General features: G+C 70.1%; 47 protein-coding genes and 8 pseudogenes (1 of these 55 only partly in view). 23 read left to right on the plus strand and 32 right to left on the minus strand.

Annotated elements, in window-relative coordinates; translation table 11 throughout:
- Nucleotides 1–430: 430 nt before the first annotated feature.
- A complete protein-coding gene (locus ACF1GV_RS17385; protein ID WP_391681256.1) occupies nucleotides 431–1,546 on the minus strand; it encodes a S1 family peptidase in 1,116 nt (371 codons plus the stop codon).
- A gap of 442 nt (nucleotides 1,547–1,988) precedes the next feature.
- Between ACF1GV_RS17385 and ACF1GV_RS17390 the strand changes: the two are divergent.
- Nucleotides 1,989–2,279 (plus strand): annotated as a pseudogene (locus ACF1GV_RS17390) (amino acid permease); the annotation flags it as partial.
- Nucleotides 2,280–2,386: 107 nt separating this feature from the next.
- On the opposite strand, the gene ACF1GV_RS17395 reads toward ACF1GV_RS17390, so the two are convergent.
- The 4 genes from ACF1GV_RS17395 to ACF1GV_RS17410 form a co-directional block, all read right to left on the minus strand.
- Nucleotides 2,387–3,286 (minus strand): hypothetical protein, encoded by a 900-nt coding sequence (locus tag ACF1GV_RS17395; RefSeq protein WP_391681259.1) that lies wholly within the window; start codon nucleotides 3,284–3,286, stop codon nucleotides 2,387–2,389.
- Nucleotides 3,283–4,296, minus strand: a complete 1,014-nt coding sequence (locus tag ACF1GV_RS17400) for an SPFH domain-containing protein (RefSeq protein ID WP_391681261.1) — start codon at nucleotides 4,294–4,296, stop codon at nucleotides 3,283–3,285. The genes ACF1GV_RS17395 and ACF1GV_RS17400 overlap by 4 nt, the downstream gene beginning before the upstream one ends.
- Nucleotides 4,297–4,509: 213 nt before the next feature.
- Nucleotides 4,510–4,941 carry a hypothetical protein gene (locus ACF1GV_RS17405; protein WP_391681264.1) on the minus strand — a complete coding sequence of 144 codons (432 nt, stop codon included), beginning with the start codon at nucleotides 4,939–4,941 and terminating at the stop codon, nucleotides 4,510–4,512.
- A 19-nt stretch (nucleotides 4,942–4,960) separates the two neighbouring features.
- On the minus strand, nucleotides 4,961–5,305 hold the full coding sequence (locus ACF1GV_RS17410) for a hypothetical protein (protein ID WP_391681267.1): 345 nt from the start codon (nucleotides 5,303–5,305) through the stop codon (nucleotides 4,961–4,963).
- Between the two features lie 339 nt (nucleotides 5,306–5,644).
- On the opposite strand from ACF1GV_RS17410, the gene ACF1GV_RS17415 reads away from it, so the two are divergent.
- From ACF1GV_RS17415 to ACF1GV_RS17425, 3 genes are all read left to right on the plus strand, one after another.
- Complete coding sequence (locus ACF1GV_RS17415) at nucleotides 5,645–6,577, plus strand: peptidoglycan-binding protein (RefSeq protein ID WP_391681269.1); 933 nt, start codon at nucleotides 5,645–5,647, stop codon at nucleotides 6,575–6,577.
- Nucleotides 6,574–7,425, plus strand: coding sequence for a helix-turn-helix domain-containing protein (locus tag ACF1GV_RS17420; protein ID WP_391681272.1), 852 nt, complete (start codon nucleotides 6,574–6,576; stop codon nucleotides 7,423–7,425). The genes ACF1GV_RS17415 and ACF1GV_RS17420 overlap by 4 nt, the downstream gene beginning before the upstream one ends.
- 223 nt (nucleotides 7,426–7,648) lie before the next feature.
- Nucleotides 7,649–8,155 (plus strand): DUF6624 domain-containing protein, encoded by a 507-nt coding sequence (locus ACF1GV_RS17425; RefSeq protein WP_391681274.1) that lies wholly within the window; start codon nucleotides 7,649–7,651, stop codon nucleotides 8,153–8,155.
- 189 nt (nucleotides 8,156–8,344) lie between these two features.
- Here the strand turns inward: ACF1GV_RS17425 and ACF1GV_RS17430 are convergent, their stop codons facing one another.
- From ACF1GV_RS17430 to ACF1GV_RS17445, 4 genes are all read right to left on the minus strand, one after another.
- On the minus strand, nucleotides 8,345–8,692 hold the full coding sequence (locus tag ACF1GV_RS17430) for a hypothetical protein (protein ID WP_391681276.1): 348 nt from the start codon (nucleotides 8,690–8,692) through the stop codon (nucleotides 8,345–8,347).
- A gap of 240 nt (nucleotides 8,693–8,932) precedes the next feature.
- Nucleotides 8,933–9,457 carry a DUF6529 family protein gene (locus tag ACF1GV_RS17435; RefSeq protein ID WP_391681648.1) on the minus strand — a complete coding sequence of 175 codons (525 nt, stop codon included), beginning with the start codon at nucleotides 9,455–9,457 and terminating at the stop codon, nucleotides 8,933–8,935.
- Between the two features lie 91 nt (nucleotides 9,458–9,548).
- Nucleotides 9,549–9,938: a hypothetical protein gene (locus ACF1GV_RS17440; RefSeq protein ID WP_391681278.1), complete on the minus strand. Its 390-nt coding sequence runs from the start codon at nucleotides 9,936–9,938 to the stop codon at nucleotides 9,549–9,551.
- Nucleotides 9,939–10,519: 581 nt separating this feature from the next.
- The gene (locus ACF1GV_RS17445; protein ID WP_391681650.1) at nucleotides 10,520–10,654 is read right to left on the minus strand and encodes a hypothetical protein; all 135 of its coding nucleotides are present in this window, start codon (nucleotides 10,652–10,654) and stop codon (nucleotides 10,520–10,522) included.
- A gap of 72 nt (nucleotides 10,655–10,726) precedes the next feature.
- Between ACF1GV_RS17445 and ACF1GV_RS17450 the strand changes: the two genes are divergently transcribed.
- On the plus strand, nucleotides 10,727–11,581 hold the full coding sequence (locus tag ACF1GV_RS17450) for a class I SAM-dependent methyltransferase (RefSeq protein WP_391681281.1): 855 nt from the start codon (nucleotides 10,727–10,729) through the stop codon (nucleotides 11,579–11,581).
- A 705-nt stretch (nucleotides 11,582–12,286) separates the two neighbouring features.
- On the opposite strand, the gene ACF1GV_RS17455 is transcribed toward ACF1GV_RS17450, so the two are convergent.
- Nucleotides 12,287–13,120, minus strand: coding sequence for a PIG-L family deacetylase (locus ACF1GV_RS17455; protein WP_391681283.1), 834 nt, complete (start codon nucleotides 13,118–13,120; stop codon nucleotides 12,287–12,289).
- Nucleotides 13,121–13,846: 726 nt separating this feature from the next.
- Here ACF1GV_RS17455 and ACF1GV_RS17460 point away from each other — a divergent pair.
- Nucleotides 13,847–14,706, plus strand: a pseudogene (locus ACF1GV_RS17460) (SDR family NAD(P)-dependent oxidoreductase).
- A gap of 118 nt (nucleotides 14,707–14,824) precedes the next feature.
- Here the strand turns inward: ACF1GV_RS17460 and ACF1GV_RS17465 are convergent.
- A pseudogene (locus tag ACF1GV_RS17465) lies at nucleotides 14,825–14,956 on the minus strand (IS5/IS1182 family transposase); the annotation flags it as partial.
- Between the two features lie 105 nt (nucleotides 14,957–15,061).
- A complete protein-coding gene (locus tag ACF1GV_RS17470) occupies nucleotides 15,062–15,628 on the minus strand; it encodes a rhodanese-like domain-containing protein (RefSeq protein ID WP_391681286.1) in 567 nt (188 codons plus the stop codon).
- A 76-nt stretch (nucleotides 15,629–15,704) separates the two neighbouring features.
- On the opposite strand from ACF1GV_RS17470, the gene ACF1GV_RS17475 reads away from it, so the two are divergent.
- On the plus strand, nucleotides 15,705–15,986 hold the full coding sequence (locus ACF1GV_RS17475; RefSeq protein WP_391681289.1) for a metal-sensitive transcriptional regulator: 282 nt from the start codon (nucleotides 15,705–15,707) through the stop codon (nucleotides 15,984–15,986).
- A gap of 38 nt (nucleotides 15,987–16,024) precedes the next feature.
- Here the strand turns inward: ACF1GV_RS17475 and ACF1GV_RS17480 are convergent, their stop codons facing one another.
- Genes ACF1GV_RS17480 through ACF1GV_RS17490 form a run of 3 tightly spaced genes read right to left on the minus strand, consistent with a single transcriptional unit; the run spans nucleotide 16,025 to nucleotide 18,557 of the window.
- Nucleotides 16,025–16,777, minus strand: a complete 753-nt coding sequence (locus tag ACF1GV_RS17480; protein WP_391681291.1) for a sulfite exporter TauE/SafE family protein — start codon at nucleotides 16,775–16,777, stop codon at nucleotides 16,025–16,027.
- The gene (locus ACF1GV_RS17485; RefSeq protein WP_391681294.1) at nucleotides 16,774–17,139 is read right to left on the minus strand and encodes a rhodanese-like domain-containing protein; all 366 of its coding nucleotides are present in this window, start codon (nucleotides 17,137–17,139) and stop codon (nucleotides 16,774–16,776) included. Before ACF1GV_RS17485 ends, ACF1GV_RS17480 begins: the two co-directional genes overlap by 4 nt.
- Before the next feature lie 41 nt (nucleotides 17,140–17,180).
- A complete protein-coding gene (locus ACF1GV_RS17490) occupies nucleotides 17,181–18,557 on the minus strand; it encodes a rhodanese-like domain-containing protein (protein WP_391681297.1) in 1,377 nt (458 codons plus the stop codon).
- 381 nt (nucleotides 18,558–18,938) lie between these two features.
- Between ACF1GV_RS17490 and ACF1GV_RS17495 the strand changes: the two genes are divergently transcribed.
- Nucleotides 18,939–19,436: a hypothetical protein gene (locus ACF1GV_RS17495; protein ID WP_391681300.1), complete on the plus strand. Its 498-nt coding sequence runs from the start codon at nucleotides 18,939–18,941 to the stop codon at nucleotides 19,434–19,436.
- Nucleotides 19,437–19,459: 23 nt separating this feature from the next.
- Here ACF1GV_RS17495 and ACF1GV_RS17500 read toward each other — a convergent pair whose 3' ends face one another.
- The 4 genes from ACF1GV_RS17500 to ACF1GV_RS17515 all read right to left on the minus strand — a co-directional run bounded on the left by ACF1GV_RS17500 (nucleotide 19,460) and on the right by ACF1GV_RS17515 (nucleotide 23,657).
- The gene (locus tag ACF1GV_RS17500; protein ID WP_391681302.1) at nucleotides 19,460–20,305 is read right to left on the minus strand and encodes a lysozyme; all 846 of its coding nucleotides are present in this window, start codon (nucleotides 20,303–20,305) and stop codon (nucleotides 19,460–19,462) included.
- Nucleotides 20,306–20,451: 146 nt separating this feature from the next.
- A complete protein-coding gene (locus ACF1GV_RS17505) occupies nucleotides 20,452–22,317 on the minus strand; it encodes a M1 family aminopeptidase (RefSeq protein WP_391681304.1) in 1,866 nt (621 codons plus the stop codon).
- 305 nt (nucleotides 22,318–22,622) lie between these two features.
- Nucleotides 22,623–23,111, minus strand: a complete 489-nt coding sequence (locus tag ACF1GV_RS17510; protein WP_391681307.1) for a hypothetical protein — start codon at nucleotides 23,109–23,111, stop codon at nucleotides 22,623–22,625.
- Nucleotides 23,112–23,270: 159 nt separating this feature from the next.
- Entirely contained in the window at nucleotides 23,271–23,657 is a 387-nt protein-coding gene (locus ACF1GV_RS17515) for a DUF4440 domain-containing protein (protein ID WP_391681309.1), read from the minus strand.
- A gap of 188 nt (nucleotides 23,658–23,845) precedes the next feature.
- Here ACF1GV_RS17515 and ACF1GV_RS17520 point away from each other — a divergent pair, with 188 nt between their 5' ends.
- Nucleotides 23,846–24,856, plus strand: a complete 1,011-nt coding sequence (locus ACF1GV_RS17520) for a hypothetical protein (protein ID WP_391681311.1) — start codon at nucleotides 23,846–23,848, stop codon at nucleotides 24,854–24,856.
- A gap of 416 nt (nucleotides 24,857–25,272) precedes the next feature.
- Here the strand turns inward: ACF1GV_RS17520 and ACF1GV_RS17525 are convergent.
- Together ACF1GV_RS17525 and ACF1GV_RS17530 are read right to left on the minus strand one after the other, a co-directional pair.
- A pseudogene (locus tag ACF1GV_RS17525) lies at nucleotides 25,273–25,407 on the minus strand (VOC family protein); the annotation flags it as partial.
- A 202-nt stretch (nucleotides 25,408–25,609) separates the two neighbouring features.
- Nucleotides 25,610–25,978 (minus strand): annotated as a pseudogene (locus ACF1GV_RS17530) (TetR/AcrR family transcriptional regulator); the annotation flags it as partial.
- A 5-nt stretch (nucleotides 25,979–25,983) separates the two neighbouring features.
- Here ACF1GV_RS17530 and ACF1GV_RS17535 point away from each other — a divergent pair.
- Nucleotides 25,984–26,553, plus strand: a pseudogene (locus tag ACF1GV_RS17535) (zinc-binding dehydrogenase); the annotation flags it as partial.
- A gap of 222 nt (nucleotides 26,554–26,775) precedes the next feature.
- Here ACF1GV_RS17535 and ACF1GV_RS17540 read toward each other — a convergent pair.
- From ACF1GV_RS17540 to ACF1GV_RS17550, 3 genes are all read right to left on the minus strand, one after another.
- Nucleotides 26,776–27,591 carry a leucyl/phenylalanyl-tRNA--protein transferase gene (locus ACF1GV_RS17540; protein WP_391681313.1) on the minus strand — a complete coding sequence of 272 codons (816 nt, stop codon included), beginning with the start codon at nucleotides 27,589–27,591 and terminating at the stop codon, nucleotides 26,776–26,778.
- Entirely contained in the window at nucleotides 27,585–30,863 is a 3,279-nt protein-coding gene (locus ACF1GV_RS17545) for an amino acid adenylation domain-containing protein (RefSeq protein WP_391681316.1), read from the minus strand. The genes ACF1GV_RS17540 and ACF1GV_RS17545 overlap by 7 nt, the downstream gene beginning before the upstream one ends.
- Before the next feature lie 89 nt (nucleotides 30,864–30,952).
- Nucleotides 30,953–34,126 (minus strand): putative bifunctional diguanylate cyclase/phosphodiesterase, encoded by a 3,174-nt coding sequence (locus ACF1GV_RS17550; RefSeq protein WP_391681319.1) that lies wholly within the window; start codon nucleotides 34,124–34,126, stop codon nucleotides 30,953–30,955.
- A 414-nt stretch (nucleotides 34,127–34,540) separates the two neighbouring features.
- Between ACF1GV_RS17550 and ACF1GV_RS17555 the strand changes: the two genes are divergently transcribed.
- The 6 genes from ACF1GV_RS17555 to ACF1GV_RS17580 all read left to right on the plus strand — a co-directional run bounded on the left by ACF1GV_RS17555 (nucleotide 34,541) and on the right by ACF1GV_RS17580 (nucleotide 41,534).
- On the plus strand, nucleotides 34,541–35,731 hold the full coding sequence (locus ACF1GV_RS17555) for an MFS transporter (RefSeq protein ID WP_391681322.1): 1,191 nt from the start codon (nucleotides 34,541–34,543) through the stop codon (nucleotides 35,729–35,731).
- Between the two features lie 377 nt (nucleotides 35,732–36,108).
- Complete coding sequence (locus ACF1GV_RS17560) at nucleotides 36,109–36,480, plus strand: response regulator transcription factor (RefSeq protein WP_391681324.1); 372 nt, start codon at nucleotides 36,109–36,111, stop codon at nucleotides 36,478–36,480.
- Between the two features lie 5 nt (nucleotides 36,481–36,485).
- A complete protein-coding gene (locus ACF1GV_RS17565; RefSeq protein ID WP_363263072.1) occupies nucleotides 36,486–36,860 on the plus strand; it encodes a response regulator in 375 nt (124 codons plus the stop codon).
- Complete coding sequence (locus tag ACF1GV_RS17570) at nucleotides 36,857–37,957, plus strand: HEAT repeat domain-containing protein (RefSeq protein ID WP_391681326.1); 1,101 nt, start codon at nucleotides 36,857–36,859, stop codon at nucleotides 37,955–37,957. The genes ACF1GV_RS17565 and ACF1GV_RS17570 overlap by 4 nt, the downstream gene beginning before the upstream one ends.
- Nucleotides 37,954–39,441, plus strand: coding sequence for a glycosyltransferase (locus ACF1GV_RS17575; protein WP_391681328.1), 1,488 nt, complete (start codon nucleotides 37,954–37,956; stop codon nucleotides 39,439–39,441). The genes ACF1GV_RS17570 and ACF1GV_RS17575 overlap by 4 nt, the downstream gene beginning before the upstream one ends.
- Nucleotides 39,438–41,534: an ATP-binding protein gene (locus ACF1GV_RS17580; protein ID WP_391681330.1), complete on the plus strand. Its 2,097-nt coding sequence runs from the start codon at nucleotides 39,438–39,440 to the stop codon at nucleotides 41,532–41,534. The genes ACF1GV_RS17575 and ACF1GV_RS17580 overlap by 4 nt, the downstream gene beginning before the upstream one ends.
- A 23-nt stretch (nucleotides 41,535–41,557) precedes the next feature.
- Here ACF1GV_RS17580 and ACF1GV_RS17585 read toward each other — a convergent pair whose 3' ends face one another.
- Nucleotides 41,558–42,442, minus strand: a complete 885-nt coding sequence (locus ACF1GV_RS17585) for a glycoside hydrolase family 16 protein (protein WP_391681333.1) — start codon at nucleotides 42,440–42,442, stop codon at nucleotides 41,558–41,560.
- Between the two features lie 1,150 nt (nucleotides 42,443–43,592).
- On the opposite strand from ACF1GV_RS17585, the gene ACF1GV_RS17590 reads away from it, so the two are divergent.
- From ACF1GV_RS17590 to ACF1GV_RS17600, 3 genes are all read left to right on the plus strand, one after another.
- Entirely contained in the window at nucleotides 43,593–44,150 is a 558-nt protein-coding gene (locus ACF1GV_RS17590; RefSeq protein ID WP_391681335.1) for a PadR family transcriptional regulator, read from the plus strand.
- A gap of 78 nt (nucleotides 44,151–44,228) precedes the next feature.
- Nucleotides 44,229–45,953 (plus strand): acyl-CoA dehydrogenase family protein, encoded by a 1,725-nt coding sequence (locus ACF1GV_RS17595; RefSeq protein WP_391681338.1) that lies wholly within the window; start codon nucleotides 44,229–44,231, stop codon nucleotides 45,951–45,953.
- Between the two features lie 213 nt (nucleotides 45,954–46,166).
- Complete coding sequence (locus ACF1GV_RS17600; RefSeq protein ID WP_391681653.1) at nucleotides 46,167–46,547, plus strand: DUF6417 family protein; 381 nt, start codon at nucleotides 46,167–46,169, stop codon at nucleotides 46,545–46,547.
- Nucleotides 46,548–46,924: 377 nt separating this feature from the next.
- On the opposite strand, the gene ACF1GV_RS17605 is transcribed toward ACF1GV_RS17600, so the two are convergent.
- Nucleotides 46,925–47,302, minus strand: a complete 378-nt coding sequence (locus ACF1GV_RS17605) for a hypothetical protein (RefSeq protein ID WP_391681341.1) — start codon at nucleotides 47,300–47,302, stop codon at nucleotides 46,925–46,927.
- A 137-nt stretch (nucleotides 47,303–47,439) separates the two neighbouring features.
- Here ACF1GV_RS17605 and ACF1GV_RS17610 point away from each other — a divergent pair, with 137 nt between their 5' ends.
- Together ACF1GV_RS17610 and ACF1GV_RS17615 are read left to right on the plus strand one after the other, a co-directional pair.
- A complete protein-coding gene (locus ACF1GV_RS17610; RefSeq protein ID WP_391681342.1) occupies nucleotides 47,440–48,024 on the plus strand; it encodes a hypothetical protein in 585 nt (194 codons plus the stop codon).
- A gap of 150 nt (nucleotides 48,025–48,174) precedes the next feature.
- Nucleotides 48,175–48,710, plus strand: a pseudogene (locus ACF1GV_RS17615) (radical SAM protein); the annotation flags it as partial.
- A 129-nt stretch (nucleotides 48,711–48,839) separates the two neighbouring features.
- Here the strand turns inward: ACF1GV_RS17615 and ACF1GV_RS17620 are convergent.
- The 4 genes from ACF1GV_RS17620 to ACF1GV_RS17635 all read right to left on the minus strand — a co-directional run bounded on the left by ACF1GV_RS17620 (nucleotide 48,840) and on the right by ACF1GV_RS17635 (nucleotide 52,996).
- Nucleotides 48,840–50,522 carry a serine/threonine-protein kinase gene (locus ACF1GV_RS17620; protein ID WP_391681345.1) on the minus strand — a complete coding sequence of 561 codons (1,683 nt, stop codon included), beginning with the start codon at nucleotides 50,520–50,522 and terminating at the stop codon, nucleotides 48,840–48,842.
- 793 nt (nucleotides 50,523–51,315) lie between these two features.
- Complete coding sequence (locus ACF1GV_RS17625) at nucleotides 51,316–52,173, minus strand: aldo/keto reductase (RefSeq protein WP_391681348.1); 858 nt, start codon at nucleotides 52,171–52,173, stop codon at nucleotides 51,316–51,318.
- Nucleotides 52,170–52,604, minus strand: coding sequence for a cupin domain-containing protein (locus ACF1GV_RS17630; protein WP_391681350.1), 435 nt, complete (start codon nucleotides 52,602–52,604; stop codon nucleotides 52,170–52,172). Before ACF1GV_RS17630 ends, ACF1GV_RS17625 begins: the two co-directional genes overlap by 4 nt.
- 71 nt (nucleotides 52,605–52,675) lie before the next feature.
- Nucleotides 52,676–52,996, minus strand: a complete 321-nt coding sequence (locus ACF1GV_RS17635) for a carboxymuconolactone decarboxylase family protein (RefSeq protein ID WP_391681352.1) — start codon at nucleotides 52,994–52,996, stop codon at nucleotides 52,676–52,678.
- Between the two features lie 227 nt (nucleotides 52,997–53,223).
- Between ACF1GV_RS17635 and ACF1GV_RS17640 the strand changes: the two genes are divergently transcribed.
- Nucleotides 53,224–54,111 (plus strand): helix-turn-helix transcriptional regulator, encoded by an 888-nt coding sequence (locus ACF1GV_RS17640; protein WP_391681355.1) that lies wholly within the window; start codon nucleotides 53,224–53,226, stop codon nucleotides 54,109–54,111.
- Between the two features lie 169 nt (nucleotides 54,112–54,280).
- On the opposite strand, the gene ACF1GV_RS17645 is transcribed toward ACF1GV_RS17640, so the two are convergent.
- Together ACF1GV_RS17645 and ACF1GV_RS17650 are read right to left on the minus strand one after the other, a co-directional pair.
- Nucleotides 54,281–54,598, minus strand: coding sequence for a hypothetical protein (locus tag ACF1GV_RS17645; protein ID WP_391681357.1), 318 nt, complete (start codon nucleotides 54,596–54,598; stop codon nucleotides 54,281–54,283).
- Between the two features lie 779 nt (nucleotides 54,599–55,377).
- Nucleotides 55,378–55,482, minus strand: a pseudogene (locus tag ACF1GV_RS17650) (lamin tail domain-containing protein); the annotation flags it as partial.
- Between the two features lie 498 nt (nucleotides 55,483–55,980).
- Between ACF1GV_RS17650 and ACF1GV_RS17655 the strand changes: the two are divergent.
- Nucleotides 55,981–56,168 carry the start of a hypothetical protein gene (locus tag ACF1GV_RS17655; RefSeq protein ID WP_391681361.1) on the plus strand. 412 nt of this gene lie beyond the right edge of the window, so only the first 188 of its 600 coding nucleotides appear in the window; it begins with the start codon at nucleotides 55,981–55,983; its stop codon lies beyond the right edge, outside the window.

The following is a 56,168-nucleotide window of genomic DNA, read 5'->3' on the forward strand; positions in this document are numbered from 1 at the left end:
GCCTGGCCTGTGCCGGTGTGTCGACCTTGCTTGGCGGGCGTGGGCACGTCAACATTGGATCAATCGCTCCGTCGACCACGGGCGACAAGTAAACGGGGGCTTCCTTACAGCCTCACACCTTCGGTGACATGCTCGCTCCGTAGCCCACGGAGCGAGCATGCCGTCCCTTCGGCGCGGCTCTCGGCGTGCCGGGCCAGGCCCACCGACGACGTCACCGCGATGGGTGGCCGGGGCCGCGCGCCGTTCCTGCTGGTCACTGCCGTCTCCCCATCGAGCCCGGACTCTGGCCGACCCGGTGGCGTGCTGGTGAGCAGGGGCGCGTGGCGATCAGCCGTCGCTGCGGGCGCGCCGGTCGAGCACTCCGCGTGCGCCGTGCCGGCCGCCGTCCGGAGGCGGGGCCGACACAGCAGGGGGCCGGGCGCCTACGGACTCATGCAGTGTGCAAGGTGAGGCCGTAACGGGCGAGGATTTCGTTGATCGGTTGATACCAGGTCTCGCCCCCGCTGCTGCAGTTGCCCCAGCCGCCGGAGGTGACGCCCTGGGCCTGGTCCCCGCTGATGAACGAGCCGCCGGAATCGCCGGGTTCGGCGCACACGTTCGTCTTCGTCATCTGGTGGACGGCGCCCTGGCTGTAGTTGACGGTCTCGTTCTTGGCGAGGACGGTGCCGCAGTGCCAGTGCGAAGTCGAGCCCGAGCGGCAGATGGAGGCGCCGATCGGCGCCTCCGCGGAGCCGCGCACGAGCTGGTCGGACACCGTGCCCCAGCCGAGCACGACGGGTACGGTCCACCAGCCGCTGCCCACGTTGACCCAGGCGTAGTCGTTGTCGGGGAAGGAGGAACCCTGGAAGTTGCCGATGTAGGTGTGGTCCCAGCCGCTCACAGCCGCGCCAGGCTGGGCGCAGTGTCCGGCGGTGACGAAGCCGCCGTACACGGAGAAGCCTATGGAGCAGCGCACGTTGCCCGTGTAGTAGGGGTCGCCTCCGACGGTGCCCGCGGCGAGAGTGCGAGGTGCCTGGTCGGTCCGGGCCACGGTGACCGGGCCCGCCTTCAGGGCACGCGTCACGAAGGATCTGACATCGTTGTCATCCTGGTGCTGAGCGAGCACGTCGACGGTGACGGAGTTCGACTTCGGGTCGACGTGCCAGCCGGCCACGCCGGCGGGAGCGTGCAGGGCGTTGACGCGCTGCATCGCCGCATTCAGTTCTCGCTCGCTGTGCTTGACGAGCCTGACTTGGGCGCCGGTCGATTCAACGGCCTTCCGGAGGCGGGCGTCAGTGAGAGCCACGACGAGTTTTCCGCTCGTCGCGTCGAACCATGAACCGCCATACGAGTCGCCCGCGGCGCGTTGGGCGCTGCGTTCGACCTGGCGAGCCGTCGTCTCGGCGGCGAGGCGGTCGACCGCCTCGCCGCGCGTGAGGCCGAAGTCGTGCTGCATGGCCGTCAGCAGGCTGTCGGATGCGGGGGCCTGAGGGGTGGTTGCGACAGCGGGAGATGTGCGGGCGCCGTCGGCGGCCGCGTCGGTGAGCCCGGCGGACACGGCGGTCATGAGCAGCACTGCGGACAGAACTGCGCGGAGAACGTTTTTTCGCCTCAAGGTAGTTGCCTCTCGTCGATCCGAAGGTCGGGGGAGTGCAAGGTGCGGGGATTGAGAGCGCTCTCAGGTTCTGGCCGGTCCAAGGTAGCGGCTTCTGGATAGCAGGTCCATGCCAAGCGAGTGGTCGGCCGCCGTCACGAGATCGCCTGGGACGTCCGCCTTCGCCGACACGAAGCCGACGAAGCGGCCGGCGGCGCGATCGTCTCCTGCGCTTCACCTCACACGGCCGTCCTGCTTGAGGTGCCGGCAGAGAGGAGAAGGTGGTGCCGAGCCTCTGGATTCAGCGGGATGGGCGGCTGGGCCAGGATCTCCTTGGCTCTGGACGCTGTGCTCCCGCAGAGTGACCCTTACCGGGCCGTGCGTGGACTCCCGCTGGTGGGGGGACACGCACAGCATGTCCTCGGTCCGGAATGCGCGGTCGGACACCGCCTCCGGCACCGATCTCAAGCGTGCGCTCACCACCCGCTGCTGTACTTCTTCATCCTGGCAGACGTGCTGGGCGCCGGGGTCCACGTCCTTGTGGGGCAGGTCGCCGCGGAGGCCGGAGGAGGGGTGGGTTCCCCTACTCGCCGCCCTCCTGACCGCCGCGTCCTGCGCGGAGTTGGCGACGAAGTACCCGAAGGCGGTCGGCGCCTCCCACTACGCGACCAAGGCGTTCGGCCCGTTCGCCGGCGTCATCGCCGGTCGTCGCTTTTTGCATGGCAACCCGAGCTCGGCGCCCCGGCGCCCCCTGCACTGCTGTGCGACTCCATGACCGGCGGCCCAGGCCGACTGTCCGGCGGGGTGTGGCGTTCACGTCACCATGCGTAGAGATGATGTCGCGATCCCCACGCGTACGCTTTGACCCCAGGTCAGTTCCAGGGTGTCGGCCTCCATCCCGTCGCCGAAGACCACCATCCGGTCCGATTCCACGGTCAGCCGAAGCACCTGCCCCCGGCCCAGCTCACCCGCGACCCTCGACGTTCCGGTCGCGGGCGACGGCCAGGCCTCGCGCACGAACCACAGGAGCCGAGGATCGCGCGGCGCGGGCATCGGCACGGTGCTGCCGCGCTCCAGCCACAGGGAGCGGAGCCATCCGGTGGCGCCGGTACCGGTGCCGACAAGTACTCCTGAGGAGGCCTGGGCCTCGCCAGGGTCCGGGCCGCTGCCGGTGTCGAGGCGGTAGCGGGCCGTCTGGTGGCCGGGCGGGCCCAGGTATATCTCGTTGAGGGCGAGAAGGCGCTGGGTGTCGTCGGCGACGGCCTCGACCATGGTCAGTTCTTCCACCCGGCCCCCGGTGCCGGTTGCGGCGCGCAGCAGGCCGGCCGCGTCGGCGCAGCGGTGACGGACCAGGACCCCCGGGTTGCGCCCCGGATCGGTGTCGATGCCCACCACCGATTGCCCGGAGAGGTACTTCGCGGTGTTGGCGACCAGGCCGTCCTGCCCGACCACGACCACCACGTCCTCCGGGGCGAACAGGAAGCGATCCAGGTCCGTCCGCTCCACCCTCGAGCTGCGCCAGGTGAGCGGCACCGCTGACGCCACGTCCCGCAGCGCCTGCCGGGTGTCCGCGTGGCGGCGGGCCACCTCGTCGATCGAACGGCCGCGGCTGGAGAGGAAGAACGCGGCCTGTCCGTGCGTCCCGTGCCGGGCGAGGAGTTCCTCGTACTCGGTCCTGCGGTGCACGAGCACCACCCGTGGTGCCAGGCTCACCCGTCCGCCCGCCCTTCCGGGCGCCCGATCTTGGCGAGAAGCCCGGTGAGCACGTCGGGGGAGAGCGTGATGCTCTCGATCCGCGGAAGGTTCTCCGCCAACAGGGTCGCAGCCAGGGCGTGCAGCGTGGCCGGGTCGACCTCGCCGTGCACCCGCAGCCAGGCGGCCTGGGCCTCGGCGCGCGCCGCGCCCGTCGCCCGCGCGGCCTCGGCGTCCGCGCGGGCGAGACGGACCTTGCGAGCCGCCTCGGCCTCGGTCCGCACACCGTCGGCCGCCGCCTTCTCCTCGGCCTCACGCCGCGTGTTGGTCCCGCGCTGGTCGACCAGTTGCTCCTCGCGCCGGGCCAGTTCGATCTGGCTGGCCAGCTCGTTCTCGGCGATGGCACGCTCGCGTTCGACGGCGACGGCCCGCCGCTCGTAGGTGGCCCGGTCCGCCTCCTGCTGGATCTGCTCGCGGGCCGGGGTGCGCAGGGCGCGCTCCACCTCGGCCTCGGGCCGGATCGCCACGACGCGCACGGCCACCACGTCGATGCCGGTGGCCGGCAGGCGGGGTTCGGCGGCGAGACCGGCGGCGACCCGTTCCCGAACGGAGGCGACGCCGTCCACCAGGGCGACGGCCAGTGGGGTACGGGCCAGTACGTCCAGCGTGTGCTGTTGTGCGGTCTCGGTGAGGAGGGTGGCGATCTGATCCAGGGGCGTGCCGCGCCAGTTCCCGCTGTCCGGGTCCACGGAGAAGTCGAGCCGGTTCGCCGCCTCCGCCGGGTCGCTGATCCGGTAGGTCACGGTGGCCTGCACGGTGACGTCCTGGAAGTCGGCCGTACGGGCGTGGAACGCCATGGCCAGTTCCCGGTCGTCGACCGGCACTTCGGAGAGCGCCGCCGACAGCGACCGGTACCAGAAGCTGAGTCCCCGGCCGTCGTGGACGAGCCGGCCGCGCTTGTGGTGGCGGATGTGAGCGGTGGGCGCGGAGCGCAGATGGCGCCATCCGAAGCGCCGGGTGATGTCGGCCATGGCGAACCCCCTCTATTTCGTCAGTGCGACGATAATAAGTTGGTGCTTTATCGTCAAGTGGACGAAAACGAGATGCGGTACCGGTGTCACGACTTTGGCACCTTTCAAACGGCCCGACCGGCGTGCGCCAGGGATCGGTGTGACCGACCGCAGGGGAGCGCCCCGGGTCCCACCCCCGTCGGGGCCCGGGGCGCTCCGCCGCTCGGGCGGGGCTCAGCCGGTCGTCGTCCAGGTGTGCCACGTGCCCTTGTAGAAGCAGTTCTGCCAGTAGTGGTAGCCCTTGTTGACGTAGACGATGACGCAACGGCGCGGGTCGCCGGTGCCGTTGGGGCCCATCATGTCGTCGGCGCGGCCGTTGCCGGGCATCTCCTTCCAGCCGCCGGCGTTCTTCCAGGTGTGCCAGATCGTGCGGTTCGCGGCGACCACGAAGACCTCGTCGGTGTGGCCGTCACGGTTCCAGTCGACGTAGCCCGCCTTCAGGTCCGTGCCGCACTTGTAGTAGCCCGTGTGGCCCCAGGCGGTGACGGCGCACTGGCTCGCCGCCCGGACGGGCGTGTGGGCGGCGGCCGTGGCCGGCAGAGCGGGGCCTGCCAGTGCCGCCAGGGCCGCGACCGCGCCGAGTCCTGCCTTGGTGATGACGTTCATGGAGCTTCCCCTTCTCTCGTCAGCACACCACGGTGCGCTCGTAGCGGCCGCCGACCGTCTGGAAGAGCCAGCCGGTCCCGTTGGGCATGGACTTGCACCCGCTGTCCGACCAGTACTTGACGATCACCTTGACGTGCATGGTCTTGCCGCAGAAGTTGCGCAGGTAGACCCGCACACCGCCCTCAGGCTTGTTCTCGACGCTGGTGCGCTCGATGCACGCGGGCGCGGTGCCGGCCGCGGCGATCCGGGCGGCCTGGGTGCGTCCGGCGTCGTGCTGACCGGCCGCCGTGGCTCCGCCGGCGAGGCCGAGGGTGAGCGCGGCGGCCGCGGCGGTCGTGGCGACGAACGATGTGGTCCTGGTCATGTCTTCCCCAATTCGTTCGGGACGGATGGCAGCCGGAGGCGACGGCGAGTGCGGTGTGGAGCGGTCCGCGCCGTCCGGCCTGCTCCACCGAGGTTGCTGGTCAATGCGGGACGGAGCCAGTGCGGCGGCGGCAGGTGGGACACCGTGGGACGGGACAGCCACTGACCTGCTGGGACGCATCGTGGGACGCGATGCCGCCGGGCAGCCGCGACCCCTGGGCGCCTGGCCGAAACGGCATGCCGCCGCCGGTCGGCGGGAACCACGGCCTCGCATCAGCGTGTTATAGGTCACGGCGTGAAGGCGACGGCCTCGGGGGCCCTGACACGTACGGAGTGAGGCATGCCGCGGTGGACGGAGCTGTCGGACTCGCTGGACCAGAGGGTTAGACAACTCGTCGTACAGATGAGGAGATTGAAGGACCGCAGCGGGCTCAGTCTCGCCTCGCTCGCGGCCAAGACCGACTACAGCCGCTCGTCCTGGGAGCGTTACCTCAACGGGAAGGCGCTGGCCCCCCGCCAGGCGGTGGAGCAGCTGGCCCGGATCACGGGCGCAGAACCGACCCGGCTGCTGGTCCTGCACGAGTTGGCGGAACAGGCGTGGCAGCAGAGGATCGCGCCGACGCCGTCGTCTTCTGCGTCGGCCGAGGCGGGGGAGGGGGAACATGGCGGCACCAGGGACGCCACGGACCCGGCCCCACCAGGGAAGGCGACGGCTGCCCCGGCAGCGGACGTGGAGACCATCGCGCCTACCTTGCCCCCGCATCCTCTCGGTGACCGGCGCGAGCCGCGGCGGGGTTTCTCCGGCCTCGTCTTGCTCGCCGCTGTCGTGGCCGCAGCGCTCGTCGGGCTGGGCGCGGGCCTGCTGATCGGCGGGCACCGGGGCGAGAGCGACGGCATGACAGCGCGTGCGGCGGTGAACACGCCCCCGCCCCGGCCGACTTCCGCCCTCTCAGCCGAGCCTGCCGCCGCGTCGCAGGGGCCGTACGTCTTCAGACCAGGCACCTCTTACCCCTGCAAAGTGCACCGGGTCGGCGGACCCGGCGGCGAACTGTCCGCCGGATACAGCACGACGCGCACCGCCGTCCTCGCCGGACCCGGCTGGGACGTGGTGGAAGCGCAGTGCCTGCTCGCCTACCGCAAGCTGGAGCCCGGTGCAGTCGACGGTGTCTACGGGCAGCAGACGATCGCCGCGGTGATGCGGCTGCAGAAACAGGCCGGACTGCCGGCCGACGGCGTCGTTGGCCCGCACACCTGGCGGGCGTTGCGCCGATGACCGCCCCCGCACCTGAGTGCGCCGCCCTGGCCGAGGGGCTGCGCGCGGTCCGGGCACGCACGGGCCTCAGTCTGACGGCGCTGGCCGAGCGCACCGCGTACAGCAGGTCCTCGTGGCAGCGTTATCTCAACGGAGGGCTCCCCGTGCCCCGGCAGGCTGTCGAGGCGCTCTGCGCGATAGCGGGCGAGCCGCCCGGGCGGCTGCTCGCGCTGTGGGAGCTCGCCGACGCCGAGTGGGGCGGCCGCGCCCACTCATCGCAGGCCACCACCCCGCACACCGCAGCCCCGCACCCCGCCCCGCCAACGCCCGCCATCCGCGAGCCGACACAGCCGTCCGCGACCCGCCCCCGGCGACCGCGCCGTCGCCACCTGCTCCTCGCTGCCGCGAGTGCGGCAGTCGTGGCCGCGGCGCTGACGGCGGCCCTTTCGGCGCGGACCCCCGACTCCGGGCGTACGGCGCTTCAGTCCCCGGCGCTGGATCCGGCCCCCGGCTGCCACGGGAAGGCGTGCGAGGGGAGGGACCCCTTGCGCATGGCATGCGGACTGCCGGGCCGCGCCGACGCGTTGGGGCCGCCGCGCCGCACCGCCACCGGCGCGAGCGTGGAGATCCGTTACAGCCCGGTCTGCGCCGCCGCCTGGGGCCGCATCTGGCACTCCCGCGTCGGAGATGCCCTGGAGATCTCCGCCCCCGGCACACCGCCTCGCCGCGTCTTCATCACCGACGAAGCGGACACGAACGCCTACCGGTTCACCCCGATGCTCGGCGGCCCGGAACGGGACGACGTACTCCTGTGCTTCATCCCGACCGGCGGCATGGCGCGGGAGGCGCGGGAGTGCTTCCGCCCCTGAGTCTTACGGCACGCCCGACGGCAGGTTCTCGGCGCGACGCGCTCGCCCGCGACCGCGGGTGCAGTTCGTCTCCGCAGGAACGTTCTGCCGACTGAGGTAAGTCCATTGTCCCCGTACGGGGAGGCGTCTGTCACCGTACTCCAGAATGATCTTTACACCCTCTTTGCGCCTTTAGGCTTGCGGGCAACGGAAACAACACACCGATCCCACCCGGGAGTTGAGAGTGACGCGCGACGTTGCCGCACTGGCGGCGGAACTCATGGACATGGCCGCGGCCGATCACCAGTCATCGGTTTACGCCAACAGTGATGACCCCGCCGAGCAGTTGGCCTGGCGGCGGCTGACCGCCCGGCATGGGGACCGGCTCAACGAGATCATGGACGAGTACGGCTGGCCGACGACCCAAATGGTCGGCGAGGAAGCGGCACGCGCGGCATGGCTGATCGCCCAGCACGCCGACCGGCAGCTCGACGTTCAGCGGCGCGCCTTCCAGCTGATGCAGCAGGCGGCGTCGGCAGGCTCGGTCAGCCCACGTGAGCTGGCCTTCCTGCACGACCGCACGCTCGTCAACGAGGGCCGTAAGCAGATCTACGGCACACAGATCGCCGGCGTGAAGGACGGGGCACCGATTCCGTGGCCCTGCGCAGAGCCCGAGCGCATGGATGAACTCCGTGCAGAAGTCGGCATCGAGCCCTTCGACGAGTACGTCGCGAAATTCTCCATGACCTGACGACCCATTCCCGGCCCGGAAGCCCCTCGCCCACACGGCGCGGGAAGCCCGGACCACCGCGTCGACCTCGTCCACACGGCTGCCCGTCCAGTCCCGCCGGCCCGTGCTCCCGCTCGATCGATCCGTAGTGCCACGCGTTGACTCCGGGCGCCGGGGACCTCGGCTCGTATCCCCTACAAGGGGCGTGGTTCAGCGCACGCTCCACGCCCGGACCGCGGACAGCGGCACCCGGAAGTACTCGCCGAGCGCGGCGGGAAGGCTGCTGGCGCCGGAGATCAGCTGGCAGCCGTGCAGGTGGAGGAAGCCCGGCGGATAGCTCAAGGGCTCCGCCGCCTCCCGGACGAAGGCCTCGGCGAAGCGGGCGTCCGGCCCGCCGTCGTCGCCGAGCCTGCCGGCGATGTCCAGTGCCCAGTGCCTGTGGGGCGCGAGGCGGCCGGTGATCACCGCGCCCTCCGTCACGATCGTGACGCGTGGACCAGCGCCTTCCATCTCCGTTTGGTTGATCAGGTCGATCAGAAGATCGTCGTTGGTGAGCATGGCGAGACTGTACTGATCATCAGAGCGGCTGATGCCCGCGGGTCTTTCGGCAGGCTCCGGCGGTGGGCTCACAGTCCGCGTTCGAGCAGGGCGTCGGACAGGTCGGCGGCCGCGTCATTGAGGCGCAGGCCGATGACGTCCAGGCGGCGCATCAGTTCCCGGCGGCTCGATGTGGTGGCGCGTGGTGGCGCACGGGTCTTGCCGGAACAGCGCGGCGACGGCGGTGGGGTCCGGTGGTGGCTACAGGCCGGGAGCGGCGAATCCGTTGAGGGCCCACAGCGCGGCCGAGTACCACGCCAGCCCGATGACGCCGAACAGCAGGCTTCCGGCGGCCGGGAGCAGCCAGCCGGGCAGGCGCCGGCTGCGCACCACGAGGATCTTGGCGACGAAGGCCCCGTACAGCGCGCAGCCGGCGACCGAGTGCAGGAAGACCCGGGTGGTCGTGGTTTCCACGCCGTAGGTCCGAACGCAGTGGTAGGCAATGGGCACGGACAGCAGGAAGGCGACCAATCCCACGATGCGGTGCGTGGTGCGGACGCGGCGGGGCGCCGCTGCGAGGCCGGGCAGCCGTCCGTACATCCACAGGGCCAGCAGAAGCTGGACGAGCGCGAGGCCGAAGAGGACGCTGCCGAGGCGCGCCTTGAGGGTGACCGCGGCGGCGTCGTGCGCGCCGAACAGGCCCGTCGTGTACTGCGGGGTGTGGTGTCGGCCGGTCACCCAGACAGCCACCGCCACACACACTGGCACGGCAGCGCCCAGCGCGATGGCGGCAGCCCGGGCGGGAGAATGCCGCCGGGGGGCTCGGTGATCGGTCCTGGCTGTCACGTCGGCTGACCCATCGTGGGGTCTTCGCCGGTCAGCTCAGGTCCACCTTGTTGCCAGTGACGCCCAGTACGTACCACTCGGCACCGAACTGGTTGAGCGCCTGGCCGTTCGTGTCGCCCGGCTTGGAGTCGCCCGCGTAGCTGTACAGCGGGTGCCCGTGGTAAGTGACCTGCGTCTTGCCGTCGGATCGCTTCGACGTGCCCAGCAGGCTGGACTTCGCCGAGCCGCCGACCGAGGGCGCCCCGGAGGTCAGCAGCGGGGGCCACGCCGCTGCGCAAGGCCCATTGCAGGTCGAGGTCTTCGACTTGTCCGCCTCGAACAGGTACAGAGTACGGCCCTTCCCGTCGACCAGAATCGTGCCGAGCTTGCCGGCCGAGGCGGTCTTCACCATGGCCTTGGCGCCGGCCGACGCACTGCTCACCGCTCCGTACGGGCCTGCGCTCTGGTTCGGCGCGCTGCTCGTGGCCGTACTCGACGGCGTGGCCGACGACGAGGAGGACGACGAACCACTGTCACTACTGGAACAGCCACTCGCAGCAGCGATCGTCACAAGCGCGGCCGTCCACACGGCGGCCAGGCGGATACGCCTCATCACAACTCCACCACTGGTCAGTAAGGGCCCGACGTACGAGGGGCCAACGAACGCATACTCCCCAGGAAGCTCGGCGCTCCGTGCCCCAGAGCACCGAGTTTCACTGAGATGGACCGGTGTCCGGCAGCGGAGCGCATATCAGCGTCCGTCAGGGCCGCAGACCTGCGGACCGACCCGCACCTCGAACCCCGCGACTCGAGCAGGGCGGCACGGCACGGCACAGGAGCAGCTCACGTCCTGGACCAAGGTGCCCGGTGTTGAGGGCCTCGTCATCCGGGGCACGGAGAGCGGTGACTGCGCTGAGCCCGCGCGCTGCACAAGGTGCGCCGTCAGGTTCTTTGCGGCCGTGTCGGGGCAGGCGGCGGACGGGTGCGGCAGTGCCGGGGGCGCAGGGGGCGGCGGTGGAGGGCTCAGGTGGCGGCGGTCGGCGCGCCGAGCCAGTGTTCGAGCGCTTCTGGCAGACCCTCGCCGTCTTCCGTGTCGATGGCCCATGCCACGTGTCCGTCCGGTCGTACGAACAGAGCCTTGTCGGAGATCGCGGAGATCCTCCGGCCGTGCCTGCCGCTCGCCCAACATCACCTTCAGGGCCCTTGGAATCGATCATCTAGGCTGGCGCGGTGACTGGTGAGCAGGAGCGGGTACGGCAGCCGTCGGGAGTGTGGGCCACGGCGGTAGGAGTGGCCAGGGTGCGGGCGATGGAGACCGAGCGGGACAACGCGCTGTTCCGCGACCCACTGGCACGGGCCTTCGCCACCGCCGGCGGTTTGTGGCCCTCCTCGCCGCCGCAGCCCGATGACGAGGCCGCGCGACGCCGCCGGCTGGCTGTGTCGCTTTCCATCGTCATCAGGACGAAGTTCCTCGACGACCTGTTGCAGCAGGCCTCCGCCACCGGTGTCCGGCAGGTCGTGCTGCTCGGCGCCGGCATGGACAGCCGGGCCTTCCGGATGGACTGGCCCGAGGGCACCCGGCTGTTCGAGGTCGACACCGCCGCGCCACTGGACTTCAAGGCTTCGGTGCTGCGCCAGGAGCGGGCTGTCGCAAGCTGCGAGCGGATCACCGTCCCGGTGGATCTGCGTGAGGACTGGCCAGGCGCGCTGGCCGCCGCAGGGCACGACCCGGCGGTGCCGACCGTGTGGATTGCCGAGGGACTGCTGATCTACCTGCCCGAGGACGCGGTGGAGCTGCTGCTGGCCCGGATCAGCGCGCAGTCGGCGGCAGGCAGTCGAATGGGGCTGACGTTGGGCTCGCGCGGTGTGATCGAGCGCTTCGGCGCGGATGCCGTGCCGGGATCGGCGGCGTCCATGTGGGTCTCGGAGATGCCCGACGACCCGGTGGGCTGGCTGGCCGGGTACGGCTGGGAGGCCAGCTGCCACACCCTGCGCGAACGCGCTGCCGCCTACGGCCGCCCGATCAGCACCCCGCCGCAGCACGAGGAGGGGTCCGGCGGACTGATCTCGGCGGTCCGCCGGTAGAGCGCCGCCCGGTTCCCTGGGTGATCGACCTCAAGGGGGCCTGATGAGTGGCCAGGTACATGCGCGGTCGGCCAGTCATGCGCACACTGACCGCCTGCGACCATTGGGGTCCGCCCGAAAACCGTCTGGCCGGACGGTGGTGGGGTCGACAGTCGTTCGCCGTGAACGAAGTGCTCCCGCAGTTGGACGAGTTACTGTTTCCTTCGGCTGAGGGCGTGTTGGTGGAAGCGGTTGAGGTGATCGACACGACGGGCGGCCTCTCCGGGGTGCGGACGACGAGCACCTTTTGTGGGACTCTCTGGAACTCATGGAAACCAGGGCATCCGCGCCGTAGACCCCTCCAGGGCGGGAGAGGGCCGGCCCTCCGCAGGAACCGAGGACGGCCGCCCGACCTGGGCCAGGGCGGCCGCCGGTCTCACACGGACCCGTGCCTGTTCCCGGGCGGCCTGTGACGGCCGCGCGCAGGTCGACCGCGATGCTGGGGCGCTGCCGGGCGTCGGCCCCTCGCCTTCGTCCTCGTCGTGCAGGCGGCCGATGGACACCACGGTGACGTCGGCCGGCACCTGGTGAACGATCCGGTCCCGGCGGTGGTCCCGGCCGGTGCAGTGCTCACGCAACTGTCCGTCGACGGTGCGCACGGTGAGCTGCCATGACGGCCAACTCTTGCGCGGCCGTGGTCGATGACGTGGACCTCGTAAAGGCGGATCAGCGCAGTCCGGCGAAGAGGTCGTTCTCGGGTACGGCCGCGCCCGTGGCGTCCTGGACACGTACGAAGGTCTCCATGCCCATCAACTCGCCGAACCTCTCCTTGCCCATCCTGAGGAAGAAGATGTTCTCGCCCTGACTGGCGTGCGCGGCCAGCGCGTCGAACTTCTGACCGCTGAACGCGGTGGTGTCCACCCACGTGGTGATCTCATCGTCGGGGAGACCGATCTCGGCCATCGCGGCGGCCTCGGCAGGATCCGGCTCCGGCATGTCCTCGTTGAACTCGCGCATGATCTCGCCGAACCGCTGCATCATCGAGCGGGGCATCGTGGTCCAGTACACCTTCGGTGCCAGCGCGGTCATCTCCAGCGCCGCCATCGTGATGCGGTGGGCCTGGATGTGGTCAGGGTGGCCGTAGAAGCCGTTCTCGTCGTAGGTGACGACCACATCAGGGCGATAGTGCCGCATGAGTTCCGCGAGTCGCTCCGCACCTTCATGGACGGGGGTCTGCCAGAAGGATCCGGGGGCGTCGTTGCTCGGCCAGCCCATCATCCCGGAGTCGGCATAGTCCAGCATCTCCAGATCGCTGACCCTCAGGACGTCGCAGCTCGCCTCAAGTTCTTTACGGCGCATCAAGGCGACCGCCGCCGGATCGTGCCCAGGCTCGCCCGGCTTGACACCCCCTGGGCCGTCACCGCAACCGCCGTCGGTACACGTCACGAGAACCGTGCGGATGCCTTCCGCCGCGTACCGCGCGAGGACCCCTCCCGTTCCGGTGGCCTCGTCGTCCGGGTGGGCGTGTACTGCCATGAGCGTCAAGGGCCGGTCAGTCATGAATCAGTCCTCCTGCAGACATACGTCTTCGTCCAAGTGCGCGTCGGGCGCACCGCAATCTTGGGCCCGACTCCTGGGAGGCGCACGACCCTATCGTCTCCGTGTTACTCGCCCGTGCGGCGCCGGTCCCCCGGTCGATGCAACCGTGCCGGCCGACCGGCTGTTCCCGGCGCGACCGCTTGCCCTTCAAAGTCGGCGGGATACAGTCATCAGCACGCTGGTCGACCGTTGCCCCGGATGGGACTGGCGTCGCCAACCGAGCCCGCGCCTCTGGTAGACCGGGCGCACGTCGGCGTCCTCTTCGGCGGGGGGACCTGGCGGTGCCCTGCAGGCAGACGGCGTCGGCCGGAGCACTCCCTCGCCCCTCCGGAATCAGCTGTTCCTCCACATCAGCAAGAGCGGCGCCCGCTGGCGGTCGCTGTCTGCGGACGGGAGTCCGGCAGAGAGCACCGCCGTTCGGTGACGGCTTGCCGGCACGAGCATCGTCCGCATATCAAGACGCCCCTGCCGCTCGCTCGACCCGACGGACGTTGAAAAAAGGCCGCTTCCGATTCTCCGTCGGTCGTGGCGTAGCGACCTTCTTGCTCTTGCAGTTCTCCGGTGGGTTGTCGGACATCTGTCGGCGTGAGCGTGATCTGTGGGCGGTATGTCGGTGGAGGCTGCGACCTTGGGCGGGTCGGTGCTCTTCATGAGCACGCTGCCTCAGAGTGCAAGGAGCCTGTCATCATGTCTTCCGCATCCCAGAGCCGGCCGTGGGGCGTTCACCGGCTGCCGTCTGCCGAGGGCAGGCTCTTCCTGGTCACCGGGGGCAATACCGGGATCCGATCCGCTCGCGCGTCCCCGGCGCGCGTGTGCGGCACCTTCAACTGGACCTCGCCGACCTGTCATCCCTGAAGATCGCCGTGGACAGGCTGGGCCTCGATCATCTCGACGCCGTGCTCTACAACGCAGGGGTCGCGCTCGACGACCCGCCACGTCGAGAGACCGAGGACGGCCACGAGCTGATGTTCGGCACCAACCACCTCGGCCACTTTGCGCTGACCCAGTGGCTGGCCCCCCTTCTGTCCGCGGCGCCGGCGGCCCGCATCGTGACCATGGGAAGCTTCGCAGCACGGTCCGAGCGACTGGACCTCGGCGATCTGCAGTCGAGGCGGGACTACCGGCCCAAGCGCACCTACGGCCGATCGAAACTGGCGCAGATGTGCTTCGGCTTCGAACTTGATCGCCGCCTGCGTGCCGTCGGTAGCACGGTGCTCAGTGTGGTGGCCCACCCCGGCGGCGCACTCGACGCCCTCACCCCCTCCCGGCCGCCGGTAGGCGTGACACCCCCCGGCTTGCGGATGCTCGCCTTGCCCACGGCGCTCCTGGTGCAGGGCAAGGACGCCGGAGCATGGCCCATCGTCCGTGCCGTCCTCGACTCCGAGGTGCAAGGAGGGCAGCTGTGGGGGCCGCGGGTCTTCGGCCTGCGTGGCAAACCGCGACGTGAGCCCGTCCCCTCGCATATGGCCGACCCGGCCGTCGCCGCTCTCCTGTGGGCCGCCAGCGCGGAACTGGCCGGTACCGATCCGCACCTCGGCTTTCTGTAGGCGGGGACTCGTACCCCGGGCGGCCACCGATGGCCAACTGCCATGTTCCGCCTGGCCAACCCGGCTCCGTCGCCAGCAGTTGCCTGCAGGAGGTCATTGGAACAGATCCTTGAGGCGCGGCGCGCTGCGGGATCTCTGCTCCGATCCTGCGCCGCCGTAGATGGTGGCGGATCGCCCGGGACGAGTAGGCCTTGTCGGCCAGAAGCACGTCCAGCGTGACCCAGGGACGGCCGGCCGCGCCCGCGGCTGGGCCGGCGCCGGACTGCTACGCAGAATTCGTTCGGGTCGACGCCGTGTGCCTGGGGCGGGCCGCTCGGCGGGGCGCCGTGAGTGGTGCCCCGTGGGCTTGGTGGCGTCAGCCGGTGAGGCCGGCGAGGGTGGCGTCCAGGTTGGTGGTCTTGGGCTGGTTGTGGGGGAGTTTGGCGAGGATCTTGGCCATGCCGCAGGTATTGGTGAGGGCGGAGAAGACCAGGCCGCCGGCGACGCCCGCGGAGAGCCGACGGGCCGCGTTCCAGCGTTGTCCGGCGATCAGGCCGGCCAGGACCAGCGTTCCGGCGGCGAGTCGGACTTGGCGGTCCATGAGCCACGGGGTGCGGGTGCCGGCGGGGCGGTGGGTGTCGTGGCCGAGCTGTGTCCAGGCGGTGGTGCCGCCGGTGAGGGTGGCTGCGGTGATGCCGTGGGCGGCCAGGCGCCGGCAGGCCTGGGCGGAGCGGGCGCCCGAGGCGCACACGATGAGGAGGTCGCCGCGGCCTGCGGCGTTCTTCAGGGCGGGGAGGGCGGTCTCGAGGTGGTCGAGGGGGATGTTGTGGGCGCCGGGCAGGTGGCCGGAGGCGTACTCGCCGGGGGTGCGCACGTCGATGACGGTCAGCTCGTGCAGGCGGGCGTTGGCCTGTTCGGCGGTGAGGCTGGTGGTGGGTGCCACGGGGATTTTCCTTTGCCTGATTCGGGTTACCCCTTCGGTAGGATACCCGCGGGGGTATCTCGAAGGAGTGTGGGTTGTGGAACTGGCGATGGCGGCTGAGGAACTGAAGACGGTGGTCAACCGGCTGCGCAGGGCGCAGGGCCAGATCGCCGGTGTGATCAAGATGATCGAGGAGGGGCGGGACTGCGAGGACGTGGTCACGCAGCTGGCTGCGGCGTCCCGGGCTTTGGACAAGGCGGGTTTTGCGATCATCGCGACCGGTCTGGAGCACTGCCTGACCGATGCGGACATGGCCGCTTCCGGTGACCGGGAGCAGATGCGTACCCGGCTGGAGAAGCTGTTCCTGTCTCTGGCCTGAGCCGTGGTGCCGCGGCGCCCGGTCATCCGCCTGACTCGTCAGGCGAGGGCGTCGATGAGCATGAAGGCCGCCACGGCCAGCAGCACGCCGGCGAAGACCCGCTGCAGCAGGGTGCCGGTGACCTTGGCGGCCAGGCGTTTGCCGTCCCAGGCGCCGAGGATCGCCGCCCCGGTGAAGGGGCCGATGACCGCCCAGTCGACGCCGGCCGTGGTGGCGCCGCGGGTCGCCAGGGAGGCCAGCGAGTTCGCCGAGATGACCAGCAGGCTGGTGCCGACGGCGGCCTGCATCTCGAATGCCAGCACGGTGACCAGGGCCGGGACGGCGAGGAAGCCTCCTCCGACACCGAGCAGACCGGTCAGCGCGCCCAGTCCCGCGCCGGTGCCGGCGGCCTTGGCGTGCCTTGCCCCGCCGGCCGCCGGGCCGGTGGCGGTGCGGCTGGGCCGCAGCATCCTGACGGCGGCGACGGCGGCGATGGCGGCGAACGCGGCGGTCAGCAACGGCTGGGGCAGGCGGCCCGCGGCGGCTCCGGCTGCGGCCGCGGGCAGGAGCCCGGCCGCGGCGAACAGGGCGCCTGCTTTCCAGCGGACGTCGCCGGTGCGAGCGTGGGCATACAGGGCGGTGAGCGAGGTGGCCGTGACGATGATCAGGCTGGCAGTGGTCGCGGCGGCCGGGGTGAAGCCCAGCATGTAGATCAGCGCCGGGACGGCCAGGACGCTGCCACCCCCACCGAGCGCGCCGAGCGCGAGCCCGACCACGGCACCCGCGATCAGGGCCAGTATCAGCGCACTCACGCTATGACACCGCCGCTGCCGCCCCGACTACCGGTGACCGGCAGGCCCGCACGCACCCAGGCGGTCATGCCGCCGGTGACGTCCTTGGCCTGAACGCCGCGTTCTTCCAGCAGCTTGGCGGCCTGCCGGGAACGGTGACCGGAGCGGCAGATCGTGACCACTGGCTTGCCCTGCGCGGCTGCCGGAAGTGACGCCCCGGCCACCAGACGGGACAGCGGCAGGGGCAGCGCACCGGGCGCGTGCCCGGCGTTCCACTCCGGTGTTTCGCGTACGTCCAACAGGACGGCGGTGCCGTCGCTGGTCTGCTGATGGGCCAGTTCGGGGGTGAGGCGGCCGGGGTCGCGACGGAGAAGCGAGAACATCGTTTGATCACTTTCGTGCAGATGGGGCGGAAGGGCGCGTGTCAGTCGGTGCCCTCAGGACGGCTGGCGACCAGTCCCGCCTCGGTGGCGGCCTCGAAGCCGTCGTCGACGGCGACCACGTCGCGCCCGGCGGCGTCGAGCAGGGAGGCGGCGATCGCCGCGCGCATCCCGCCGGCGCAGTGCACCCACACCACCCCGCGCGGCACCTCGCCGATGCGGCCGTGCAGCTCGTGGATGGGGACGTGGACCGAGCCGTCGATGTAGCCGCCCGCACGCTCCGCGTCGCGGCGCACGTCCAGGACGACCACGTCGTCGCCGCGCTCACGGACATCGGCGAGGTCGGCGAAGCGGGCACGGGGGAAGGAGGCGAGCTGCTCACCCTCGCGGACCCAGCCGGCCGGGTCGCCGGTGGCGGCGGCGGCCGGGCGGTCGATACCCACCCGCACCAGCTCCCGCTGCGCGGCAGCGATCTGCTCCGGGGTGTCGGCGAGCAGGGTGACGGGCTTGCCCCACGGGATCAGCCAGGCGAGGTACGTGGCGAGCTTGCCCTCGCCCTCGAAGTTGAACGACCCTGCCACGTGCCCCTTGGCGAAAGCCATACGGCTGCGCAGGTCCACCACCCACTCACCCGCGGCCAGCCGGGAGGCGATCTGCCCGGCGTCCGCACGGCTCGGCGGGGTGAGGTCGACCGGCGCGGGGCCCTCGGCGTTGGCCGGGCCCATGTGCGCGTAATAGGCGGGCACGTCGTCCAGCCCGGCGAGAATCCCGGCGACGAAGTCGTCCACGTCAAGGGTCAGCGCGTCGTTCGTCTTGCGCTCCCTACCGATCGTAGTCACATCCCCCTCGGCCTGGGATGAGGAGCAGAAGCTGCCGAAGCCGTGGGTGGGCAGCACAGGCACCTCGTCGTCCAGCTCGGCGGCCAGTCGGTGGGCGGAGGCGTGCTGAGCGCGGGCCAGCCGCTCGGTCAGCCGCGGCTCGACCAGATCGGGACGGCCCACGGTGCCGATGAGCAGCGACCCGCCGGTGAACACCGCCACACCGCGCCCGTCCTCGGTCAGCGCGTAGGAGGTGTGGTGCGGGGTGTGCCCGGGAGTGGCGATGGCGCGCAGCACCAGGCCCTCATCGACCGTCACGGTGTCACCGTCGGCAACCGGGGTGCGGGCGAACGACACGTGCGCCCCGGCCGGCACCAGGTACCGGGCGCCGGTGATGCGGGCCAGCTCCAGGCCGCCGGTGACGTAGTCGTTGTGCAGGTGGGTCTCGGCCACCCAAGCGATGCGCACCCCGCGGCGGGCCGCTGCGGCAATGACCTGATCGATGTCCCGCGGCGGGTCTACGACCACCGCGGCGTCGGGTCCGCCGGCCAGGTAGCTGCGATTGCCCAGGCCCTGGAACTCCAGGGTGTCGACGAAGAACACGGCTCACGACTCCTCTCGAACGATGTACCCCGGGGGGTATCTGGCACTCACCCTAACAGTTATACCCGGGGGGGTATTCCGAGAGTGGAAGCGCCCGCTCAAAGGCATCGCCTGGCACCTCGTGCGACGTCATCGGGTTCACGGGAAGCCCCCGGCAGGCGCGGACGACTGCTGCGTTGGCGGGAAGCGTCCTCGCCGGGGGCACGCCGTGCCTCCGCCGCCCGGAGGAGCCAGAGGCGTCGTCCCTGGGCACGCGGGGGAGTGAAGGCAACGAGCTGAGCGCGGCGCATGGCGACGCTCCATCCGCTTCGCCCGGCCGTGGCTGGACGCGACCGTGGCGGGCGTGCCCGCGTTCGGGGAGGCCGTACTACCGGCCCCCGGATGAGGTCAGCCAGGCCGTGCGCCTGTGTCCTGCACCCGGAACGGGACCGGCACGGCTGCCTCGCGGCCGTCGACGGTCATCAGGGTTGCGGCGGCCTGGCCTGGCAGGAGGTGCTCGATCTCGCAGGCAGCGCGGCGGCGGACGCGGCCGGTGTGCGGGACGTGCACGCCCGGCCGCTGCTGCTGTTCACCGCGCTGGGCGACGCCGGTCGGCCCGCCGGTGCGCCCGGACCGATCGCCGACGCACTGCGCTGGGCGGGGGTGCCCGCCGAGCACCCGCCCGTGGCGCGTGTCGCTGCTGCTCGGCTACCCCCTGTGGGAACAGGCCGGGTCGTCCCTTCCGCGCCGGTCCCCGTTCAGCGCAGGCATCGAACCGTGCCCGGGCGCCCCGGTCTGCGACGGCCCGCTGAGGCCCCGCGTCACGGCGTGCGGACCCAAGAGGGCATATCCGGGGAGCGGAGCGAGTGGCTGGCCCGCGCGCTCGGCACCTGGACCTGACGGCGTCCCGGCTCCGGCCGCCGTCAGCCGGTCGCGAAGTCGCCCAGCTGGGTCTGGGTGCCGTTGAAGCGGTCGTGGTCGCCCACCGTCGTGCCGGTGGCGGTGTACTGCCACATCGTGTACGACGTCCAGCCCGCGGGGAGCGGCCCGGGTGTCGTGGCGTAGCGGGCGATCCACAGCGGGTTGCTCGCCCCGAAGCCCGAGTAGCCTCCGGTGCACTGGGTCCACCAGGTGGTGGCCGTGTAGATGACCGCGTCCCGGCCGGTGCGTGCCTTGTAGCGGCTCAGGAAGTCGCGGATCCAGCCGACCATCGCGCTTGGGGACTTGCCGTAGCAGGCGTCGCCGTACGGGTTCCACTCGATGTCGAGGGCACCGGGCAGGGTCTTGCCGTCCTTGGACCAGCCGCCGCCGTGCGCGAGGAAGTAGTCGGCCTGGGCGGTGCCGCCGGTGGAGTCGGGCGTCGCGAAGTGGTAGGCGCCGCGGATCATGCCGGTGTCGTAGGAGCCCGCGTACTGCTGGGCGAAGTAGGGGTTGGTGTAGTAGGTGCCCTCCGTGGCCTTGGCGTACGCCCATCTGGCGCCGCCGCCCCACAGGGCCGGCCAGTCGACGTCGCGCTGGTGGCTGGAGACGTCCACGCCCTGCGTCTGGGTGGTGCGGGCGGCGAGGGCGTCGTCGGCGCCGGCTTCGCCGCCGTCGTGCGCCAGGACGCCCATGCCCATGAAGGCGCTGCCCCGCTCGGGTGTCACGGGGTCGGGCAAGGGCAGTGCCGCCGGGGTGGACAGGGCCAGCAGCAGGCCGGTCAGCGCAGCGGTGACGGCCAGGCGCGGGCCACGGGGGCCGGGGGATATGGAAGCTCGCACGCAGTCCATCTGACCCGCAGCCGGGCGGTACCGCATTCCGGATACCGCCCAACGATGCCGCCAGGGGCCGGGGTTGGTCCATATGGGTGGCCCGGCCACGGGTTGCTGCGGGTCGTGGCCGGGCCGATGCGGGGTCGGCCCCCGAGGGTGCCGGGTCAGCCCTCGATGCGGTGCTGGGACCAGAAGGAGGTCAGGTCCGTGCTCGTGGCGGCCTGGGCGGCGGCCTTGAACTCGGCCGTGGTGGACACGCCGTACCAGTGCGCCGCCGCGTAGTCCTTCAGCAGCTTGGCCATGGCGGTGTCACCCAGGACGCGGCGCAGGTCGTGCAGGGCGCACTTGCCGTAGCCGTAGACCACGGTGGAGTAGCGCGAGGAGTGCGCGTCCCAGTAGGCCATGGAGTTGGTGATCTTCTCGGTGCTGGAGGCCCAGGAGACGCCGCTCCAGCAGTTGCTGCCCGTCTTGCCGAGAGCGAGGTCGGTGGCGTAGTCGGTGAACGCCTCGTCCAGCCAGGGGCTGTTGTACTCGTCGTCGCCGACGATGCCGTACCACCACTGGTGGCCGATCTCGTGGGTGAGGGCGGTGGTGCTGACCAGGTCGAGGACGAAGCCCGGGTACTCCATTCCGCCGAACCAGTAGTTGTTGTCGATCACCGCGTCCAGCTCGCCGTAGGGATAGGCGCCGAACCGGGAGGCGTGGGCGTCCACGGCCGACTTGGCGGTGCTGAGCATCGACTGGGCGCTGGAGGAGCTGATGCCAGCGACGGAGTAGACGGCGATGGGGACGCCCGCCGTGGAGATGCCGGAGATCTTCGTGAAGGGCCCGGCGGCCCAGGCGAAGTCACGGACCTTGGCCGTGGTCGCCGTGGTGACCGTACGGCCGCTGGAGCCGGGGGTGTCGGTGGAGGTGCCGGTGGCCGGGACCAGCAGGCTGCTGGGGTGGTCCAGGGTCACCTTGAAGTCGGCGGCCAGGGAGTAGAAGGACTCGCCGTTGTTCGTGTACGGGTCCAGGTGCCAGCCGGCACTGTCGCGGACGGCGAGGACCGGCAGGGCGTTGCCGATGAAGCTGTAGGCGCCGTCGTGGCCGAAGCGGTCGGCGCCGCTGGGCACGGTGATGCCGAGGTCGAAGCCGATGGTGGCGCTCTGGCCCTGGTTCAGCGGGTTCGGCAGGTCGATCTTCAGGGCGGTGCAGTTCACCGAGAGGGCACCCGCGGTGCCGCCGGTGACATTGCTGACCCGGATGGGCATCGCGTCACAGGTGCCGTGGTAGTTGTCCCACAGCCGCAGATACACCTCGCTGAGCGCGGTGGCGGAGGCGTTGGTGAAGCTGACGCTCTCGTGGCCGGTCCAGACGGTGCCGCTCGTGTCGCTGCTGAGGTTCACCGTGTAGGAGGGGGCCGCCGGGGTGCGGGTCGCGTCGGTCGTGGGCGGGGTGGTGTCGCCGGAGGTGGCGAGGGCGATGTCGTCCAGGACGAAGCTGGTCTGGAGGCTCGAGTCCTCGGTGCCGGTGAAGGACAGGTTCACGCTCTGGCCGGCGAACGCGGAGACGTCGAGCGACTTCTGCACATAGCCGGTGGTGTCGTCGAGGTTCGAGTACGTGGCCAGCGTGGTGGTGCCGATCTTGGCGGTGAGCCTGTCGTAGGCGACGGACGAGGTCCTCTCGTCGGTGTCGATGTGCAGCCAGAAGGTGAGGGTGGCGCCGGCGCAGCCGGCGGGGATGGTGACGCTCTGGCTGAGGGTGTCGGTGTGGGTGCTGCCCACTCCGTCCAGCCAGGCGTAACTGCTGCCGCCGTGGGCGCTCTGCCCGGAACGGCTGGTGATCACCGTGGACGAGGACTGGCTCCAGGGTGAAGTCCCGCTCTCGAAACCGCCGTTGGCGACCACCTGGGCTGGAGTGCAGGTGGCTGCCGCGCTGTGCCGCGCGGTCGGCTGGGCGGCGGCGGGGGAGGTGGGGAGGGAGAGGGCAGCCAGCGCGGCGACGGTGAGCGCGCCGGCGCCGAGGGCCCTGTGGGGGGTCGATCTCACACGCTACTCCTTTGCGGCGGCCGGGATCCCGGCCTGCTCGAAGACCACCCGGCCGGCTGGGGTGCGCCGGGGCGGCCACGGACGGTGCTTGCGTGATCGGTACGGGTCAGCCGGCGGCACCCTTTCTGGGTCAGGGGCGCCGACTGCCGAAAGCGTGACAGATTTGACGGATGCATGCCAGAAGCGCGCAGTGGGCAGAACCAGCGGAGCCATGCCGTGCCCCTCGGCTCGATCGTGACCGTGAAGAGGGGCCGCGGGCGGGACCGAGTCGCTGCCGGGGTTCATCCGGAGTCAACTGAGCGGCGTCAGCGTGGTCTCGGACAGCTCCCGTGTGATGGACGTCGGGAGTGTCCGCGACCATCTTGCAGCCGATTACCGCAAGTAGGAGCCTGCTGCCGTTGGCGCCCGCGCCCTGCGGGCAGTGCGGAGCTGTGGCCGACGTGCCCGCGATGCCGCGGTGACCCGCCTGCGTCGTCTGCGACAGCACCGCGCGCAGGTCCGTGTTCGGCGGTGAGCGCGGCCTCGAGGTTCGCGACGTGCCGCGCTTCGGCCTCCTTGCGGACGGCCGCGAACCTGCGGTCGACGACCAGCACCGGCAGGGCCCACAGCCAGCCCCACAGGCTGAAGGTGTCCACGGCTCCGGTCTGGCGCGGCACCGTGTTGGTGACGACGCACAGGACGGCGCGGATGCCCCATGCGGTGGTCCGGTGCCGGCCCAGGAAACGCACTGGTGCGTTCCACAAACCCGACAGCGCTTCCAGTGTCGCGGCGCGCACGGTGGCGGCACGGTCCACGCCGTCGGCGTCAGGTACCGCCGCCCCGCCCTCGCGCTTGAGATCCTCGGCGAGATCACGGGCCTGAGCCTGCGTCGCGCGGCCCTCGGACGCCGTTGTGGCAGACCATCTCAGGCTGCGAACTGCTGTGCCCGTAGGATCACCGTCCGAGACTCGCAGTTACATGCGGTCTGGCGGGACGGGTGTGGCCTGGTGGTAGTACATCTGCCAGGGAGCGTCCGCACTCCGCTTGCGCCAGAGCGAACTGCGCCGTGCCCGGTTTCCATCCAGCGTGGTCTCGTAGGTGAGGTGCACCAGCCCGGGGGCCAGCAGGACACCGGTGACCTTCGAGGGCTCGTAGAGCGGACCGTTCTCTGCCGCGCCGTCCAGCTCAGGCAGCGCGGCGAGCATCTCGTCGTATGTCCACCGCCGCCCAGAAGCGCCCACTTCTACGAAGTCCGGGTCGAGTAGCTGCTGGGCAAGCGCGCGTGATGCGCGGACCTTGGGGGCCATGAGGCGCAGCTCGCCTGCGATCGCTTCGCGTACGTCATCTGTCTCTCGGCTCATGCAGGCATCTTCGCTCAGGTGGCCCAGCCCGTCGCAGCCGAGTTACCACGCCGGTTCAGTGTCACGGCACACTGGTCCCAGCGTGCGGGAACGGCGTCCCGCCTGCCACCCTTCCCCTTCAGAGGGCATACTGCCGTCACCCCCCACTTGTACGTTGTGCCGTTCTTTGTGGAGGGATTCGCCCAACCATGACATTCCTTGTCATCGCCGGCCTGCTGTTGCTCTGGTACTGGCTCGGGTACGCCCTCCTGCCGATGCGATGGCAGAACGGCTACCTTGCCGGCCCTGATGCCGCATTGCAGCGAGCGTGCAGAGCTGCTGCCCGGGGGCAATGGGAGCCCGCTGCCCGGATTTTCGAGAACGCCGGCCAGGACTGGGAGCGTCGCTCCCTGTATGCCCTGCGGTTGGGACACGTCGCTGCCAGGAAGAGTGACCGTTGGCTGAATGCATGGATCGAGGCCCGGCCCGGCGACCCTGACGCCGCCCTGGTGACCGCGCGCGCCAGGGTTTTGCACGCGTGGAAGCTGCGCGGCAAGGCGCGTGCGCAGTACACCTCGCAGAGCCAGTTCGATGCATTTCATCGGGAACTGCTCGCCTCGCGGGACGACATCGAACGGGCCCTGACCCTTCACCCTGACGATCCCACCCCGCTCGTCGCGGAAATCTGGCGGACTCTGGGACTCGGCCATCCCCACTCGGACATGCACGCGTTGTGGTCCGAGATCACGGCCCGGGCGCCGCATCACTTCGAAGCGCACAGCAGTGCCCTTCAGTACTGGACCGCGAAATGGCGGGGCTCGAAGACGCTTGCGCGGGAGTTCGCCGAGAAGGCGGCCGCTGGTGCGCCGGCGGGCAGCTTGCTGGCCGCCCTGCCCGTCATTGCCTGGTTTGAGAACTACGCGGACGAGACGGGCGACGCCGGATTTCGCAATCCCCGAGTACGTGCACTGGTGGACACGGCGCTTGCCGACGCAGCGCTCGCCGACCCGGACCATCCGAGGCTTCCGGAAGTACGTCACCTGCTGGCGTACTTCCTGTACCGGCAGGGCCGATACAGGTTGGCCAGGGAGCAGTTTCGCCAAGTCGACGGCTTCACTGACGCACTCCCGTGGCGGTACTGGCCCGTGAAATCGCTCTACTACCGAGCAATCCGCACGAAGACGGCCCGCAAGGCACTGACGGAATGCCGGCCTCGTTGATCACCGAGGTTCGATGGCACGCACTCAAATCAGGACAGCCGGCAAGGAGGTGCCAGTGATGGCTTGGTGGTGGTTCGAGCCTTCGGTGCGGAATCCAGCATGCCAAGGTCGTCGTCTGTGAGAGGGGAGCGGTCGGCGTAGCGGCCGAGGGCCAGCGCGCCGAGGAGCTGTCGGCAGGCGCGTACGGGGGCGACCATGGCGGCAGACCGGTCAGGCCGCCGACCGGCAGAGGGCCGGGATCACGGTGCACGACGCCACCCCTGCGCAGGCGGCCCTCGTCGTCGGGCAGGTCGACCACGCACCAGTCGGCCAACTGGGGCACCAGGATGCGGCGACTGGCGCGCCGTCCGCAAGGGCCTCTGAGCGGCCCTTCGCCGCCTCTCGGCGCTCTGGCGGCCGGTGTGTCTACCTGGATGCGGGAACTCGAGGATCACCAGGTGACTCCCGTCGCCGCCCTCGACCCTGCCCAGCTCGACGTAGCCCAGCGCGGTGCAGAAATCGCGCGAGCGGTCCAGGTCGGTGACGCGGCAGGCGGCGAAGAGTGTCTTCAGGCCTCCTTGGACCGGCGTACTCGGCAGCGGAGGTGCGTGACGTCCCGGTCCTCGAGCCGGCCCTGCACACAGTTGCACGGGTAGCGGTGGGAAGCTGCAGGTCGCCTCAAGGGGCCACCCGGACTCCGGCACGGTCCCGTCCCTCTCACCGTCTGAGGCGCTGCTACGCCGCCGCGGTGCGGGTTCCCTCCCGGCCCCGGATTCATGGCGTGTCGGGCGAGTGGGTGAGCTGCAGGCGTGGTGCCGGCGGCAGCGGCGTAGGTGCTCCCGTCTCGGGAGCGGCGCGGAACGCTTCGATCACGTAGGCGGCGAAGCGGCGGGAGGCTGTGATCCGGGCGGTACATGGCGTGTCTTGGAGGCCCCGGTGGGCCATGAGCATGAGGATCAGGTCGTCGACGACGAAGCCGGGGCGCAGCCGGCCGGTCTTTTGGGCGCGGCGGGCCAGTTCGCCGACAGCGTGCCACGCCCGCTCCCGGTCGGCGGCGAAGTCCATGGCCTCGGGGAAGGCCGTCATGAACGCGTCGGCGAACCCCAGGCTGTGCGCGTGGAGTTCGCAGATCCGCTCGATCAGGTTTTGGGCAGCCGCCGGCGGACTTCGGCATGCGGTTGATGGACGCCTTCCGCAGGTCGTTGTCGTTCGCCACGTTCAGCTCCGACACCGTGCCCGGCGCTGACCGGCAGGCCGTGCGGTCGTCCCAGTTCGCCCGCGCTGCGGCCCGCGTCCGCGAGCTCGCCCTGGGCGGTGTGGACGCCGTCTTCGACCACGTCGGCGGCCGCAGCATCGTCGACTCCTGGTGCCTGCTCGCGCCCGGTGGCGCGCTCATCTCCTACGGCAGTGCCTCCACGCGGGACGACCAGGGTTCCAAGCAGTGGCCCGTGCTCAAACTGCTCGGCCGCGTGTGGTTGTGGAACGCGCTGCCCAACCGCCGCCGCGCCTATTTCTTCAACGTCTGGGCGGGGCGGACCCTCAGCCGCAACCGCTTCCGGGCCCGCCTGCGTGCCGACCTCACCGAGGTGTTCGAAGCGCTCGGACGCGGCGAGATCACCGCACAGATCGCCGCCGAGCTGCCGCTCACCCGGGTCGCCGAGGCAATGCGGCTGGCCGAATCCGGCACCGTCGCCGGAAAGGTCGTCCTGCGCGCCTGACGATGGGTCACGAAACCCTGCGCGCCTGCGCATTGCGCCGGCCCGCACCATCCCCTGATCCCGTGGGCCGTCCTGGTGCGAAGACGTTCGAGAGAGCGGAACCGGTACGGCATCCACTACGGCGTGCTGCTCGGACGCACCTACGCCGACCTCCACCCTGGCCGGCTGCGCACCATGGTCCTCACCCTCAAGGCTCAGCTTTTGGGCGAGTCCGACGGCGGGTCAGTGAGTTGCGGGACCGTCCGCTGAGCATGTGTCCGCAGGCTGGGCGAGGCGGCTGGCGGGCAAGGTGACGGCAGGCATCGGGAGGCCGTCCCGCGGCGTGCTGCGCAGGAGACGCACGTACTCCTGCCGGGTCAGGAGAGCGCCACCCATGCTGCGGACGAGCGGGCTGTCCCGCTGAGCGTCGAGCAGCACGCCACCGGCCTGTGCGAAGCGCACCGCGAGGTCGGTCACTGCCACTTTCGAGGCACCGGGACGGCGGAAGAACATCGAGTCCATGCTGAAAACCGGTCCGATCAGCAGGCCGAAGACCCCACCGACGAGATCGCCGTCCTCCCACACCTCGACGCTGTGCGCATGACCCAGATCATGCAAGCGGACCAGGCTGGTGATCAGCTCATCGGTGAGCCACTGAGGCACACGGTCCGTTCGGCATTCGCGTACCACCCGCTCGAAGCCAAGGTCCAGGCTGGTCCACCACGGCAGCCGATTGCGCAACCGCCGGGCGAGGCTCCGGCTCAGATGCATGGCGGAGACAGGCAGCACCGGCCTGGGGTCGGGCGACCACCACGAGACTGCGTAGGGGTCGGCCGATTCATCCCCCACGAGCGGGATGCGGCCCTCCTCGACCTGATCGCCGTAGACCACCTCGTTGAGGGCGCGGGCGTACTCGTCGGGTGCCGGGAAGGGGTAGTACCCGGCGCGGTAGGCCGCCAGGAGACTGGTGTGAGACAGGTCGGCACAGAAGGCCGCCGGACCGTCGGGTGGCGCTTTCCCTACATCCAGCGCCTCCCAGCTGGGGCATCGGTTCACCACCGCGTCGATCCTTGTTCGCGCTTCGTCACCGGCCGGAGGTACTCCGCATGCTGGAGGAAGTCGATGTGGAGGTCGAGCATCTCCGCGTCGACGGGCATGATGTCCATGCGGGCGTCCGCCAGGGCCTGCTCGGCGTTGCAACTGGTGAACTCCGGGAAGACGCCCCGGAAGTACATCTCGCTCACGGTGATGTCGGCGCGGGCGCACCGGTCGACGAAGAGCGGGACGAACGGCGTGATCGGGTCTGTGGGGTGCACGGCCGCGTACGCCACCAGAGCGCCGATCCACTCCGCGTACGGGAGCACCTGGATGGGATGACCCTGCTCACGCAGGCGTTCGGCGAGTGAATCCAGCAGTACGGGCCGGGGATTGGTGAGGTGGTAGACCTGACCACGAGCCGGACAGCGGGTGGATATGTGGCCGAGCGCGCGAGTGAAGAGGTCGGCCGGCAGGAAATCCAGCGGAAGCGGGACGTCGGGGCACAGCCCGGTCCGCGCGATGAAGCCGATGAGAGCGGCCATCTCGCTGCTGGTGTTCATCACACCGCTTCCGCTTCTGCCTGTGATGTCCATCAGGCGGTAGATGGCGACCGGCAGGCCCGCGTCGGCCGCCTTCCGCAACAGCGCCTCGGCGACCCACTTGGTCTCCACGTAGCCCACCGACAGATACTCCGGGAAGCCCAGCGGCGTGCTCTCCGTCACCTCGCGTACCCCGGCGGGCCCGAATCCGGCCAGCACCGCCATGCTGGAGGTGAAGTGCAGGGGGACGGCCCGGCCGGCGGCGAGGCGGATGATCTCGTAGGTGCCATCGACATTGGCCGCGCGCAAGTCGTGGTACGGATAGATGAAGTTGACCTGGCCGCCGAAGTGGTAGATGGCGTCGATGGCCGATCCCAGCTCCTCGAACCGGTCGGGTGACAGGCCCAGGAGCGGCTTGCCCAGGTCCCCGACGACCGGTTGGACGCGCCCTCCACCAGGCAGGTCGCTGCACACGAACCGCTCATGGCTCGCACGCAGCCGCTCCATGCCGTGCTGCTCGTCGGAGGCCCGGACCAGGCACATGATCCGCCCCGTCGTCCTGCGCAGCAGCTCGTCGATCATGTACGCACCGCAGAATCCCGTCGCGCCGGTGAGGAGGACGTCGCCGGGGCGCGCGGAGGTGGGAGCCGGTCCTTCGACGCCGATCGCCGGAATGCGCCGATCGGTCTCGGCGGCGAAGTCGACGCTGCCGCCGCCCAGGCGGGCCAGTGTACCTGCACGTGCCTGGCGCACGGACTCGGCGAATGCCTCGAGCGTCGGATGCCGCAGCAGGGAACGGGTCAGGTCGCGGATCTGCGAGACGCCGATACCAAAAATGACGCGGGTTCGGGCGAGCATCTCCATGGCCAGCAGCGAGTTGCCGCCCAGCTCGAAGAAGTCGTCGTGCGGACGGATATTCTCCACATCCAGGATCTGGCGCCACAACTGGGCCATCCCCTGGGGCACCGGACGGTCTTCGGCGCCGGCCGTCTTCGGCGCCGCGGTCGCGGGTTCCAACGCGGCCCGGCGATCGACCTTTCCGCCGGGCGTGAGGGGCAGCTGCTCCACGGCGCGGAAGACCGCCGGGATCATGTAGCTCGGCAGGGTCTCGGCGAGTGCCGACCGAAGTCGTGCACGCAGCTCCCCCTCACCGTCGGCCACCGGCGAGGACGGCGTGTAGTACGCGACGAGGTCCCGGTCGCCGTGGTTGCGTGCCCGGGCCACCACCATCGCCTGGCCGACCTCCGGATGGGAGGCGAGGGCGGCCTCGACCTCGGCCGGATCGACGCGGAACCCGCGGATCTTCAGCTGGTCGTCGACCCGGCCCATGACCTCCAGGTTGCCGTCCTGACGCCAGCGGCCCAGGTCCCCGGTGCGGTACATGCGGTCTCCCGGGGCCAGGCCGTGCGGGTCGGGCAGGAACTGCTGCGCTGTGAGGGCGGGCTGACACCACACACCGCGCGCCAGCCCCGGGCCCCCGATGTAGATCTCGCCGCGCTCGCCCGGCCGCACCGGGTGCAGTCCGGCGTCGAGCAGATGGACGTGACTGCCTATCAGGGGCCTGCCGACCGGGGCCACGGCGGTGTCCGGCGCGGCGAGCGTCTCCTGGTTCAGGTCGCACAGCGTAGAGGTGATAGTGGTCTCGGTGAGTCCGTAGGCGTTGACGAGCCGCACACCGGGAATCCGGCGCAGAATGGCGCGGCAGTCCGCCGTGGTGACGATCTCCCCGCCGACGATGGCGAGCCTCAGCGAGGCGAGGTCCTCACCGCGGTCTGCGGAGGACAGGAGCTGCCGCCAGTAGGCGGGAGTCAGGTCGGCGACCGTGATCCCGTACTCGGGGAGGCGGGGCAGCAGGTCAGTCGGCGCCCAGGTCCGGGTTCCCGCGAGGACGAGCGTCGCGCCGCTGATCAGCGTGGCGAAAATCTGCTCCAGTGAGGTGTCGAAGCCGAGTGCCGCGGCGTGCAGCACCCGGTCACCGGGCGTCAGCTCGTACGCCCGGGCCACAGCGGTGAGGGAGTAAGCCATCGACCGGTGAGTGACCATCACGCCCTTGGGAGGGCCGGTGGATCCGGAGGTGTAGATCACGTAGGCGAGATCGTCCGGAAGGGGACCGTCCGGCGGACGAAGTCCCGTCTGTGCTTGCGGGGAAGGTCTTTTGGCATGAACGATCCGCGCCTCGCATCCGGCGAACAGCGGCGCGTGCTCGCGGCTGGTGATGACGATGCTTGAGCCGGTCTCCCCGACCAGTTGGACCATCCGCCGCCGTGGAGTCGCCGGGTCGAGGGGGAGGAACGCGCCACCGGAGTTGAGCACTGCCAGGAGTGCGACGACCAGTTCGGGCATGCGGTCGTGACACACGGTGACGACGGACTCCGCACCCACACCCCAGGTGCGCAGCTCGTGAGCCAGCTGGTCGGCGTGATCGGTCAGCTCGGCGTAGCTGAGCCGGCCCTCGTCCGAGAGGACCGCCGGAGCGGACGGCGCACGCCGCGCGCGATCCCGGACCATTTCAGGCACGGTGCTCGGTGCGGCTCCCGGAGCCAAGCGCCGGCTCCGGGCGCTCGCGGGCCGCATATCGGTCCACAGGCGATCGACCAGGCTCGCACATGATGGGGCCGGTGCCGGTCCGCCGACCTGGCGCCAACCGGCCGGAATCCGGCGATCGGCGGGCCAGATCGCGTACTGCTCCTCGTCGTTGCACAGCACGACGCACAGTGCGGCAGAGTCTGCCGGCCTTTCATCACGTTCCGTCACCTTCGGTCTCCTGCCTCGCCGGCGCCATGCGGAGCAACCCCCTGCCGCCATCGGGAGAGGGCCTCCCGCCGTCAGCGCTCGATCACCGCTCACCGTCCCTTGGCGGCCTCAGACAAGTCGGCCACTCGGCCGAGCGGCGGTGCGAGGACGAGCTGCTCCGCCTCCTCGGCTCCGATCGGCTCGGCGAAGAGGTACCCCTGTGCGAACCGGCAGCCCATGGAGATCAGCGCATCCCGTTGTCTCACGTTCTCCACTCCTTCGGCGATCACCATGAGACCAAGTGTGTCCGCGAGGTGTGTGATCCCCTCGACCAGGGCGTACTGCTCAGGCGAGCGTCCGAGTTCGTCAACGAACGATTTGTCGATCTTGAGAATCGAGATCGGGAATTCCCGCAGATAGCTGAGTGACGAGTAACCCGTTCCGAAATCATCAATCGCGATGCGGATACCAAGGTCGGTGAGCGATCTCATTTCAGCCCGGATACGTTCGTCGTTGTACATCAACACACTCTCTGTCAGTTCCAGAACCAGGGAGCGCGGTTCTATGCCGGAGAGGTCCAGGGCACGCTGGATCATCTCGCGGAAATGCTCGTCGCGGAACTGACGTGGCGACACGTTCACGCTGACGTAAGGAGCTGTGCGGCCAGACGCACCCTCACGCTGCACGGAGCCCTTCCACCGGACAGCCTCGGCGGCGGCCTGGTCGAGCACCCAGGCACCGAGCGGAACGATCTGCCCGCTCTCCTCGGCCAGCGTGATGAACTCCTCCGGCAGCACCATGCCGCGCGTGGAGTGCGGCCAGCGAACGAGCGCCTCGAAGCCGGTGATCCGCCCGCTGGCCAGCTCCACAATGGGCTGGTAGAGCACCATGAACGAGGTCTCGATCGGCGAAGTGTCCAGTCCCGCCTGCAACTTGGCGCGCTCGGCCATGCCGCTCTGCAACTCGGGGTGATAGCGGCGCCACTGCCGCTTGCCCGCCGTCTTCGCGGCGTACAGCGCGAGGTCGGCGTGTCTGAGCAGTTCGATCGAGTCGACGCTGTCCTCCGTCGTCGCGACGCCGATGCTGGCGTACGCGGTCACCGGCCCCACGCTGAGCCGGAACGGCTTGGCGAACGCGCTCGTCACGTGCTCGGTGAACCGCTCCACACCCACCGACGTGGCCGAGCCCTCCACCAGCAGGGCGAACTCGTCGCCGCCGATGCGTGCGGCGGTGTCAGAAGCCCGGACAGTGGTCTGCAGCCGGAGGGCCAGGGCGACCAGGAGTTCGTCGCCCACACTGTGGCCGTGCAGGTCGTTGACGACCTTGAAGTTGTCCACGTCCACGAAGAGCACACCGACCACTGTGCCGTCGCGCTGAGCCTGCACCAGGGCGTGGCTGACCCGGTCCTGGAAGAGCACGCGGTTGGCCAGGCCGGTCAGCGAGTCGTGGAATGCCCGGTGCGTCAGTTCGCGTTCGAGCTTGAGCTGTTCGGTCACGTCCCGCAGGGTGAGTACCACCCCGCCGACCGTGGCCTCCTCGCGCAGGTCGCTCCACCTCACCTCGACCTCGATGGTCGCCCGGTCGGCCCGGACCATGCGCCAGTGCTCGCGGTTGCCCTGGTCATCATGCCTGCGTATACGGTCGAGCGTCTCGACCACCGCGCGGCTGTCCTGCGGCGGCACCAGATCGATGAGCTGTGCGCCCTCCAGATCCGGAACGCCGAGCAGTTGGTCTGCGGAGGGGCTGGCATAACGGACCCGATCGTCTTCGTCGAGGATCAGGATGACGTCAGAGGCGTTCTGTACGAGGGTGCGGAAGTACGCCTCGCTGTGGCGCTGATTGACCTCCTCGGAGAGGGCCAGCCGCGTCACGGCAAGTGCGCTCTGCGCGGCGAGAGTTGTGAGCGTCTCACGCAATACGAGCAGGTCCCGCTCGTCCCCGGCCACGATGCACGCACCGATCAGCGGTTCACCACAGGGGTGATCCTGCGAGGCGAGCGGGCAGACCAGCGCCTGCCTGGTGCCGACCGGTTCCCCGGCCGGGTCCACGAGGCGGGCGGCGAGATCGGGCATCAGGGCGTCGAGGGGGACCAGGCGGTTCTCGCCGGATTCGGCCAGGTCCCGTACGGCTCCGGTCACCCACGCGGACACGGGAAGGCGTTCGCGGTCGCGCGTCCCGTTCAGCCAGAGGGTGTTGTCCGGCACGATGAGCAGCGCCGACGAGGCCGGACTGTGTGCCATCAGCGACGTCACCGCGGAGTGGACGGCTACGGCCACATTCTGCGTGTCACTCGCCTGGCCCAGCGCCGACACGGCGATGCGCAGCACCTTCTCTCGGCCCACCGCCTGCCGGTGGGTCGTCGCCACGCCCGCCAGGCGGTAGAGCACGAGAACGAAGAGCACCGCGGAGAACACCCCGATGACGCCGCCGTTGGCGTTCACGCCGCGCACGGCTTGCACGAGGAGGATGGTCGGCGCGATCAGCGACGCCAGGGTGAGCAGGCTCAGCCGGCCCGTGCCGGTATCGGGACGCCATTCACCCGGTTGGGTGAGCGACCGCATGGACGGATCGAGTGCGGCGGCCGCCCAGGCGCCGTACAGGACGGCCCAGCCCAAGTCGACGAGCGTGCCCGTTTTCCAAGTCCCGTTCAGCTGAATCAGGCCGTAGGCCACGTCGGAGGCGAGCAGGCCGACGGTACCGGCGGTGAGGAGCATGAGTGAGCGGCCCCTGCCGCCGCCGCCGGCGAGCAGGCGCAGCAGCATCGCCAGGACGAGGATGTCGCCGAGAGGGTAGGCCATGGAGAAGGCCTTCTGCACCCAGGTGAGTCCCTGGATGTGGCTGAACGGCTCGATGAGGAAGAGCCAGGACAGCAGGGCCAGGCCGACGGTGAGCGTCAGTGCGTCCACGAGGCTCGCTCGGTCGCGCCACCCCGTACGCCAGTGGACGAAGCCCAGCAGTCCGGCCGCGTAGAGCGGATATGCCGCGAGGTAGAACCCGTCGGCGACCGACGGAAACGGGCTTTGCTCGTGGAGAAACTGGATGTAGACGATCTGGGTGGCCTCGCCCGCGGCGAAGGCGAAGTTTCCCGTGGCGAGCAGCAGCCAGGGACGCCTGTGTGCCGGGCGGTTGAGAAAGACACCCAGGAGGATACCGACGACTCCGGCCATTCCCATGGCGACGAAGAGCAGCCGCTGTTCCGGAAAGACGTAGTACACGGCGGTCAGCGCGATGATGCATGTGCTGACGGCGACCATCGCGGCCTGGTTTCGCAGTCGCGCGTCCACCCCACTCACCTCCTGGGAACGCCATTAGTGGGCGGACCGGGGCGGGCGCACGGCGCCGAGCCACAGCGGAGAAGCCCGAGGGATCGGGCTGGTGGAGGGGAATTCTCCGGGGCCGTGAGTCGGCCCGGTCGCCTATGAACGCCCTTACCTGCATACGCGGTTGCCGGGTCTACGCGATCTCCGGTACCGGGGGCTCCTTCTTGCCGGGACATCGACATGTTCTGCCATCCACCTTACCCGGATCTTCATTTCCCGCACACGCAGGGAGAGATGCCGGGCGCCCGCACGCATCCGCACGGATTCACGTCACGTCGCGGGACACCGAGAAACGCGCGAAAATGGCGGCTGGGGAGCTGTTGAAACCGGATCGGTCCCCCGCGGCGACCATCAGCTGCTGACGAAGCATGGAGGACCATGCTTGCGGATTACCGCCGGATCTTCTCCCCTGCGGGCAGCCTGCTCTTCTGCGCTGCGGGCTTCGTCGCGCGGGTTCCGTTGTCGATGATCAGCGTCGGCATTGTCACCATGCTGTCGCAGCTCGGGAGCCAGTACCGGCTCGCCGGCTCGGTCTCCGCCACCCAGGCACTCGCCACCGCGGCGATAGGACCGCAGGTCTCCCGACTGGTCGACCGCCACGGCCAACGTCGCGTGGTCGTTCCGGCGATGGCTGTGTCGGTCGCTGCCATCTGTGGTCTCGTGCTGTGCGCCCGGTATGCCGCACCGGACTGGACGCTGTACATCGCGGCAGCTGTGGCGGGCTGCATGCCCAGTATGGGTGCGCTCGTCAGGTCCCGCTGGGCTGAGATCCACCGGGCGTCACAGCATCTGCTGCACACGGCATACTCGCTGGAGTCGCTGCTCGACGAGGTGATCTACGTCGTGGGCCCGATTCTGGCCATCACACTGTCCACCGGGGTCAGTGCCGAGGCTGGACCGCTGGCGGCCGCGGTCCTGCTTGCCGTCGGCGTCATGCTGTTCGCCGGTCAGCAGCGCACGGAACCGCCGGTACGCCCCGAGCCGCTGCGTGCGCAGGGCGGGGCACTGCGGACCCCAGGACTCGGCCTCTTGGCGCTGACGCTGACCTCGGTGGGGGCGACCTACGGTTCGGTGGAGGTCGCGACATTGGCCTTCGCAGGCGCACACCACCACAAAGCGCTCTCCGGCCTGCTGCTCGGGGCGTACGCGCTCGGGTCCTGCCTGGCGGGCATGGTCTTCGGCACGATCAGGCCGCGGCGGGAGATCACATGGCGGTTACTCATCAGTGTCTGGGTGATGGCGCTGGCGACGGCACCGTTGCTGTTCGTGCCGGGCCTGGCGGCGCTGTCGGCGATGCTCTTCGTGGCGGGCATGTGCCTCGCACCGACCCTGATCAACACCATGGAGCTGGTAAGCCGCCTTGCCCCGGCTGCTCTGCTCACTGAGAGCATCACCTGGATCGTCTCAGGCCTCTCCGTGGGGGTGGCGCTGGGCTACGCCGTGGCCGGGTGGGCGGCCGACGCGGCGGGGGCCTCGGCCGGCTACTGGGTGCCGTGCTCGGCGGCCCTGCTCGCCGCCCTTACGGTCTGCCTGGCCATGCCACGGCTGTCTCGCGCCGTGGCGCGCTGAGCTCGGCAGGTCCGGGCGGCCCCGGCCTCGACGGACAGGAGGCGAGACGGCAGCAGCGGAGGCGACCGGATGGCGGTCCGGTTCCGGCCTCTGGTGCCCGTGGGCGCGTGGCCGTCGCCCGCTTCGGCGTGCCGGTGCGCTGGGGTACGGGAGCTGCCGGGGTGGGGCGCCGTCATCAGCTCCTCGGGCTGGAGGAACGGGAAGCAGGAAGCCGGGCCTGGCACGGGGGAGTGGTCGTACCGTGCCCGGCAGCAGGAAGGCCGACCTCCCGTCAGGGGAGGCCGGCCCCGATGGGGCGGATGGGATAAATGTGGCCAAGGTGACACTTCGGCCCTACTTTTGGTGGAAGACGGTCTTGCTTAGTGGACAGGACGGTGATGGTGCCACCGCGCGTACTCGTGATCGAGGACGACCCGGACGTGAGCGCCCTGCTGGCACGGCACTTCCGCGAGCTGGGGTGCCCCGTGACCGTCGCATCTTCCGGGGAACAGGGGCTCGACCTCGCCTTCGCCGACCCTCCGGACATCGCGGTCATCGATGTGATGCTGCCCGGCATCGACGGCCGGGAGGTCATCCGCAGGCTACGGGCGGACGAGCGTACGCAGAGCTGCCATCTGGTCGTCTCCTCGGTACTCGACCCGGAGGACCTGCTCGACCTCGCGGACGCACTGCTGGCCAAGCCGTTCCGGCAGTCGTCCGTGGCCCGGCTCCTGGAGTCCTACCGGAGTTCCGTGTCACAGGAGGAGTAATGGCAATGGCCCACGTCCTGATAGCCGACGACGACGCGGACATCCGCGGACTGGTGGCGTTCAAGCTGACCCAGAGCGGTCACCGGGTCACGGCCGTGGAGGACGGCCTGGCGGCGCTGCAAGCGGCGCGCGAGGACACGGTGGACCTGGCCCTGCTCGACATACGGATGCCGGGGATGTCGGGCCTGGACGTGTGCCGGGCACTGCGCGCCGCGCCCAGGACCGCGACGCTCCCCGTCATCATGATCACCGCGCGGTCACAGGAGGGGGACGTCGAGGTCGGCTTCGCGGCGGGTGCCGACGACTACATCATCAAGCCCTTCAGCCCCCGCGAGCTGTCCAGCCGGGTCACCGCGCTGCTCAGCCGGGTGGAACGGTGATTCCCCCCGGTATCGTGCGCGGCGCGCTGCTGTGTCTGCCGGCCGTTGTCGTGACGCTGAGCCTGATGATCGTCGTCGGCCGCGGCGTCCGCGGCCGACGCCGGCACAGACGCGAACGCCTCGTGGCACCGGTGCGCGGTCTGCTGATGCAGCTGCTGTGCGCGGAGGAGGACGAGCAGAGCGAGCTGCTGAGCCTGCTTGCGGGGACCGACAGGCGGACCTGGACCGCCTTGGAGCCGAGCCTGACGGCGCTGCTGGCCAAGGTGTCCGGTGCGGCCCGTACGGCGCTGGTCCGCCTGTACGAGCTCCGGGGCGCCGCCGTGGACGCCGTCGGTGATCTGTCGAGCTTCAGCGCGGCCCGCCGGGGGCGCGCCGCGCAGGTGCTCGGTCAGCTCGGCCACCGCCCCGCGGCCGGGGCACTGTGCCGTCTGCTGGCCGACCGCGACGGCGAGGTGCGGCTGGCCGCCGCGCGCGCGCTGGGCAGGTGCGGGGATCCGGCAACCGTGCCGTACCTCCTGGAGTCCCTGCACGGACCGCGGGCCGTGTCGCCCGGAGTGGTCACCGGTGCCCTGGTCTCGCTGGGGCCGGAGGCACAGCGCAGGGTCGCGGCCGGGCTGGAGCACCCGGAACCCCTCGTCCGGGCGGTGGCGATCGAGGCGCTGGGCGCGACCGGCGCGGTCTCCCAGACATCCGTGATCGCCCGCGCGCTGCGCGAGGATCCCTCCGTAGAGGTACGGATCAAAGCGGCACGAGCGCTCGGCAGACTCGGCATGCCCGACGGCCTGGAACCTCTGCTCGCGGCCGCCGGCCGCAGCGGGCCGGCCGCCCTGCGCATCGTGGCGGTCGGCGCCCTCGGCAGTCTCGGGGCCGTCGCCGCGACAGGCCGGCTGGCCTGGCTGGTCGGCGACGCCGACCCGCACGTGGCGGCCACCGCGGCCCGCGCGCTGCTGAAGCTCGGTCCGGCAGGGCAGGCGGCGCTGCGCGCGGCGGCGGGCGACGGTCCCGGTGGACCGGCCGCCGCCCAGGCCAGGGCCGCGCTCGACGAATGGGAGGTCGGGGGTGCGCGCCACGACCTCCGGGTGGAGGTGGCGTTGTGAGCGCGGCCGGCGAGGGGATGTGGGCGGAGCTGCTCAGCGTGGTGCACACCGTGATCGCGGTGACCGACAACGCGGTGATCATCTATTTCCTGGCCATCAACACCGGTTACCTGGTACTGGTCCTCCTGGCGGTCCGCGAGTTCATCAGAAGGGCGCGCCGGGCTCGCTTCGCGGGCTACGACGACGCCGCCTCCAGCCCGTTCACCCCGCCCGTCTCGGTGCTCATGCCCGCGCACAACGAGGCGGCCGGCATCGTCGAAGCGGTACGGGCCATGCTGCTGCTGCGCTACCCGGTGTTCGAGGTCGTCATCGTCGACGACGGATCCACCGACGGCACGCTGGACGCCCTGCGGGACGCCTTCGACCTCGTCGAGGTCGACTGCGTGGTCCCCCGTGACGTCCCCGCACGCGGCGACGTCACCTCGGTCCATCTGCCCCGGGGCGGCCCGGTGCCCCTGGTGGTGGCCCGCAAGGTCAACGGCGGCAAGGCCGATGCGCTCAACGTGGGAATCAACCTGGCGCGCTATCCGCTGCTGTGCATGGTCGACGCGGACTCGATCCTCGACTCGCAGGCGCTGCTCGCCGTGGCCAAGCCGTTCAGCGACGACCCGATGCGGGTGGTCGCCACCGGCGGGGTGATCGGCCTCGCCAACGGCTGCACCGTCGTGGCCGGCCGCGTGGTCGAGCCGCACGCTCCCCCCGACCTGCTCGGACGCGTGCAGGTCGTCGAGTATCTGCGCGCCTTCTTCCTCGGCCGCACCGGATGGTCCCGGCTCGGCGGTCTGCTGATCATCGCCGGTGCCTTCGGCCTGTTCCGCAGGGACGCGGTGGTGGCGGCCGGCGGAATGGACCCGGACTGCATCGGCGAGGACGCCGAACTGGTCATCCGCCTCCACCGGCACATGCGCGAGCAGGGCCGCGACTACCGCATCGCCTTCGTCACCGAGCCGATCTCCTGGAGCGAGGCGCCCTCGCAGCGGAAGGTCCTCGCCAAGCAACGACGGCGGTGGCACCGCGGCCTGACGGAGATCCTGATCAAGCACCGCCGCATGATCGGAAACCCCGCCTACGGCCGCATCGGGTTGCTGGCCCTTCCCTTCCACGTGATCTTCGAACTGCTGGCTCCGCTGGTGGAGCTCGCGGGCCTCGTCCTGGTGCCCCTGGGCGTGCTGGTCGGCGCGGTGAACGTGGACTTTCTGTGGCACTTCCTGCTCGCGGCCTACGTCTACGCCCTCGTGGTCAGCATGGTGTCGGTCGTGGTGGAGGAGTACGCCTTCCACCGGTTCACGCAGTGGCGGGACGTCCGGGGCGTTCTCATCGGGGTGCTGGCAGAGAACATCGGATACCGCCAGCTGACGGCGTGGTGGCGGCTGCGCGGGCTGTGGGACGGGCTGCGCCGGTCCCCCCAGGAATGGGGCTCGATGACCCGCGCCGGATTCGGCTCTTCCAGTCAGGTGAGTGAGGGCGGAGGTGATCGAGCATGAACGTTTCCGGAAGGGCCGGCGCCCCGGTGGCGCGTCGGCTCGGCCTCGCGTTCGCACTGCTGACCCTGCTGATCGCGCTGTGCGGGACCGGTACGCTGACCGGCGCGCTGCTGCTGGAGAGCCGGCACGACCGTGTCACGCACCGGGTGCACCCCGCCGAGGACGAGAATCTGCGTCTGGCCAACACGGGCGTGAGCGCGCAACGTTCGATGCGCGGCTATCTGATCACAGGCGACCAGGCCGAACTCGACGCCTTCCGCATGGCCCGGGACGCCATTCCGGCGATCCTCGACGACCTTCGCGCGTACGGAGTGGTGGACGAACGTGAACTCGCGACGCAGCAGCGCCAGCTCCAAGCGTATCTGCGCGTCGCCGCGGACCAGGAGCACGCCGCCCCGAGAAGCGAGCGGGCAGCCGCGCTCACTCGTGAGGCCACTCGGCGGTTCGAGGAGTTCCAGGCCACCAACGACCGTGTGAGCAACCGACTGGCCGCTCAAGGGAATCGTCTGGAGGAGCACGCCGACACGGTGATCCGGCTCGGCGTCGCGGGCCTCGGTGTCGCGGTGGTCGCGGCCGTCGCCGTGGCCGTGTACACCTCGATGCACACCATCCGTGCCCTGACCAGACCGCTGCGGAACACCGAGCGGACGCTCGCCAGGCTCACCGCGGGGGACCACTCGGCGCGGGCCGACGAGGACGGTCCGGAGGAGATCAGGGTGGTGGCCCGGTCGGTCAACCTGCTCGCGGACGAGAGCAGTCGCCTGCGCATGGTCGAACAGGAGCGGCAGAGACTGTCGGGGGCCGCGAGGGAGACCGGCATCCGGATCAGGGACCGCCTCGACGTCGACTACGTCCTCGACACGGCGTGCCGCGGCATCGGCGAGGTTCTGGCCGCCGACTACGTCTTCATCCTGCTCGCCGAGAACGACGGTGCCGAGTTTCCCCTGGTCCGGGTGTGGTCCGCACAGCGCGGCCTGCTGTCGGAGGAGGAGGGGAGAAACATTCCCACGCTCCCGGCCGACGTGGTCCGCGACCACTACCGGCGCGGAACGGTGTGGTTGCTCACCGACATGCCCCAGTACACCTCCGAAAGCCGGCCGATCCCGGGCGCCCCCGGCTCCTTCGGGGAGACCGGCATGCCGGCCGAGAACCGCGCTGCCGCGGCGGAGCTGGGCCTGGACTCCGCAGTGGTCTTCCCCGTCGGAGTGGGCGAGGAACCGATCGGTGCGGTGGCCGTGGCCCGTACCAGCTCCGACCGCCCCTGGCGTCCGGTGGACATGGAAATCGCCGAGTCCATGGCCAGTGGTGTCGGCCGGGCGCTGCACACCGCCCTGCTGTACGAGCAGGAGTCGAGCCTGGTGGAGAAGCTGCGTGCCCTGGACAAGGCCAAGAGCGACTTCCTGTCCACCGTCTCGCACGAGCTGCGCACCCCGCTGACCAGCATCGTGGGATACATCGAGTTGCTGAAGGACGAGGACACCGGTCCCCTCAACCCGCCGCAGCTGCGCATGCTCGACATCGTCGACCGCAACGCGAACCGGCTGCGGGCATTGATCGAGGACCTGCTCACTCTGTCCCGCATCGAGTCGGGAGCGTTCACCTCCCGGAAGACGCCGGTCGACCTGTGCCGGCTGGTGGCATCGGCGGCCGACGCGATGAGGCCGGCCGCCGATGCCGCCTCGGTCTCACTGGAGACCACGTACCCCGAGCAGCCGCTTGTCCTGCACGCGGACGGCGACCAGCTCGACCGGGTCCTGATCAACCTGCTGTCCAACGCGGTGAAGTTCACCCCCGGCGGAGGCAAGGTGAGCCTCCGTACCGACCAGCGGGACGGGGAGGCGGTCCTGAGCGTCAGCGACACCGGCATCGGCATCCCCGCGGCCGAGCAGGAGAAGCTCTTCCAGCGGTTTTTCCGCGCCTCGAACGCCACCGACCAGGCCATCCCGGGAACCGGTCTCGGGCTGACCATCGTGCACACGATCGTCGCCAACCACGGCGGGCGGACTGAGGTGCACTCCGAAGAGGGCCGGGGCACCACGATCACCGCCTTCCTGCCGCTCGCCGGCACGGACCACGCGGAGGGCGCCTCCTGAACGGCGTTGCGGTGGGCGCCGGTTCAGACGGTGTCCTCGAAGGTCACCCCCCGCGCCCGGTAGTCATCGACGACGCCCTGCACCTCGGTGGGGGTCAGCACCTGGTCCTTGAGGTGATACACGTAGTCGACCGTCTCCTCGTACGAGCGTGACCGCTTGCTGGTCGTGCCCAGGAGGTCGATCAGCCAGTGGTTGAAGCGGATGTCCATCGACGTCTCGGGCAGGTACGGCTCCCCGTGCGAGGCGAAGAGCCTGCCGTCGATGTAGTAGTTGACACTCGCGGTGTCGACGGTGATGACCAGGTCGTGCCAGCCGTCGAAACCGGCGCGCTCCTGGGTGGAGATGTTCACCTCCTGGGTGTCCGAGTAGGTCTCCCAGGAGGTGGCGAGCAGGGCGCTGCTGGGGATGCCCCATCCGCCGTTGGGCAGGTACTCGAAATCGAGTTCGCTGTAGTCCGGGTCCAGGGGGAAGTTGAGCGGCGAGATGGTGAAGAAGGTCTGCACCATGTGGTCGCCGTCCGGTCCGGCCGCGGGCGTGTCGCTGAAGCGGACGCGGGCGGCGTAGGTGCCGCGGAAGAACTTGCGCTGCGTGTGGATCTCGCTCTCTGAGGTGGTGGAGGCCGTGCCGCTGCTACCGGCGCGCAACGTCATGAGGGAGTTGCCGCCGGACTCGGTGGTGAAGGTGATGTACGACGGCCGCCAGGTGGCTCCCGTAACACCGGGTCCGCCCTGGCCGGACTTCAGGGTCCAGCCGTGCTGGGTGAGCTGCGGATCCGTGTAGCCGGCGTAGTTGAAGTCATCGAACAGCGCCTGGCCGACGACGGGTTGGGCGACCGCGTCCCGGGCGGCATCGGCCTTCCCGGGGAGGGCGGTGAGGGTGGCGCAGACCAGGCCGGTCGCGGCAAGCACGAGGGCTGCCCTCTTCCGGAGAAACTGGGCGAATCCGGGCATCGGTTGACTGCCTTTCGTGAGCTGGGCAGGGCAGGGCGAGGTTCGGTGCCGGAGAAAGCCGAAGGAGAGGTGCGGCATTGCGCAGGGGTGGCAGTTGATGCGGACTGCAGCGCCGCGAGCGGGTGCAACGGCAGGCGGGTCGGGTGACGTCAGGGCAGCGGCTGGGCGTTGCGCAGGCAACTGATTGCCTGTCAGGAGCGTGGCACAGCAGGCCCGGACGCGACAGGGCCTGGCCCCGGGACCACCCGAATGTGTGAGATGGCGCCTGGTGATACGCGAAAACGCCGCCCCCCGGTCATCGGGGGGGGGGCGTGACCGGCTGGGGCTGTGCCGTGTGACTTGCTTCCCTCAAACCAGCGGCGTTCCCTCCTGTCTTGCCGTGAATACTCTTCCGAATCACCTCCCTCTGGAAGGAACCAGGGTCCTTGTGGAGGCCGCCGCGCGCCCAGCCGGTCGAAGAGACGCCGAGCCCGGCACATGCCCGCCTGCCACGGCCGACTCCGGGCGAGGAGGAACCCCGGTCAGCAGGAGCATTGCCCACGTCCGGCAGATATCGTCGTGCCAAGCCTGCCGTGGCCGTGAGAATCCCTGCTCGTCCCCCTGCGGCACTCTGCGAGGTGTGCTCTCCCTACCCCGTGCCAGCCCTAACTCCCGTCGTCTGCCGGTCACATGGTGGTCTGCGGCGACGACGCCCTCGCCCAACGCCTCGCGGCCGAGCTGACTGGTGTCTACGGCGAGCAGGCACCCTGGTCGTGCCGGAAGCGGACGATGCCGTCCGTGTCGTCCGTCCAGGCGCGCTCACCTCGGTCGTGCGCCGGCGCATACCACTCGCCGGGGCGCGCGGGCCCGAGGCCAGGGCTTCAGCGGAGCGCTCGGGGCCGCAGCGGCCAAGGCGCAGGGGGAGGGGCCGCCTGTGCTTGAACGAGCGGGTCTCCTATACAGCCTGCTGTTCTCCAGCGAGGACACCGCGGCCGCCGAGCATGCCAGGCCGGGTTTCCCCGCCCCCGGCATGCTGCCGTCGCAATGATCTGCGCGACCTGCCCCGGGTGAGCCGTGTCTCACGGCGGAACCATTGCTATGCAACAAGGTGCATAGAAGGATCGTGTACATGGCACTCGAGCACGCGATCCTCGTTTCCCTGCTGGAGAAGCCGGGCTCCGGCTATGAGCTGGCCCGGCGGTTCGAGCGGTCCATCGGGTACTTCTGGACCGCTACCCACCAGCAGATCTACCGCGTGCTCAAGCGGATGGAGAGCGACGGCTGGGTCGACGTCCGGGACGTCCCGCAGTACGGGCGTCCGGACAAGAAGGAGTACTCCGTCGCCCAGCCCGGACGCGAAGCGCTTTCTGTGTGGCTGAGCGAACCGACGGAGCCGGAGAGCGTGCGGCACGACCTGGCGGTGAAGATCCGGGGTGCCGCCTTCGACGATCCGGCAGCCCTGATCGGCGAGGTCGAGCGGCACCGACAGGCGCACACCGGCCGCCTCGCTCACTACCTCGCGGGCGAGGCCCGTGACTTCGGGGAACCCTCGGCGGACGGTCCGCTCGACGCCGAGCGGGAACTCCAGCACGTCGTGCTGCGCGGCGGCATCGCGTACGAACGCATGATGATCGCCTGGCTCGACGACGTCCTCGCCACACTCGCCCGCTTCGACGCCGAACACTGACCTGCCGAGCGGGCCCTCACCCGGACCGTGACCGTGCCCGGACCCACCCTCATCCATCCCAGCCGAAAGGCGGCACCTGTGACCGACGCTCTGCTCTTCAACCCGCGCACATACGACCCCGCGCACTTCGACCCGGAGACCCGCAGGCTGCTGCGCGCCACCGTCGACTGGTTCGAAGAGCGGGGCAAGCGCCGGCTGATCGAGGACTACCGGACCCGCGCCTGGCTCGGCGACTTCCTCACCTTCGCCGCAAAGGAAGGCCTCTTCGCGACCTTCCTCACCCCCGCCTCCGCCTCCGCAGAGGGCGAGGGCGACAAGCGCTGGGACACTGCCCGCATCGCCGCCCTCAACGAGATCCTCGGCTTCTACGGCCTCGATTACTGGTACGCCTGGCAGGTCACCATCCTCGGTCTCGGCCCAGTCTGGCAGAGCGACAACCCCGCCGCCCGTGCCCGCGCCGCCGAACTGCTCTCCCAGGGCGAGGTGTTCGCCTTCGGATTGTCCGAGAGGGCCCACGGCGCCGACATCTACTCAACCGACATGCTCCTGGAGCCCGACGGCAAGGGCGGCTTCCGGGCCACCGGCTCCAAGTACTACATCGGCAACGGCAACGCCGCCGGGCTCGTCTCCGTCTTCGGCCGCCGCACCGACCTCGAGGGCCCCGACGGCTATGTCTTCTTCGCCGCCGACAGCCGCCACCCGGCGTACCACCTGGTCAAGAACGTCGTCGACTCGTCAAAATACGTCAGCGAGTTCCGCCTCGAGGACTACCCCGTAGCCCCGGAAGACGTCCTGCACACCGGCCGAGAAGCCTTCGACGCCGCCCTGAACACCGTCAACGTAGGCAAGTTCAACCTGTGCACCGCCTCGATCGGCATCTGCGAGCACGCGATGTACGAGGCCGTCACCCACGCACGGAACCGCATCCTCTACGGGCGCCCCGTCACCGCCTTCCCGCACGTGCGGCGCGAGCTGGCCGACGCGTACGTCCGGCTCGTCGGCATGAAGCTGTTCAGCGACCGCGCCGTCGACTACTTCCGCACCGCGGGCCCCGACGACCGCCGCTACCTCCTCTTCAACCCGATGACGAAGATGAAGGTGACCACCGAGGGCGAGAAGGTCATCGACCTGATGTGGGACGTCATAGCCGCCAAGGGCTTCGAGAGGGACAACTACTTCGCCCAGGCGGCCGTCGAGATCCGCAGCCTGCCGAAGCTGGAGGGCACCGTCCACGTCAACCTGGCGCTGATCCTCAAATTCATGCGGAACCACCTCCTTGACCCGGTCGCCTACGAGCCCGTCCCGACCCGACTCGACGCGGCCGACGACGACTTCCTCTTCCGCCAAGGCCCGGCCCGCGGCCTCGGCTCGGTGCGCTTCCACGACTGGCGGCCCGCCTTCGACACCTACGCCCACCTGCCCAACGTCGCCCGGTTCCGTGAACAGGCCGACGCGCTGTGTGAGTTCGTACGCACGGCCGCTCCCGACGAGGAGCAGAGCCGGAACCTCGACCTCCTCCTCGCCGTCGGGCAGCTCTTCGCGCTCGTCGTCCACGGGCAGCTGGTCCTGGAGCAGGCGGCCCTGGCCGGCGTCGAGGAAGACGTCCTCGACGAACTGTTCGCCGTCCTCGTACGCGACTTCTCCGCGCACGCCGTCGAGCTGCACGGCAAGGACTCGGCAACCGAGGAGCAGCAGCTCTGGGCACTCGGCGCCGTCCGGCGCCCGGCGGTCGACGAGGAGCGTTCGGAGCGCGTCTGGCAGCGCGTCGAGGCGCTGTCGGGGGCGTACGAGATGAAGCCCTGAGACCTCGGCACGGCCTCGGACGAGTCCGCGGGGTACGGGCGGCCGCCGTACCCCGCGAGGCGTTCGCCGGTGGGTGCGGAACGGTTGGCTGAAGGGCGACAGGGTTCAGGAAGAACGGACCGCAGTCGCTGCGTGCCGGGCTAACGGCAATCATCAGACCGGGGTTTCGATGTGCTGCGTAGCCAGGGCCATGCAGCGCAGGCCAGCGCTGGGGTGCCATTCCGTGACCGCGCCGGCGTCGGCCCCCGTGCTCTTGTACCCGCCCGCCGACGTCACCCCGCCGCCGTCGCACTACACCCGCTGGGTGACCAAACCGACTTAACACACCGCGCACTTCGCCGGCCGAACAACCGCTGGCGGCTGGCACTGACCCCTCAGCAGATCGACGCCGTGGCCCACGCCTTCTACCTGCGGGCCCTGAGCGGCTCGGGAGCGGAGGCCAACGGGTTCGGCCGCGAGTACGGGGTCACCTACCGGGTCGACCCGACGACAGGGCGCCCCGGAGTCGTGCGCCTGCGCTGGCACACGCCGCGCCACAGACCCGCCCGGCCGCCGGAGGTCATGGCCGCGGCTTCGGCAGCGTTCCCGGCGTGACCGGCAGCAGTTCCACGTCCGTGCACCCGGCGGCCTCCAGGGTACGCTTTTGTCGCTCCCCGCTCGGCTGGTTGGTGGGGAGTCTGACATCCCCCCTGCTGCCAGTTTCCCGCCTCCGTTGAAGGAGAGTGAGGAATGGGGGTTGGGGTGCGTGGGTGGCGGTGAAAGTTTCGGGGATGGGGGGGTGGGTGTGTGAGTGGTTGCGCATCGGCCGGAGGCGGCCGAGCTGCCTTGACGGGCCCGCTTTTCCGGGTCCTGGCCTGGAGTGCCGCGCGGCACTCTGTGCGGCACCAGGGCCGGCGCCGGGGCCGGCGAGGACCTTGGAGTGCGGGGCCCACCCGCCCTGTTTGGCGATGACGATCTGGTCGTGGTGCCCTTCAGTCGGGAGGATGTGGCCAGTCCGCGGCGGGGCTGTGGCCGGTGCAGCGGATCTCGAACCCGGCGCGTTCGCCGGCGCGGGTGACGATGTCGCCGATGGAGTCGAATGTCAGGCCGCCTTCCATGACGGTGTGCCAGCGGTTGTGCAGGCGGCGCCGTGCGTATCCGTCCGGGTCGGTGAGGCCGACGGCCTCCCTCCACGCCTGCCACGCGCGGACCGGGCAGATCGAGGGCTGGGAGCCGTAGGGAACCGGCACGACGCGGGGCGGGATCTTGGACACGCGCAGGTCGGCCTGAATACCGCCGGGGGTCTCGGCGTAGTCGCGGACGCAGTTGAAGGAGAGTTCGTGCTCGCGGCCGGCGACGGCGAAGTCCATGAGGCCAGGGCGCGGTCGCGGATGCCCTCCTTCACCAGTTGCTTGAGCCGGTTGCGGGCGAGGCGGGCGACACCGTCCTCCAGCCGCACGCCGTGCTCAGCGGGTCTGTCTCGGTGGCTCCTGTTAGGGTCCGCGCCGTGACCTCAACCGATCATCTACTCGCATTGATCCGGGACACCCCGGACGTCGCTGACTTGCTGCATTCCTCCTTCGAGTTCGGCATCTTTCGCAATGAACACGGTGAGGCGGTCCGGGCGGCCTCCGGCGCCTCGCTGGAGCCCATCGCTGGTGACTGGGCGGGCGGCACCTTCTTCCTGTGCCATGACGATGACGGGTGTCACCCCGTGATGTATGCAAGCTCCGAGGGCCGGGGCGGTCTGATCGCTGATGACTTGAAGCAAGCGCTGGAGATCATCACTGGTCTGGCTGTGTGGCAGGACTGCCTGAAGTTCTCGGGCGGCGGAAGGCTGAAGGCCATGGAGGCCGCTGCTGCACTCCTCGAAAAGGATCGAGTCAGCGACGAGCCCGCGATTGTTGAGCATCGGGCGCAGGTTGCTGCGGCCTTGTCGCTGGATCGGGTGCCTGTGTCCGAACTCGTCGCCCGGCTGAGGAGCGCGGTGATGAGGACGGGACCGGACCACCTGGTAGTCACTGAGTCCGGGGATGAGTACGAGTCACTCTTTGGAGAGTTCGTGCCCACCGACAACCCGGGGTGGCGATGAGCCTGGCCTGGCCTCGCTGCGTCAGCCATCGTCTGCTGAGGGACCTGGGCCGGTGACGGTTCGCCCGACCACTGGCTGAGGTCGGGCATGCCGAGGTGGACGGCGGAGCGGCCGTCGAGCTGAGCGAGCTTGGCTTCCGCCCCGGCGAGGCTTGCCGACGCCGACCCCTGCACCGGGGCTCTGTGGTGCACGTACCACCCGGACCAGACGCCGTACGACCGGTTCCTGACCAAGTGCCGTGCACTGTCGGCACGGGGCAGCCCGTGCAGCGTCGGCATCGTCGGCTTGCCCCGCCACCTCAGCGAGGGCCGCCGCCTCCGCGCCGACCTACCGGGGCACGTCTATCTGTGGGTGAACGCCGCCGAAGGCTACCCATACCACCCGGACGCCTCTGCCTGGACGGTCTCGACCCCCTGCTTCCGTGCAGCCGGCATCCCCGCGCCGGCGCCGGGTTGCCCTCCCGCACCGGCGAGTCGGTCGTCTCGGTTGACGGGGAAGGCACGGTCCGCCGCTGCCACTTCGTGCGCACCGAGCTCGGTAACCTCTGCGACGGCTTCTACCGGGCGGAACTCCGCCCGCGTGCCTGCCCCCTGGCCGTGTGCGACTGCTACATCGGCTACGTGAACCTGGAGCCGCTCCCGCTGTACGACGTCTTCGCGAGCGGCGTCCTGGCACGTATCCCGGCCCGGCAGGGCCGGTGCGGCCGCTCCCGAGGGCGGGGGGCCGCCCCCGGCGTCCCTGGGAGGTGCCGTTCGGGGGCGAAATCGGTGTTACGCACTGAGCGGGCCGGACGTTCCGGTCCGCCGTCGGCCTGCTCAGGATTTCCGGCGACTGCGGTGCACAGCCTGGGGCGCACCGGCGGACTGGGTGCCCTCCTCACCGAGGGTGATGGTGTCGGCGTCGGTGAGCTGGACCACGTAGAGATGGCCGGTGTCGCACTGCAGTGACGTGTCCGAGCGATCTGTGGGGTGACTGGTGACCGCTTCGAAGGTGGCCGTAGTGCCGCGCACGGCTCGAAGTGCGAGGGCCTCCGTGCAGCCGACCTCCCGGCCGGTGCCTGCCTCGGTGATGTTGCTGACCTGCTTGCCGGCCAGTTCGCCCACGGCGGCGGTGTGCAGGGTGAGGGTCACCTTGAAGGAGTCGGTGCGCGGATGCAGTCGGCCGTCGGCGTTCGGGGTGCCGGGGCCCGTGCCGATCCACACACCGGCCCACTTGGCGGAGAGAGCGGGAGCGGAGACGTCGGGGAGAGGCGGGGAAGACGTGGTGCCGTCGCCGCGGGCGCCTGCGTCGAAGGGGTGCAGCAGCAGGATGCCGGTCACGACGGCGGCAACGGTGAGGGCACAAGCGGCGGCCATCCAGTGGATGCGGCGGCGTGCGCGGAGGTATGTGGGGTGGTGGGCGCCGTACGGCAGCAGCGGGAACGGTCCGGTGGAGGAGTCCGGGGGCTCGGGCGGATACGCGCCGGAGGTGGTGGCGGGGGGATACGGCGCGGCTGTGTAAGGGGCCGGGGCGGGGGCCATCGGGGCCTGGTGGTCCGGCGGCACCGCGCACCGGACGGCGACCTCTGTCTCGCGCGCCGCGAGGTCGGCGTCGAGCCCGGGCGGAAGAGCCCGTTCCCAGGCATCGGCCCCGGACACAGGCCCGACGGTCCCATAGGCACCAGCCCGCGGATCGCCGGCGGACCCTTCCCGCCGCAGCAGTGTTGCCAGCTCTTCGCTTCGCGGGCGATCCTGCGGTTCCTTCGCCAGGCAGCGGGCGACGAGTTGTGCCAGGCCGGCCGGAACGCCGTCGAGGCGGGCGTTCTCGTGCACTATGCGGTAGAGGAGCGAGGCCGCCGATGGCTGCTCGCCCGGTAGTTCGAACGGGTTGGTTCCGGTCGCGGCGAAGACGAGGACCGCCCCCAGGGAAAAGACGTCACCCGCTTCGGTGACGGTTCCCTGGGTGGCCTGTTCGGGGGCCAGATAGCCGGGGGAGCCGATGACGCCCCCGGTAGCCGTGTGGCGGGAGTCGTCGGCGGCCCGGGCAATGCCGAAGTCGATGAGCATGGGCCGGGCCCGACCCAGCAGGATGTTGGACGGTTTGACGTCCCGGTGTGCGAGGCCGCAGGCGTGCACAGCGGCCAGGGCGGCAGCGAGTTCGCCGGCCAGGACCCGTAGGGTGGCAGGCGGCAGCGGGCCGTGGATGGCGACCCAGTCGGCGAGGGCGGGTGCGGCGACATACTCGGTGACCAGCCACTGCGGGCGGTGGCCGGGCGGGCTGAAGTCCACCACCGAGACGGTCCATGGGGAACGGACCCGGTCGCTGGTGCGGATCTCTCTGGAAAAGCGCGTCTCGAAGTCCGGGGCGGCAGTGAGGTCGGGACGAACCGTCTTGAGCGCCAGCGGGCGGCCCGTCGGGGTGCGAGACAGGTAGACCTGTCCCATGCCGCCCGCGCCGAGCCGCCCCAACAGTGGGTAGCCACCGATCGCCGCCGGATCCGTGGACTCCAATGGCTGCACGTACGCCTCCCCCTGGTCACCTCACCCCGTAAGCACAGCAGAATACGGGCTTCTTGAACGCCGGGAATGGGCGGGTGGCGCCGCTCAGAGCGGCTGCGGCTCGGCCGATGACGACCAACCCCGGGCCCTACTTTTCGTGCATCCGGGGGCGCGCGGCCTTGGACGGCAGCCGGCGCGGCAGCGCAACTCACCGCCGCCGTCCGGATGGGCGACCATATCTCCGTTACGTCCGCCCCGTCCATGACGAAGGGGCGCCGTCCGCTCGCCCCGAGGTCATCCACGAAGGACTTCTCCTCGGGGACCTCCACCCGCACGCCCAGGCCCGGGTGGTAACGGGGCCGGGCTCGTCAGGTCGCGTTCGGACGCATCAACTCGGCCCCGACACAGCTCTCCGCTCAGGCCAGCTATCGCGCACATAGGCGGGTTGTCGACGACCAGATCACCGTGCTTCCTTTGCTGGACCGCGAGCTGATCCACGCCAACCCCAGGCCGTTCACCCGGCTGACGGCCTTCGGCGACGGCTCGGCCGAGCTCGAACTGGACAGCCGCACCGAACTGCTCCAGCAGTAACAGTCGTACCGTCGCCGGTCCCGTCCTCGACGAGCACGGCGACGTGCGCCATGAGAGGTTCACTTCCCAGCAGGCCGGCCTGCTGCGAAGGCCGGAGGATGTCGCGCACTGCGCGCTGCACGATCCGGGCCAGTGCGTCAGTGAACGCCACCTCGGCGCGGAAGCGCCCGGCCCAGTACTCCGTGGCCGACCCGTGCCGGCGCGAGGTGAGGCTCGTCTGGCGTCACTTGCCGCTGTAGACAGGGAAGGCGCTGTGCTCGCCGTAGTCCACATCTCGCAGGTCTCGCAGGACATCCATGTCATCGCCGGAGATCTCGAAGTCGACCTCGGCGTTGGATCGCATGTGCTCGGGGTTCGCCGTCTTGGGCAGCGACACCGTGCCCAGCTGAAGGGTGTAGCGGATGCACAGCTGGGGGACGGACACGCCGTACTTCTCGGCCATGGCCTTGACTTCGGCGTTCTCCATGATCGCCCCGTGCGCGATCGGCGAGTACGCCTCGACGAGGATCTGCTTGTCCTCGCAATAGGCCAGGAGGTCGGAGGGCGTGTTGCCGGCGTGCACGAGCAGCTGGTTCACGTGCGGCTCGACGGTTGCGCCCTTGAGAAGGTTCTCCAGGTCCTGCTGCTGGAAGTTGGACACCCCGATGGAGCAGATCTTGCCGGCCTGGTGCGCCTCTTCGAGCGCACGCCATGCTGCGCGGTTGCCCTCGGCGTAGTCGCCGCCGCGGAAGTCGTCCCACGGCTGCGGGCTGTGAATGAGCATCAGGTCGATGCGGTCCAGGCCCAGCTTCTCGAGAGAGCCGTCGACCGCGGCGAGCGCCTGGTCGTAGTCCTTGATCTCGGCGGCGAGTTTGGTCGAGACGAACAGCTCGTCGCGGGGCACTGCGGCGGTACGCACGCCCTCGCCGACGCCGCGCTCGTTGCCGTAGGCCTGGGCGGTGTCGATGTTGCGGTAGCCGATCTCCACGGCTGCGCGGACCGCGTCGGCCGCCTTGTCGTCGTCGATGAACCAGGTGCCGAGCCCCAGCTTGGGGATCTCGACGCCGCCTGCCAGCGTGTAGGTCTCGTCCAGGATGGTCATGCGTTCGCTCCGTTCTTCGGCAGCTTGCCGTACACCTCGTCGGTGACGGGCTCGAGCCATTCGTTGCTGACGCCTTCGCCCGGGGTGATGAAGGCGACGTGGGAGAACCACGAGTCGGCCTTCGCGCCGTGCCAGTGCTTAGTGCCCGCGGGGACGCGGACCACGGTTCCCGGCTCCATGCTGACGGGGTCCTCGCCCTCGGCCTGGTACCAGCCGCTGCCCGCCGTGCACAGCAGGATCTGGTCGCCGCCGCCACCCGTGCCGTGGTGGATGTGCCAGTTGTTGCGGCATCCCGGCTCGAAGGAGACATTGCTGACGGGAACGCTTCCCGAGGCGAGCGGAGCCAGGTAGCTCTGGCCGATGAAGTACTGCGCGAAGGCGTCGTTCTTCTCCCCGAGGGGGAAGATCTGATCAAATCCGTTGTCAGCCATCTCGTTCTCTCCGTTGAATTCGACACGCCCCGCTGACCGGGCGGGGCGTCATGTGCTGGTCGTGCCGGTGATCAGGCGGCCCGCTCGTCGGCGATCTTCTTGAGCTGGGTGATTGCGGTCATGGCGCTGGGCCAGCCGGCGTAGAAGGCCATGTGGGTGATCGCCTCGGACAGCTCCTGCACCGTGAGCCCGTTGTCCAGGGCCACACCTAGGTGGTAAGACAGCTGCTCGCTGCGGTAGAGGGCGGCCAGCACACTCACGGTGACCAGGCTGCGGTCCCGCGGCGACAGTCCGGGCCGCTCCCACACATCCTGGAACAGGACCTCGTTGGTGATCTCGACCAGCTTCGGCGCGATACCGGCCAGTTCCTGGGGGGCGGACTGCTTCGCCATAAGAGGACTCCCTACGAATCGTCTCGAACACGGGATGCGGCACTCCTCACCGTCGGCCCTGCCGGGCCGGGCGGCATCCGCAGACGGGTTCCCACCGCTGGTCGACCGCAGCCGCATCCGCTGCCACCATCGAGGAAACCGCAGCTCACAGACCCGGGGAAGGCACTGCCGTTACAGGTACTGACAGAACCCCCCCAGCCCTGCCCCACCCCGCTTAGCCTGGCGATATGGACACCGCCCACGAGATCCGCGAGTTCCTCGCCACCCGCCGCGCCAAGATCACCCCGCAGGCCGCCGGCCTGCCCGCCTTCGGCGGCGGCAACCGCCGGGTGCCCGGACTGCGTCGCGAAGAGGTCGCCCTGCTGGCCGGTGTCAGCATCGACTACTACGCCCGCCTGGAGCGCGGCCAGCTCGCCGGAGCCTCCGAAGAGGTCCTCGACGCCGTCTGCCGGGCCCTGCAACTGGACGAGGCCGAACGCGCCCACCTGCACGACCTGGCCGCCGCCCAGCGCCACCGCCCACCGCGCCGCGCCGCCCGCAAAACCAAGCAGGCCGTGCCCGCAAGCCTCCAGCGCGTCCTGGACTCCATGACCGGCTCCCCGGCCTTCATCCGCAACGGTCGCCTGGACATCCTCGCCATCAACCCGCTCGGACGCGCCCTTTACGCCCCTCTGTTCACCGGCTCGCACCGCCCGGTGAACATCGCCCGCTTCCAGTTCCTCGACCCCACCAGCCGCGACTTCTTCCCCGACTGGAACGCCTCCGTCAACACCACCGTCTCCCTGCTGCGCACTGAAGCCGGTCGCGCCCCGGGCGACCCCGAGCTGACGAACCTCATCGGCGAACTGGTCACCCGCAACGACGAGTTCCGCGCCGCCTGGGCCAAGCACAACGTGCGCCTGCACCACACCGGCCGCAAGCCCTTCCGCCACCCCGCCATCGGTGAGATCACCCTCGACTTCGACGCCATGGAACTGCCCGCCCACCCCGGCCTGACCCTGACCGCCTACAGCGCCGAACTCGGCACACTCGCCCACGACGCCCTGTGCCTGCTCGCCTCCTGGGCCGCCACCGACCACCAGCACACGCCCAAACAGCAGGACACCCCCTCCTGAGGTGACACTGGGAACTCTTGACGCGCCTGCCCCGCGCGAACAGCAACAGCCCCAGGCGCCTGGGGCTGTCCGCGTCAGCGGGGCGACGGCAGGTGGGGGACGTCGGTGGGGGGAGAGTTCCGGGCGGGCACGGTGCCAGCGCGCGGGATGCCGCCACCGGCCGGAGGCGTCACGGGCGACGTCGACGCCGACTTCCACCACCAGCTCGGGTTTCACCAGCGTGACGGCCGGCTGTTCCCGGCTGCCCCACCCCGGCGGAGAACGACCATCCCGTCCATGGGTGCCCGCGCTGCCCGGCCGCGAGCAGGCTGGCGACCGCAGCGCCCGCCTTTCGGGCGAGGGTGGTGGTGCGGCCGACGTACAGGAAGTGGCCTTCGTCGTCGAGCCTGCCGAGCAGCAACGTCCGCGGAGCGGCCAGGGAGCCGGTGACCGCGCCGACGATCGCCTCACTCGTCTCGCGGACCTTGTACTTTTGCCAACCCCTCACCGACGGCTGGTAGGGATCCGTGAGCCTTTTGAAGACCCACGACACCGACGACTTCATGCGGCGCCTCGCTGTCCGTACCGCCCAAGACGCCGCGCGACCGCCACGAGTCACGCGCGCCGTCCTCGAGCCAGCCTCCCACCGCACACAAGCATCACCCGGTGGTGCCGCCCCCGGTTCCGCGCCCCTTCCCAGCCGCACAACCGGAACACGGCCACGCACCCGTCGCGGCCTCCGCCGCCGCCCCACCCCCGTCATCACCCCGGACCCAGCAGCCACCCCCCACCGCGGTGGTTGAGCACGTATGGCGCCTGTGCGAGCTCGTCCTGCGCTCCAACGACATCGACTCCCTCGCCGACTTCGCAGCCGACTACGACCCCAGGGGCGTGCGCACGCACCTTCGCCTGCCTCCTCTACACCCTCGACCGACGCGAAAGCGCCCTGTACCGGTGGCGCTTCGCCGCAGGGGGAGAAGACCCTCTCGCCGCACACCTGCTCGCCTCCCACCACGCCGCCGTTGGTATCAGCCCGGACGCCCGCCTGTGGCGGCTCCAAGCCCGCATGCTCGGCTTCACCGACCGCCACCTACCCCAGCCCGTGCGCCCCAGCACCCACCTCGCGGAAGGGTTCGCCCGAGCCGTCCCCTGGGGGAACGAGCTCAGCACCTTCATCAAGACCACCCGACTGCCCAGCGAACTAACGACCCACTGACCGGCGATGCGTGCGAGAGGAAGGCTGGCCTCCTGCGGAGGCCAGCCTGTTCACTGTCGCTGACTCGGTCATCAGCCGTGGTAGGTGATGTAGCCGCTGCCGTCCCGGTCGTTGGCGGTCTTGGTGTAGGAGTGGGCGTCGGCGCGGGCTCCGCTGGGTTTGTACAGGTAGATGGTGTACTGCCCGCGGAGCGGGAGGACCACTTCATGCGCGCCGGGCGCCCAGTCGCTTCCACCCGCGCCCTGCTCACCGCCCGGGAGAACATCCGGGCCGCGATCGAAGCCAAGGCGATGATCTGCATCGGGCAGGCCGGCAACGGCAAGTTCTTCGCGGTCAACGCCTGCCTGCGTGAGCTCGCCCCCGCACCGGCGCGCCGGATCCAATTCCGGGCCCGGCCCTTCACCCGCGACCTCCGGCACGAACTGTTCCGCTGCCCTCGGACTTCCGGGCCCGGGCGAGGTCTCCCGCCTCGACTGAGGCACCGCCGGACGCCGTACAGGAGGGGGCCGAAACTCCGACATGCGGCAGGAGGTAGTGGATGGACCGCCGGTCTCACGAGATCATCCGCAAGGTATGCGGGACCCATCGAGGAGGCTGGTGGTCCTACGAGCATGGACGGGAATAAGAGGTCCGGGTCACACGGCGGAGAGCCCCGGCAGGCGGCCGTGTCCTTCGTGACGACCGAGCACTTCACCTTGCAAGGAGCGCGGGCCGCGACGATCGCCGAATCGACCAGCCGGGCGACGCTCTTCCTCGGCGCGCTGTCCGCCGGAATGGTGGCCCTGGGGCTGATCGCCACAGCGGCCCGTATCGGCGCCGCGTTCTACACCTTCGGGCTGATCCTCCTGTCCACGCTGTCGTT

Source organism: Streptomyces sp. NPDC014006 (assembly GCF_043088925.1).
Classification (GTDB): Bacteria; Actinomycetota; Actinomycetes; order Streptomycetales; family Streptomycetaceae; genus Streptomyces.

What these genes read in the sequence shown, in the direction of transcription:
- ACF1GV_RS17400 (WP_391681261.1), bottom strand. Translation starts at nt 4,296, where the DNA reads ATGGCCGACATCACCCGGCGCTTCGGATGGCGCCATCTGCGCTCCGCG.
- ACF1GV_RS17495 (WP_391681300.1), top strand. Translation starts at nt 18,939, where the DNA reads ATGAGGTCAGCCAGGCCGTGCGCCTGTGTCCTGCACCCGGAACGGGAC.
- ACF1GV_RS17565 (WP_363263072.1), top strand. Translation starts at nt 36,486, where the DNA reads ATGGCCCACGTCCTGATAGCCGACGACGACGCGGACATCCGCGGACTG.
- ACF1GV_RS17605 (WP_391681341.1), bottom strand. Translation starts at nt 47,302, where the DNA reads ATGGACTTCGCCGTCGCCGGCCGCGAGCACGAACTCTCCTTCAACTGC.
- ACF1GV_RS17560 (WP_391681324.1), top strand. Translation starts at nt 36,109, where the DNA reads ATGGTGCCACCGCGCGTACTCGTGATCGAGGACGACCCGGACGTGAGC.
- ACF1GV_RS17455 (WP_391681283.1), bottom strand. Translation starts at nt 13,120, where the DNA reads ATGACTGACCGGCCCTTGACGCTCATGGCAGTACACGCCCACCCGGAC.
- ACF1GV_RS17640 (WP_391681355.1), top strand. Translation starts at nt 53,224, where the DNA reads ATGGACACCGCCCACGAGATCCGCGAGTTCCTCGCCACCCGCCGCGCC.
- ACF1GV_RS17415 (WP_391681269.1), top strand. Translation starts at nt 5,645, where the DNA reads ATGCCGCGGTGGACGGAGCTGTCGGACTCGCTGGACCAGAGGGTTAGA.
- ACF1GV_RS17590 (WP_391681335.1), top strand. Translation starts at nt 43,593, where the DNA reads ATGGCACTCGAGCACGCGATCCTCGTTTCCCTGCTGGAGAAGCCGGGC.
- ACF1GV_RS17410 (WP_391681267.1), bottom strand. Translation starts at nt 5,305, where the DNA reads ATGACCAGGACCACATCGTTCGTCGCCACGACCGCCGCGGCCGCCGCG.
- ACF1GV_RS17630 (WP_391681350.1), bottom strand. Translation starts at nt 52,604, where the DNA reads ATGGCTGACAACGGATTTGATCAGATCTTCCCCCTCGGGGAGAAGAAC.
- ACF1GV_RS17635 (WP_391681352.1), bottom strand. Translation starts at nt 52,996, where the DNA reads ATGGCGAAGCAGTCCGCCCCCCAGGAACTGGCCGGTATCGCGCCGAAG.
- ACF1GV_RS17580 (WP_391681330.1), top strand. Translation starts at nt 39,438, where the DNA reads ATGAACGTTTCCGGAAGGGCCGGCGCCCCGGTGGCGCGTCGGCTCGGC.
- ACF1GV_RS17555 (WP_391681322.1), top strand. Translation starts at nt 34,541, where the DNA reads ATGCTTGCGGATTACCGCCGGATCTTCTCCCCTGCGGGCAGCCTGCTC.
- ACF1GV_RS17405 (WP_391681264.1), bottom strand. Translation starts at nt 4,941, where the DNA reads ATGAACGTCATCACCAAGGCAGGACTCGGCGCGGTCGCGGCCCTGGCG.
- ACF1GV_RS17625 (WP_391681348.1), bottom strand. Translation starts at nt 52,173, where the DNA reads ATGACCATCCTGGACGAGACCTACACGCTGGCAGGCGGCGTCGAGATC.
- ACF1GV_RS17485 (WP_391681294.1), bottom strand. Translation starts at nt 17,139, where the DNA reads ATGTTCTCGCTTCTCCGTCGCGACCCCGGCCGCCTCACCCCCGAACTG.
- ACF1GV_RS17515 (WP_391681309.1), bottom strand. Translation starts at nt 23,657, where the DNA reads ATGAGCCGAGAGACAGATGACGTACGCGAAGCGATCGCAGGCGAGCTG.
- ACF1GV_RS17520 (WP_391681311.1), top strand. Translation starts at nt 23,846, where the DNA reads ATGACATTCCTTGTCATCGCCGGCCTGCTGTTGCTCTGGTACTGGCTC.
- ACF1GV_RS17500 (WP_391681302.1), bottom strand. Translation starts at nt 20,305, where the DNA reads ATGGACTGCGTGCGAGCTTCCATATCCCCCGGCCCCCGTGGCCCGCGC.
- ACF1GV_RS17385 (WP_391681256.1), bottom strand. Translation starts at nt 1,546, where the DNA reads ATGACCGCCGTGTCCGCCGGGCTCACCGACGCGGCCGCCGACGGCGCC.
- ACF1GV_RS17430 (WP_391681276.1), bottom strand. Translation starts at nt 8,692, where the DNA reads ATGCTCACCAACGACGATCTTCTGATCGACCTGATCAACCAAACGGAG.
- ACF1GV_RS17420 (WP_391681272.1), top strand. Translation starts at nt 6,574, where the DNA reads ATGACCGCCCCCGCACCTGAGTGCGCCGCCCTGGCCGAGGGGCTGCGC.